A 56,147-nucleotide genomic window follows, 5' to 3' on the forward strand; every position below is an offset into this window, starting at 1 on the left:
CATTTGATTTTGCGCGCTACAACAAGGGCTTGGCTGCGACAGCGCACCCGCTGGATGAAGGGTTTTCTGCAGACGAGCTTCACGCACGGGCGCCGGCCGCGCGAGACCTTCCGCGAGCTCGGACCGCTCGGTGCCCTCTGCGCCCTCGCCCTCGTTCCGGGCACGGTGATCTCCGCCCTCCTCTACCCGTTCCTGATGCTCCCGGCTGCCTTCGCGCTGTGGCCCAGGCTCACGGCGCCGGACCCGGATTTCTGGGCGAACCTGCCCACGGGGACCTCGCTCACGATCTTCCTGGGCGGGTCCGTGGCGATGCTGGCGCCGGCGGCGCTCGGCTGCCTCCGCCGCGGCTGGCTGGACCTCCTGCCCTTCGTGGTCCTGCTGCCCTTCTAATTTCTGCTCGTCAGTCTCGCTGCCTGGCTCGGGGTGGTCGAGCTGATCCTGGCGCCCGACCGCTGGAACAAGACCGAGCACGGCCTCTCCCGCACCTCGCGCAGCGGGGCCCTGCGCGCGGCGGACGCCGCGAGCGTCAGAGCAGCTTCGCGAGCTCCGCCGCGCTCTGCTCAGGCGGGCGCATCAGGTTGAGCGCGGTGACGAAGCGGCTGCGGGCATCCATGATGTAGACGAGCGCCGTGTGCTCCATCGTGTAGCCCTCGCCCTTCGAGGGCACCTTGCGGGCATAGGCGCGAAACGCCTTCACGACCGAGGCGATCTCCTCCGGCGTGCCCGTCAGGCCGACGATGCGCGGATCGAAGCTGCCGAGATAGGTCTTCAGCGCGGCCGGCGTGTCGCGCTCCGGGTCCACGGCGATGAACAGGGCCCGCACGTCCCGGCCCCTGGGACCCATCGACTGGAGCACGTCGGTGATCTGCTGAAGCGTCGTCGGGCAGATGTCGGGGCAATGGGTGAAGCCGAAGAAGACGAGGTGGGGCCTGCCAGCGAAGTCACGCTCGGTGACGCGCTGTCCGTCCTGGTTCACCAGGCTGAAGGGGCCGCCGACGCCGCTCGGCGCCGCACCGTTGCGGCCCGGCCCCAGGGTGACGACGGCCGCCGCGATCAGCGCGACCAGGCCGACGCTGAACACGACGAGCGGCAGGATGAGGCGGCGCGTCCGGTCGGAGAGCGGCATGGCGATTCCTAGAGGGCAAAATCCTAGCGGGGCTGCGCGCGGACGGCGCCGACGAAGGCGGCGATCCGCTCCGGGTCCTTGAGGCCGGGACGGGTCTCGACGCCCGACGACACGTCGACGGCGCTCGCCCCCGTCACGGCCAGTGCGCGCGACACGTTGCTCGGAGTGAGGCCGCCCGAAAGCATGTAGGTCGAGGGCAGACCGGCCCCCGTCAGGAGGGTCCAGTCGAAGGCGGTGCCGTTGCCGCCGGGCAGCGCGGCCCCCGCGGGCGGCTTGGCGTCGAGGAGCAGACGGTCGGCGACGCCGGTATAGGTAGCAACCGTCTCAAGGTCGGCGCGGCTGGCGATCCCGAGCGCCTTCATGACGTGGCGACCGCTCGCCGCGCGAATGGCGGCCACGCGCGCCGGCGGCTCGCTGCCGTGCAATTGAACCCAGTCGGGATCGAGGGCTTCGCAGGCCGACGCGACGGTCTCGTCATCGGGATCGACGAGCAGCACCACGCGCTCGGCGCGTCCCCTCGCCTGCTGCGACAGCAGGCGGCCGTCCTCGAACGACACGTGGCGGGGGCTGCGCGCGAAGTGCACGAAGCCGACGAGCTCGGCACCGGAACTCAGCGCAGCATCGAGGGTCGCTGCCGTGCTCAGCCCGCAGATCTTCACGTGCACGGATGGCATGGATCGAAGGTGGGGCCTCAGCGCGGCGCCGGCAATGCGGCGCGATCGCTCCCGGCATAGGCGCCGTTCGGTCCCGCATGCATCGGTGCCGGCGCGTAGGTCTTCAGGCGGCTCGTCTCGCCCTCCAGGCGGCGGATCTCGCGGCGGCGCTCGCGGCTCTTGCGTCGGGTCTCCGCCTGGCCGAGCCAGGCGCCGATCCCGCCCACCACAATTCCGAGCGCGACCGCCGCGAACAGGATCGCGTAGAGCGGCAGGGTCACGCTGAAGGCCGGCGTGTCGGGGGCGAACGGGTCGAAGGACAGGCGCACCGCCTCGCGGTTCGCCACCGCGATCGCGACGACCAGGATCGCCACGGGGAGCAGCACCAGGCCCTTGAGGAAACGGATCATCGAAGCCCTCTCGTGAACTCGCTCATGACGCCGAAGGCTGCCCGTCGCCGATGCCGGCGTCGTTGAGGCGCTGGCGCATCTCCTTGCCGGTCTTGAACACGGGGATCGCCTTCTCGGACACGGCAACGGCCGCGCCCGTGCGCGGGTTGCGTCCCCGCCGTGCCTCGCGGCGCTTCACCGAGAAGGCCCCGAAGCCGCGCAGCTCGACCCGGTCGCCCCGCGCCAGCGCATCGGCGATGGTGTCGAGGATCGCGTTCACGATCGTCTCGACGTCGCGCTGGTAGAGGTGCGGGTTCTGCTCGGCGATCTTCAGCACGAGCTCCGACTTGATCATGGGGCTGACTTCCCGAGGCGCTTGCGAAGAGAGATCATGCGAGGGGACCTTGCGAGGAACCTTGGCGGAACGCGAAGCCGCGGCTCAGCGCGGATCGGCCGGCCCCGGGCGCCACAGCGCCAGGAGGCCGCCACGGGCCACGCCCGCGGTCTCGTCACTGAGCGCGCGCAGGCTCGCGCTCAGGTCGTCCAGGCCGAGGAGCTGCGCACCGGTGCCGAGGGCCGACCAGAGCCGGAAGTCGTTCTCCGCTTTCGGCTTCCAGTCGCGCACCGGCAGGCCCTTGGTCACGCCCCGCTGGTTCTCGAGCCAGGCGATCGCCTGCCGCTCCGCCCCGAGCTCGTCGACGAGCTTGAGGGGCAGGCTCTGGCGGCCACTGAAGACGCGTCCGTCGGAGACCGTGGCGAGCTCCTTCTCGTCCAGCTTGCGCCGGTCGGCGACGAGGCCCTTGAACCAGGCGAAGGTGTCGCCGACGACCGCCGCCAGGGCCGCGCGGGCCTCCGGCGAGGTCGGGGTGAAGCCCGACGGCTCGGCCTTGAGCGGCGCCGACTTCACGGATTCGACCTTGACCCCGACCTTGTCGAGGAGGCCCGAGACGTCGGGATACTGGAACAGCACGCCGATGGAGCCGATCAGCGCCGTCTCGCGGGCGACGATATGATCGGCGGCGATCGCCGCGATATAGGCGCCCGAGGCCGCCGTGCCGTCGACGAAGGCGACCATCGGCTTCTTCTCGGCGAGCCCGCGCAGGGCGCGGTGAAGCTCCTCCGAGCCGGTCGTGGTGCCGCCGGGCGAGGAGATCGACACGACGACGCCCTGGACGGCGCCGGCGTCGCGGACCCGCTCGATCAGCTTCGTCGTGGCCTCGCTGCCCGCGATGAAGCCCCCGACCGAGATCCGCGCGATCTGCGGCCGCACGGCACCGAAGCCCACCGTGTCGGCGCCGACACGGGCGCGGTAGCCGACCGCACCGATCGCGACGACGAGACCGCCGATCCCGAGCACGCGCCAGAGCGAGAGCTTTCGGCGCAGGCGCCGGCGATCGATCAGGAGTTCGGCGTCGGCTGCCATCGGATCGGTTCACTCCCGCATTCCGACCCGAGAGAGGGCCGGCGCTGTTCTTGTCCCGTCGTTGTCCCACACAAGCCGAGGCTTTGCACCAGGGCGTCGCTCCAGGAGCAAGTCCTTGGTCCGTATGGGCTTGCGGGCCGGGACGGGATCGCGACGCGTATCTAGCGCCGGCCACCGGGGACCGGCAAGGGGCGACCTGCGAGGGAGGGCGCCAGCGCGGTGCCGATCGTGTGAACCTGCCGCCGGAAACGAAGACGCCCGCGCAGGACGAGATCCTGCGCGGGCGCGATGATGTCGTTGCTGTCGCCTACCGGGGCGACGGCGGTGAGGCTATTCCTCGTCCTTGTCGTCGCTGGTGCGGGCCTTCTTGAAGGCCGCGCCCAGGATCTCGCCGAGCGAGGCGCCCGAATCGGCGGAGCCGAACTGGGCCATCGCCTCCTTCTCCTCGGCCATTTCGAGGGCCTTGATGGAGAGCTGGACCCGGCGGACCTTGCGGTCGAACTGGATCACGCGGGCGTCGAACTTCTCGCCGGCGGCGAAGCGCTCGGGGCGCTGATCGCTGCGGTCGCGGGCGAGCTCGGCCCGGCGGATGAAGGTGGTGAGATCCGTGTCGACGATCTTCACGTCGACGCCCGAATCCTTCACCTCGACCACCTCGCAGGTCACGATCTGACCCTTCTTGAGCTCGCCGGCCTCCGCGAAGGGATCGCCGCCGAGCTGCTTCACGCCGAGCGAGATGCGCTCCTTCTCGACGTCGACGTCGAGGACCTGGGCGCGCAGCATGTCGCCCTTCTTGAACTCCTCGATGACCTGCTCGCCGGGGCGGTTCCAGTCGAGATCCGACAGGTGGACCATGCCGTCGACGTCGCCCTCGAGCCCGATGAACAGGCCGAACTCGGTCTTGTTCTTGACCTCGCCCTCGACCTCGGAGCCGACGGGATGCTTCTCGGCGAAGGCCTCCCACGGGTTCTGCAGGGTCTGCTTGAGGCCGAGCGAGATGCGGCGCTTGACCGGATCGACCTCGAGGATCTGCACTTCCACTTCCTGGGAGGTGGAGACGATCTTGCCGGGATGGACGTTCTTCTTGGTCCAGCTCATCTCGGAGACGTGGATCAGCCCCTCGATCCCCGGCTCCAGCTCCACGAAGGCGCCGTAATCGGTGATGTTGGTGACGCGGCCCTTGATCTTGGCGTCGACCGGGTAGCGCTGGGCGATGCCCTCCCACGGATCGGCCAAGAGCTGCTTGATGCCGAGCGAGATGCGGTGGGTCTCGTGGTTGATCTTGATGATCTTGACCTTGACCGTCTGCCCGATGGTGACGACCTCGGACGGATGGTTGACGCGGCGCCAGGCCATGTCGGTGACGTGGAGCAGGCCGTCGATGCCGCCGAGGTCGACGAAGGCGCCGTACTCGGTGATGTTCTTGACGACGCCGTCGATGACCTGACCCTCTTCGAGGTTGGCCACGAGCTCGGAGCGCTGCTCGGCGCGGCTCTCTTCGAGGACGGTGCGGCGCGAGACGACGATGTTGCCGCGGCGGCGATCCATCTTGAGGATCTGGAAGGGCTGCGGCGTGCCGAGCAGCGGGGTCACGTCGCGCACGGGGCGGATGTCGACCTGGGAGCGCGGCAGGAAGGCCACGGCGCCGTCGAGGTCGACGGTGTAGCCGCCCTTGACCTGGTTGAAGATCGCGCCGGTGACGCGCTCGTTGGCCTCGAAGGCCTTCTCGAGCTTGACCCAGCTCTCCTCGCGGCGCGCTTTGTCGCGCGAGATGACGGCCTCGCCGAGCGCGTTCTCGATGCGGTCGACATAGACCTCGACCTCGTCGCCGACGGCGAGATCGCCTTCGCGGCCGGGGCCGTTGAATTCCTTGAGGGCGACACGGCCTTCGGTCTTGGCGCCGATGTCGATGACGGCGACGTCCTTCTCGATCGCGACGACGCGACCCTTGACGACGGAGCCTTCGGTGATCTCGTGCTCGAGGAAGCTCTCCTCGAGGAGAGCCGCGAAATCGTCGCGGCTCGGGTTACGCTGCAGGGCGCTACCAGCGGTCATTCTGTCTCCTGACAGGCCTCCTCGGAGGCCGGCATCGGCGGCTCGTGTGACGGGGCACCCTCGGCGATCGCCGCCCGGGGTCCTTGAACCCAACGGGCCTAACTCCCTGAGGGAGGGCCGACGCAGTCTCAACGATGGTCGAGGGCCATTCCTTCCCGGGCGATCACCGCGGACTTTGAGTCCGAGCCTGATCGTATCCGGTCGAGGAACGGCGGGTGCATAGCCGATCGCAGGGCCGCGGGCAACCGCAGCGCGCCGGCCGGATCGTGTCGTCAGGTTTCCCCGGCGCCCCAACGGGATGCACAGCGAGGAAAAACGGCCGCGAAGCGATTCGCGGCCGGTCCGGCAACTCGACGATGTCCCGCGACCGATCGGGTCGCGGGCTCGTCGTCCTCAGCCGACGTTGCCGGCGCCGAAGGTGGTGTCGGCTTGAGCCGAGCGGCCCTCGTAGAGGCCGAATTGCAGGTAGTGGGTCATGGGGTCGATGCCCGCCGCCCGAACATCCGCGTTCGCCGCCAGGTAGGCGCTCGTGTCGAAGCCGGTGGAGGGATCGCGCCCCTCGCGGAAGCCGAACTGCGTGTAGTGCGTCAGCGGGTTCACGCCCGCGGTGCGCACATCGGCATAGGCGGCCAGGTACCCGTCGGTGTCGAAGATCGCGTTGGCGTCGCGTCCCTCGCGCGCGCCGAAGTTGGTGAAGTGGTCGCGGGCGAAGGCGAAGCCGTCGCCGCCCGCCGTGATGGCGGCGCGCGCCACGTCGGGGTTGGACAGCAGGTAGAACTCGGCGTCGAAGCCGCGGGCTGACCCGATCTCGCCGGCACGACCCACGGCGGCGTTGATGGCGCGGCCTTCGGACTGGCCGAACTCGAGGTAGTGGGCGAGCGGGTTGACGTTGGCCGCGCGCACGTCGGCGTTGCGGGCGAGGTAGCCCTGCGTGTCGAAGGCCGCCCCCGGATCGCGGCCCTCGCGGAAGCCGAACCCCTCGTAGTGGGTGAGCGGGTTGAGGCCGGCGGCGCGCACGTCCGAGTTGGCGGCGAGGTAGCCGGTGGTGGAGAAGAAGGCGTTCGGATCGCGGCCCTCGCGGAAGCCGAACTGCGCGTAGTGCGTGTCGGGATCGACGCCGGCCGCGACCACGTCGGGGTTGCGGATCGCGTAGAACAGGTCGTCGACGAGCGGCGCGCCGTCGGCGTTGTCGAGGGTGCGGTCCGTGAACTGGATCTGCTCGATGCCGCGGACCGTGTCGCTGCCCTCCGGCCCGACGATCGTGAAGCCGCCATTGGCGGCGACGCCCACGGAGGCCGCCGAGAGGGCGAAGTTGAAGATCACCCGGTCGGTGCCCGTGCCGCCGTCGAAGACGTCGTCGCCGGCGCCCCCGATGAAGCTGTCGTTGCCGGCCCCACCGGAGAGGCGGTCGTTGCCGCCGCCGCCGACGAGAAAGTCGTTGGCGGTGCCGCCGCTCACGCTGTCGTCGCCGGCGCCGGCATTGAAGTAGTAGGGCCGCGCAGGCTGGATCGCCGTCAGGATGTCGTTGCCGGCGGTGCCGAGGGTGACGACCTCGAAGGCGTCGCCGCGCTGCACGCCGGAGACGAGGTCGCGCACGTCGAAGGTGGTCCCGGCCGCGGCAACGAAGCTGGTGCCCTCGTCGTCGAAGCGGCTGACGGCACCGGCGAGCGCATCACCGGCGCCTTCCGCCTGGAGGCGGACGGCGAGGCCGCCGTCCTGCGGCGCGGGGCCGGCGGCGTCGCTGGCATTGCCGTTGCCGACCTGGGCCGAGACGAAGCTCAGGCGGATCTGCCCGGCCGCCGCGGCGGAGACGTTGACGACGTCCGCGCCCTCGCCGAGATTCACGCTGTCGGTCTCGTCCGTCGAGACGTTGAAGATCGCCGTATCGTTGCCGGCCCCGCCCGTGATCGTGTCGTTGCCCGCCCCGCCGATGAAGCCGTCGTCCCCGGCCCCGCCCGAGAGCGTATCGTTGCCGGCGCCCCCGACGAGGAAGTCGTTGGCCGCGCCGCCGGTCACCGTGTCGTTGCCCTGCCCGGCGTTGAAGTAGGTCGCGCGCTGCGGCTGGGCCGTGGTCGCCGCGGGCACCGTGAAGGTGTCGTTGCCCGCGGTGCCGAGCGTGACCACCTGGAACTGGTCGCCGCGCGCGACGCCGCTCACGAGGTCGCGCACGTCGAAGGTGAGCCCGTTCGTCGCGGCGACGAAGCTGATGCCCTCGTCGTCGTAGCGGCTGACCGGGCCGGTGAGCACGTCGCCCGCGGCCTCGGCCTGGAGGCGGACGGCGAGGCCGCCGTCCTGGTTGGCCATGGTGTTGGTGTCGACCGTGGACCCGTTGCCCACCTGCGCCGAGGTGAAGGTGAGGCGGGTCTGGCCGGCTCCGGCCGCCGAGACGTTGACGATGTCGGTGCCCTCGCCGAGGTCGGTGCGATCCGCGCCGTCCGTCGCGACGTTGAAGAAGGCCGTGTCGTTGCCGGCGCCGCCCAGCACGGCGTCGTCGCCGACGCCACCGGAGAGCACGTCGTTGCCCGCCTCACCGATGAGGGTGTCGTTGCCGCCGCGGCCGTCGAGGAAGTCGTTGCCGGCAAGTCCGTTCAGCGCCTCGCCGGCGTCGCTGCCGAACAGGGCGTTGTTTCCGGCATCGACCGCCGTCGCGTTGAGGCGGACCTGCGCCTGCAGGAAGTCGCCGAGCTCGGCCTCGTCGGTGAAGTTCCGGCCCGACCCGATCCGCTGCCCCTGCGCGTTGGTGAAGGCGTCGACCTGGTCCGCGAGCGAGGGGATCAGCGAGGCGCCGGCGCCCGCCGCGAAGAGCGGGATGATCTGGTTCGAGTGGTTGCCGCTGAAGAAGCGGAATTCCGGCACGCCGTCGCCGTTCCGGTCGGGCTGGACCGGCTGGTAGGGGATCGTCGCGCCCTCCGGCCCGAACAGCAGGTGGTCGTGATCGGCCGTCACGATGAGGAGCGTGTCCTCGAAGGTCGCGCGGCTCGTCGGCGAGTTGATCCAGTCGACGACCGTCCGGACCGAGTTGTTGAACTCGATGTATTCCTCGATCATCCGGCCGAGGTTGTTGGCGTGCATCGCGCGGTCGACGGCGCCGCCCTCGATCGAGAGGTAGAGGCCGTCGGGATCGACGTTGAGCCGGTTGAGCGCGGCGAGCGACAGCTCGGAGAGCGTCGGCGAGGTTTCGAGACGCGGCACGCTGAACGGGATTTCCGTCGTGTTCGGGGCGCTGGCCCCGTCGCGGTTGAAGTTGCTCGAGGTGAAGGCCTGGGTGATCATCGCCAGGCGCTCGGTCGTCGGCGTGCCGGAGCCCGCGGTCTGGATCGCGGCGCGGTCCTGCAGCAGGTTCCAGCTCTGGCCGTCGAGGGAGCGGAAGGTGTCCGCCCGCAGCGAGTTCCAGAGGTCGGCCCCGATCCATTGATAGTCCGGGGTCGTACGCAGGCGGCCGTTGTCGTTGTAGTCCGGGTTGCCGGTGCCGGCGATGACGTCGAGGGTGCCCGACGCGAACATCTCCTGGGCGATCTGGTTCGCGTTCGCGCGGGCGATGTTGTGCGCGCCGCCCGTGGCGGCCGGGGTCGCGTCGCTGAACTGCACGGTGGAGACGACGCCCGTCGCGCGGCCGAGCTGATGGAACTGCTCGGCGATCGAGAACAGCGGCTCGCCCGCTCCGTCGACGTCGATGGCGTTGTTGTAGGTCTTCTCGCCCGTGGCGATGGACGAGGCCGTGTTGCCCGAATCCGGGTAGGTGCGCCGGTGGAACTCGTAGCCCTCGAAGCCGCGCGGATAGGTGACCTGGAAGCCGCCATTGTTCACGGTGTCCGAGCCGGCGACCGGCCGGAAATCGTAGTTCTTCGCCGGGTCGTAGACCACGTCCGGGTTCTGGGCGGTCCCGGTCTCGCCCGGGATCGGCGTCGTGCGGGTATCGAGCGGGTGGACCGACTGCGCGGTGGCGACGAAGCCGGCGCCGTCGGCCACGAGCGTCCGCCCGGCGGCGCCGGCCCGTGGATCGCCCTCGGCCAGCCCCTGCAGATAGAGCCGCGTCGCCTCCAGCGTGTTGTAGCCGGCGCCGTCGGCGATCATCACGATCACGTTTCTGATGGGGCTGGCAGTCGAGGCCATGACGGGTGATTTCCTCTGAGGGCAGGCGCAGGCCGCCGTCAGGCGGCCGTCTGTCGCGGGCGGGGAGCGTTTCGAAGGTTTTTGGGCAGGGGAGCGGACGGCTGGTCGGACATCCCGACTCGATGCATCGAGTCGCTCGTCTTCCTGCTCAAGCTATTACCCGGCGCTTTGCGACACTGTTGTGAACGCTTTTTTAACCTAATACTGTGTTACAATATTTCATTGCAAGTTCTTCGCCGTTTGGAAAGAACTTCGTCATCCGGCTCGCGCGTATTACGAGGGTCTGATTGCGATGCGCATCGATCCTCGGAAGCGGATTTCGACAGCTGACCGCGCGCCGTCACGCGGAGCGCCCGGCTTCGGTTCGTCGAGAACGATCAGGTGCGGCTCACAGAGGCGGGGCGTCGATGTCCGCGTTCCGGAGCCAGACCGCGGAGGCGACGGCCAGCGGCTGCAGCGGCAGGGTCACGCGGCCGTGGTGCCTGGCCCACAATTCGATGCCGGTGAACCGGACCTCGCGGATCGAGAGCCAGGCGCCGAAGGGGAAGGTCGCGTCGGTCCCCTGCCCCGGCCCGAAGCATTCCTCGAAGGCGAGCGGGTCGACCATGATCTGATCGTATTTCTGCAGGTGCTCGGCCATCGGGACCTTGGAGCGGAACAGGACCCGATCCCGGTGGTACGAGGAGAAGCAGGGCTCGTACTCGGTGAGCGTGACCCAGAGCTTGCCGCCGATGCGCAGGTAGGGCGGGTTCGGGCCGGCATCGCTGAAGTTCATCGGGCTCCAGCCCGCCTCGACCATCAGCGAATCGGCGAGCGTCACGGGCTCGCCCACCACCCGCCGGGCGGGCATCTCCCAACCGTCGAGGTCCGGTAAGGCTCCGGATCCCGATGGGCCCTGGAAATCGCGGACCTGAATGTCGGCGTCCGTGCTGGGAGAGGTCATGAGCCGCCCGTAATCGTCGTCCTCGCCAATCGAGACGGGAAGATTATTGACGATTTTTCCGGTCTTGGCGACTGCGGAACGGGTGCTTTCGATGCTGCGATGCAGCGCAGATCTTCGAACGGCCAAGCTTACGCCTCGGACGAGCCCTCAGATCTGAGCCGATACTGTCGATCCCTCGCCCGGCATCAGCCTGGAGACCCGCTTCCGTTCCCGGGATCGGTGCCTCACTCCTCCTCGTCCTCCGCCTGGCGCATGCCCTTGAGCTTGGCGAAGACCGAGTCGACGTTGAGCTTCTCGTCGCGGCTCGCGCGGTGGTGCTCCTCGTTCTCGTCCGGCTCCGGCGCGGTCGAGATCTCGGTGGGCAGGAGCGTCGCGCCGGTCTCGGCCGGCACCAGCGCCGGACGGTCCTTGGCGGCGCGCTGCACCTCGAAGTCGAGGTCGATCTGCGTGCAGAGGCCGAGCGTCACCGGGTCGAGGGGCTGCAGCGAGCCGGAATTCCAGTGCGTGCGGTCGCGGATCTGCTGGATCGTCGACTTGGTGGTGCCCACCAGCCGGATGATCTGCGCGTCCTTGAGCTCGGGGTGGTTGCGCAGAAGCCAGAGGATGGCGTTCGGCCGGTCCTGGCGGCGCGAGAGCGGGGTGTAGCGCGGGCCCTTGGTGGTGCGCTTCACCTCGGGCAGCTTCACCTTCGAGACCGCGACCTTGAGCTTGTAGTCCGGGCTCTTCTGCGCCTTCTCGATCTCGTCGCGGGTGAGCTGGCCCGTGGTGATGGGATCGAGCCCCTTGATCCCGGCCGCGACCTCGCCGTCGGCGATGCCCTTCACCTCGAGCGGGTGGAGCTTGCAGAAATCGGCGATCTGCTCGAAGGCGAGCGAGGTGTTCTCGACCAGCCACACGGCGGTGGCCTTGGGCATCAGCGGACCCTGGGACATGACTTTGCGCGGCTCCAACCTTCGCGCGGACGGGCGGGGCCGGGCATCGGTCCGCGGGCTCCGGATGGATCGATCCGGATGTCCCGTCTCACGCTGTCAAATGGGGATGCAGGCTTATAGGCGCGGGTGGAGGCGGGCGCAATCGGTGTCCTGCGCCATGATCCTGGAGTCAGGGCACGATCTCAGGCGAACAGGCTCGACACGCTCGATTCCGTCGCCGTCCGGCCGATCGCCTCGCCGAGCAGCGGCGCGATCGTGGCCACCCGGATGTTGCGGGCGAGCTTGACGGCCTGGGTCGGCTGGATCGAGTCCGTGATGACGAGCTCCTTCATCCGCGAGGCGGCGATGCGGGAGACCGCGCCCCCCGAGAGGACCCCGTGCGTGATGTAGGCCGAGACGTCCTTCGCGCCGGCATTCAGCAGCGCCTCGGCGGCGTTCACCAGGGTGCCGCCGGAATCGACGATGTCGTCGACGAGGATGCAGGAGCGGCCCTCGACCTCGCCGATGATGTTCATGACCTCGGATTCGCCGGGGCGCTCGCGGCGCTTGTCGACGATGGCCAGCGTCGCGTCGATGCGCTTGGCGATGGCGCGCGCCCGCACCACGCCGCCGACATCGGGCGAGACCACCATCCACTCCTTCGGGTCGAGGCGCTCCTTGATGTCGCGCACGATGACGGGGGCGGCGAAGAGGTTGTCCGTCGGGATGTCGAAGAAGCCCTGGATCTGGCCGGCATGGAGGTCGAGCGTCATGACGCGGTCGGCGCCGGCCTCGGTGATGAGGTTGGCGACGAGCTTGGCGGAGATCGGGGTGCGACCCGAGGTGCGCCGGTCCTGCCGGGCATAGCCGAAATAGGGGATCACCGCCGTGATGCGCCGCGCCGAGGAGCGCCGCGCGGCGTCGATCATGATCAGCAGCTCCATCAGGTGGTCGTTGGCCGGAAACGACGTCGACTGGACGATGAAGACGTCCTCGCCGCGCACGTTCTCCTGCAGCTCGACGAAGATCTCCATGTCCGCGAAGCGCCGCACCATGCAGCGGGCGAGCGGCAATTCGAGATAGGCCGCAATGGCTTCGGCCAGCGGGCGGCTCGCGTTGCCGGCGACGATCTTGATCGAGGATTTCATGCCGGGGCCTTCATGCCAGGGTCCTGAACGCCTGACGGCTCGCGCTCATACCAGTGGCGCCGGGGTGTCACAATGCCTTCACGGAGGGGGTGCCCCGGCCCGCTCACGGCTCCAGCAGCCGGTGCAGGTGGACGATGAAGTAGCGCGTCTGGGCGCTGTCCACCGTGGCCTGGGCCTTGGCCTTCCAGGCCACCTGCGCGGAGGCGTAGTCGGGGAAGATCCCGACGATGTCGAGGCCCTTCACGTCGCGGAAGTGGACGCCGTCCAGGTTCTCGAGCTCGCCGCCGAAGACGAGGTGGAGCCGCTGCCCGCTGTCGATCGTGGTCGTCATGTGGTCCGCCCCCGGAGTCCCGCACCAGGCCTGCCCGAGGCAGGAGCCGTGCCGCGCCGGTGCGGTCGCAAACGCCGCGGCGCGCGTCAAGCCGGGTGGTGCGCGGAGGTCAAAGGGGGTCGTCTATTCCCGAGGTCGACCCGCCACGGAAGGCCCTCAGCCGTCGAACAGCGAGCCCTGGCCCGCGCCCTGGAGGCCGGCCGGCATCTTGCCCCGCTTGGCCCGGGCGCCGGCGAGTCCCTCGCGGACCGCGCCCGGCGCGTCGCCGCCATCGGCATGCACCGCGACCGTCCCGTCGGCGAATTGCAGGGCCAGCGCCTGGCCCCCGGCGACGGCGCGCGCGTTGCGCACCGGATCGCCGGCGGCGTCGCGCACCAGCGCGTAGCCCCGGGCGAGGACGGCGCGATAGCTGAGCGAGCCGAGCAGCGCGCCCAGGCCCGCCAGTCTCGTCCGCCGGCGCTCGGAGAGGCGCGTGGCGGCCCGCCCCAGGCGGCCGTGCAGGGAGGCGAGCCGGTCGGCGGCGCGGACGTTCTCCGCCCGCGCCCGGCTCAAGGTGGTGTCGCGCCCCACGACGAGGCGCCGCCCGAGCTGGGCGAGGACGTCGCCCCGGCGGAGCGCGTAGTTCGTCACGGCGGTGCGCGGGCGGTGGTCGATCTGGGCGAGGCGGGCCCGTGCCCGGGCGACGACGAGGGCCGGCGGGTGGCGGCCGAAGCGTTCCAGCAGCCGCCCGAACCGCGCCCGGAAGGCGCGGGCGTTGGCGGCAAGCGCCGGCATCAGGCGCGCCTCGGCGAGGTCGAGCCGCTGGCGCTTGCCCGCGAGGAAGGCGTCGGCGCCCGGCATCGCCCGCACCAGGGCGCGCAGGTCGGAGCGCTCGCGCTCGACCCGCCGGGCCGCGGCCTCGCGCCCGCGCCGGCCGAGCTCGTCCACCTCGGCGACGAGGTCGGCGCGCACGGGCACCGCCATCTCGGCGGCACCGGTGGGGGTCGGCGCGCGGCGGTCGGCGACGAAATCGATGAGCGTGGTGTCGGTCTCGTGGCCCACCGCCGAGATCAGCGGGATGGTGCTCACGGCCGCCGCGCGCAGCACGATCTCCTCGTTGAAGGCCCAGAGATCCTCGATGGAGCCGCCGCCGCGGGCCACGATGATCACGTCGGGCCGCGGGATCTTTCCGCCGACCTTGAGCGCGTTGAAGCCCTGGATGGCCGCGGCGATCTCCTCGGCCGCTCCCTCCCCCTGCACCCGGACCGGCCAGACCAGCACGGGCCGCGGAAACCGGTCGGCCAGCCGGTGCAGGATGTCCCGGATCACGGCCCCGGTCGGCGAGGTCACGACGCCGACGACCCGCGGCAGGTAGGGAATCGGGCGCTTGCGCTCGGCGGCGAACAGGCCCTCCGCCGCGAGCAGGCGCTTGCGCTCCTCGAGCAGCGCCATCCAGGCGCCGATGCCGGCGGGCTCCAGGGTCTCGACGACGATCTGGTAGGAGGACTTGCCGGCAAACGTCGTGATCCGGCCGGTGGCGACGACTTCGAGGCCCTCCGCCGGCTTCTGGCGCAGCCGGTTGAAGGTGCCCTTCCAGACGACGGCGTCGATCCGGGCCGTGCCGTCCTTGAGGGAGAAATAGGCGTGGCCGGAGCCGTGCTGGCCGCGATAGCCGGAGATCTCGCCGCGCAGCCGGACATGCCCGAAGGCGTCCTCCAGCGTCCGCTTCAGGGCGGAGGCGAGATCGCCCACCGACCATTCGGGCGCGTTCGTCACGGTCGTCGCGGGCGGGGGAACGAGGGGCATGGCGGCGGACGCTAGTGCCGCGCCCGGCCGAGGTAAAGCGGGCGGCCTAAACGCCGGTGGGCTTCAGGACAGCATCGTCAGGATGAGGGCGAAGGAGACGAGCGGCACGACGCCGAGCGCTGCGGCCCAGTGCCAGAAGCCGGGGCTTCCGAGACGTCGGTTGTCGTTGCTGGCGTGGGGATGGTGCCGGCCGCTCTGGAGGTAGCGCGACAGCCGAAGCCCCTGCCCGGTGGCCGGGAACGTCGAAGACAGGTTCGAGCGGCGACATCCGGGCATAGCAGGGAACAACAACCTCGGAGGCCGGACCGTTCCGCGAATTCTGCAAAAACCGTCCGCTGTCGGACACTTCGCGCGGTCGCCTCACCAGAGCGAGAATTCCGTCGCGAAATCCGTCGTCTTCAAGCGGCTGCAGGCCCCCGGGTCGACCCGGCAATCGACACCCGGCGCCAGGGTGATCTCGCCCGCCTCGCCGCGCTCGAAGCGCAGCCGCACCGGCTCCTCGTCGGCCTTGGCGTAGGCGAAGCTGACCTTGACCCGTACAGAGTCGAAGGCGGCCCGGTCGGCGTAGAAGATGAGGTCGCGCGAGACCGCCTCCCCCGGATTGAGGTCGGAGGGCTGGGCCGGCCCATCGGTGGCCCCGGCGAACAGCACGCCCTGGCGCAGGATCACCGCGCCGGGATCGGACAGGCTGTAGCCGCGCGCCTCCTCGATCGTGCTCGCGGGCGCGGCCGGCTTGCCGACGGGCGCCGCCTCCGCGGCCTCCGGCGCGAAGCGCGCCTTGATCCCCACGACGTTGTAGGTGAGGCCGAGCACCCGCACGCCGGTTTGGCCGACATTGGTGCGGGTCACGGTGGATCGGATCGCGACGCGCTCGCCCCGCTCGCCCGCCTTGACGAGGTTCGTCGTCACCGAGACCGCCGGCGGGGCCAGGCCCGGCTTGATCCGCGCCTCGTAGATGAAGGTGTAGACCGCCCAGGCGCCGGCCGCGACGATGGCGAGCGTCTGCGTCCAGCTGCTGAGCGCGGCGGCGTCGAACCGGCTGCCGGGCTCCCGCGCCTCCCCTGCCCCCTCGGACGGGGCCCGATCCCTGGCTTGCATCGGCCCTCCTCGCCCGCGCCGGTTCCGGCGCCTGCCCCTGCGACAGCGCGCGAAGCGCAGGGCCGTTCCCCAGGAAGGGAGGCCGCGCGCGTCCCGCCGGTCTTTTCAAGCCGGCGGTTTTGGGGAACACCGTGGCTTCATGAAGATCCTCCTGATCGGCTCCGGCGGGCGCGAGCATGCCCTGGCCATGGCGCTCGCCAAGAGCCCGCTCTGCGACCGCCTGTTCATCGCGCCCGGCAATCCCGGGACGGCCGAGCACGGCGAGAACCGCCCGGACCTCAAGGTCGGCGATCACGCGACTGTCTGCGACTTCTGCCGGGCGGAGGAGATCGGCCTCGTCGTCGTCGGGCCGGAGGCGCCGCTGGTGGCCGGGCTCGTCGACGATCTCGCCGCCGCCGGTATCCGCGCCTTCGGCCCGACGAAGGCCGCCGCCCGGCTCGAAGGCTCGAAGGGCTTCACCAAGGAGCTCTGCGCCGAATACGGCATCCCGACCGCGGGCTTCGCGCGGTTCTCGGGCCTTGGCCCCGCGCTGGCCCACCTCGCGGCGCAGGGCGCGCCGATCGTGGTCAAGGCCGACGGGCTCGCCGCCGGCAAGGGGGTCGTCGTGGCCGAGACCCTCGACCAGGCCGAGACCGCGGTGCGGTCCATGCTCGCCGAGCCCGGCGCCGAGATCGTGATCGAGGAATGCCTGTTCGGCGAGGAGGCGAGCTTCTTCGCGCTCTGCGACGGCACCCGCGCCGTGCCGATCGGGACGGCGCAGGACCACAAGCGCGTCTTCGACGGGGACCGCGGCCCCAATACCGGCGGCATGGGCGCCTATTCCCCGGCGACGATCCTGACCCCGGAGATCGAGCGCACGGTGATGGAGACGATCATCGCGCCGACGCTGGCCGGCATGCGGGCCCGGGGCACCCCGTTCACGGGCATCCTCTATGCCGGGCTGATGCTGACCGAGGCCGGGCCGAAGCTCATCGAGTACAACACGCGCTTCGGCGATCCCGAGGCGCAGGTGCTGATGCCCCGCCTCGCCTGCGACCTCGTCCCCGCCCTGATCGCCGCCTGCGACGGCGACGTCTCCGGCGCCGAGATCCGGTTCGACGAGCACCGGGCCGCGCTCACCGTGGTCATGGCGGCGGCGGGCTACCCGGGCACGGTGGTGCGCGGCTCGACCATCCGCGGCCTCGACGCGGCCTCCGACGATTCCGTCATCGTCTACCAGGCCGGCACCCGCGCGGAGGGCGGCCGGCTCGTGGCCGATGGCGGGCGGGTGCTGGCCGTCACCGGGCTCGGGGAGAGCATGATGACCGCCCAGGCCCGCGCCTACGCCGCCATCGCCCGGATCGACTGGCCGGAGGGCTTCTGCCGGCGCGACATCGGCCGGCGCGCGGTCGCCCGCGAGGTCGCCGGCGGCGGGATCTGAGGGCGTCGCCTCAGGCGGCCCGCAGCAACCCGGCCGGCACCCCCGCCAGCATCGCCGCGATCTCGGCGACCGGCCGGGGCGGGCTGAACAGGAAGCCCTGCATCTCGCGGCAGCCCTCGGCGCGCACGATGGCGAGCTGCTCCTCGGTCTCGATGCCCTCGACCAGCGTCGCGATGCCGAGGCTCGTGCCCAAGATGATGATGGCCCGCATGATCGCCCGTGCATCCGGGCTGGTCGCGGCGTCGCGCACGAAGGAGCGGTCGATCTTGATCTTGTCGAAGGGAAACCGGCGCAGGTAGCTGATGCTCGAATAGCCCGTGCCGAAATCGTCCATCGAGATGCGCAGGCCGGTCCGGCGCAACTGGTGCAGGGTCTCGAGGCTCGTCGCGGTGTCGTCGAGCAGCACGCTCTCGGTGATCTCGAGCTCCAGTCGTCCCGCGGCCAGGCCGCTCGCCGCGAGCGCGCCCAGCACGGTCCCCGCGAAATCCCGGTTGCGCAGCTGCAGGGGCGAGACGTTGACGGCGACGCTGATCCCGTCCGGCCAGTCCGCGGCGTCCCGGCAGGCCTGTTGGAGAACCCAGGCGCCGAGGGGCACGATGAGCCCGGTCTCCTCCGCCACCGGGATGAAGGCGGCCGGGCTGACCAGCCCGCGCTCCGGATGGCGCCAGCGCACCAGCGCCTCGAACCCCTTGATGCGGTCGCGCTCGAGGTCGACCAGCGGCTGGTAGTGGAGCTCGAGCTGCCCGAGGGCGACCGCTTCGGCGAGATCCCGCTCGAGGCTGCGGCGTTGCCGGGCGCTCTCGTCCATCTCGGGCTCGAAGCATCGGCAGGTCCCCGCGCCCTCCGCCTTGGCGTGGCCGAGCGCCAGGTCGGCGTTGCGCAGGAGCGCGTCGACGTCCGAGTTCCCGGCCAGGGCGAAGCCGACGCTGGCGCCGATCGCGACCTCCTGGCCGGAGAGGTCGTAGGGCGCGCCGATCAGGGCGGCGAGGCGCCCGGCCACGACCATGCCTGCCTCCGTATCCGCCACCCGCTGCAGGACGGCGAACTCGTCCGCCCCGAGCCGCGCGACGGCGCCCGCGCCGCGGACATTCGCCCGCAGCCGATCGGCCACCGCCTGCAGGAGCGCGTCGCCGGCGCCGTGGCCGTAGCTCTCGTTGACGAGCTTGAACCGGTGGATGTCGATGCAAAAGGCGGCGAGCCGGTCGCCCGCCTCTCCCTTCCGCCGCCCCTGCCGGATCATCTCGGTCCCGGCCTCGCGCAGGGCGGCGCGGTTGGGCAGGTCCGTGAGCGCGTCGTGGCGGGCGAGGTGCGCGATGCGCGCCTCGTTCTCGTGCCGCTCGGTCACGTCCTCGAAGGTCGCGACCCAGCCCCCGCCGGACATCGGGCGATGGGTGACGGCGACGATGCGGCCGTCGGCGAGCTCGCGCATCACGGGCGCGGTGCGGCTCGCGTCGAGGGAGGCGCGGGTGCTGTCGCACAGGCTCTTGACGGTGGCGCCCCGGCGGTAGCGCTTGCGCGCGACCAGGGTCGCGACGATCTCCCGCTGCGTCATCCCGATGCGCAAGGCATCCGGAGGCAGCCGGAAGATCTCGCAATAGCGATGGTTGAACACGACGAGCCGGCTCTCGGCATCGAACATGCACAGGCCCTGGCTCATGTTCTCCAGGGCGGCGTCGAAGCGGCGGTTCTGTTCGAGGAGCTGCGCGTTCGTACCCCGCAGCTCCGCGAGCGCCTCGGCGAGGGCGGTGCGGGTCCGGTTCTGGGCGGTGACGTCCACGCCGACGCCGCGATAGCCGAGCCATCGGCCGTCGGGGGCGAATCGCGGCTCGCCGCTGACTCGGAACCAGCGTCTGCCGCCGTCGGGATGATCGTAGGGATAGGTGAAGTCGCGGAGCATCCCGCGGGCCGCCACGGCCTCGCGATAGGGGCGCCAGAAATCCGCCTCGCCCGCATTCGCGGCGATCGATTCGCGCGATTGCCCGATCAGGGCCGAGGCACGGCAGCCGAAGAACGCCTCGGCGCTCGGCGAAACAGTAGGTGAAGTGCAGATCGGTCCCGGTTTCCCAGAACCAATCCGCAGTCACCTGCGAGAGTTGTTCAAGCGCCCGCGTCGGCATCGGTCCACCGGCTTCGTTGCGGCGAACCTGAACTGCTCCAAGTTAATTTTCGCTGTATAGCCCAATATTTGAGCAAATGCCGACGCTTTCGGCGAGCCAACAATCCTGGGCTATAGCCGCTCCGCCGCGTGCCAGGATTGTCCGTGGTAAACAAAGATTTCCGGTCGACTTGCAAGGGCGGCAAGACCCGTCAGCGCCGGGTCGTGCACCGCGATGACGCTGGTGGGAATCGCGCGCATCTCCGCGGCGAAGGGCGCCTTGCGCTCGAAGGCCTCGCGGAAGCCGCCGCGCCCGAGCACGGGTAGGATGCGGGGCGCGATGCCGCCGCCGATATAGACCCCGCCCGTGGCGAGGAAGGTCAGGGCCAGGTCGCCGCAGACCCGGCCGAGCAGCTTGGCGAAGAGGCCGAGGGCCTCGGCCGCGTGCGGGTCCTCGCCCGACAGGCCCCGCTCGGTGACGAGGGCAGGGTCGAGACGGGGCTCGCCGCGACCCGACCGCGCACGGGCCACGGCCGCGTGCAGGCGCGAGAGACCCGGGCCGGACAGAACCGTCTCGACGGTGATCCGGCCCTCCACGGGCTCGATGAAGGGCCAAACCTCGAAGTCTGCCGCGTCGGCGGGGCCGAATTCCGTGTGTCCCGCCTCCGTCGAGACGATCGCGAGGCGGTCGGCGTAGGGCACCAGGGCGGCGGCACCGAAGCCGGTGCCGGGCCCGAGGACGAGGCGGGCGCCGTTGCCCGCCGCGCGAGCCGGCCCAATCGGCGTCAGGGCCTCGGGCGCGAGCCAGGCCGCACCCGCCGCGACGGGCACGTAATCGTTGACGACGACGGCCCGCGACAGCCCGAAATCGCGCCCGATCCGCGCGCCCTCGATGATCCAGGCGGCGTTGGTGAGCTGCACCGCCGGCCCGTCGACGCGGGCGGCGACGGCCAGGATCGCCGAGCGCGGGGCCGGCCCTTCCGCCCGCGCCAGCACCGCCCGGATCGCGGTGCTCGGGTCCGGGTACCCGGCGGTCTCGACATGGGCGAGCAGCAGGGGCGCCGCCTCGGGAGCGGCGACGAGGCCGAACCGGGCGTTGGTCCCGCCGATATCGCCGACGAGGACGGGGTACTCGAATCGCGATGACGCCGCCTTGAGCACATCCACCATGGGCAAATCCACTTTCGGCAAGCCGCTCCGCGCGCCGGAATCCGGCGATGCTCCAAATCTTAAATGAGGCTCCGGGACCGGTCGACCTCAGGCCGGCGGCAGCGCGTCGGGCGCGATCGGCGCCCCGTCGGCCCAGCCGTAGAGCAGGGCCCGGACCGCCTCCGGATTGCCGAGCCGCCGCGTCGCGATGGTCTCGGCCGCGCCGATCCGGACGCTGATGCCGCCATCCGCGTTGACCGTGGCGAAGGCCTTCTCGTCGGTGAGGTCGTCGCCGAAGAAGACGGCGCGGCGTCCCGCATAGGGAGGCTCGGCCGAGAGGCCCCGGATGGCGGCGCCCTTGGTCGCGGAGGCCGGCACGATCTCGCCGACCGCCTTGCCGAGCTGCAGCCTGTAGGCGCCGCCGAGCTCGGCCGCGACGGCCTTCACGGCGGCCTCGGCGCGCTCCGCGTCGGACGGCGTGGCGAGGCGCCAATGCACGGCGACCGAGGCGCCTTTGTCCTCGATCAGGACCGCGCCGAGACCCTCGACCGCGGCGTGCAATTGCGGGATGCGCGCGCGCAGGTCCGGGTGGTCCTCGGCCTGGCCGCCGCTGACATGGCTCCCGAGCCTGCGCTCGACGCCGTGCAATCCGGCCACATCGAAGCGGGCGGGCGCGAGGAAGTCGTCGATGACCGCGATCGGCCGGCCGGTGACGATGGCGAGCGCGCCGCCGAGCCGCACCCTCAGCCGTTCGAGGGCGGGCACGAGGTCCGGGTCGACGCGGACCTGGTCGGGCGTCGGCGCGATCTCGACGAGGGTCCCGTCGAAATCGAGGAAGAGGGCGAAATCGATGGGGTCGCTCACGCGGTCATCCTCGGGCCGGCCTGTTCGAACGGGCCTCGCGCTACCACGGCGTGCGGCGGGCGCAAACGGGTTCGCCGCCCTAATTGCGACGCGAGCCGTCACGCGACCCCGAGGCACCATGCATCCGAGATCCCTGCCAGCCGGCCCCGGCCAGGAGAGCGTCTGGGATTATCCGCGCCCGCCTCGGCTGGAGCCGGTGCCGCAACGCCTGCGCGTGGTCTTCGCGGGCGAGACCCTCGCCGAGACGCGGGCGGGTTACCGCGTCCTCGAGACCAGCCACCCGCCGACCTACTACTTCCCGCCCTCCGACGTCGCGGCGGCCCTGCTCGGCCCCGCGCGCCGGGCCGGCATCTGCGAGTGGAAGGGCCGTGCCGTCCTCCACGACGTCGCCGCCGGCGCCCGTCGCGCGGAGGGCGCCGCCTGGGCCTATCCCGACCCGACGCCCGGGTTCCGGGCGATCGCGGGCTACCTCGCCTTCTACGCCGGGCCGATGGATGCCTGCCTCGTCGGCGAGACCCGGGCCGAGCCGCAACCCGGCGGCTTCTACGGCGGCTGGATCACGCCGGGCATCGTCGGCCCCTTCAAGGGCGGCCCGGGGACGATGGGGTGGTGACTCTCGCCCTTGGCCCTGCGCGGCTGCGGGATTAGACGCAGGTCGAGAGACGCACAGGCCCGGAGCGTAACCGTTGGATTCCATAACCGACATCGATCCCCGCGCGGTCGGGCTCTGCCCGGACCGCCTGGAGCGGATCGACGGCTGGATGCGGCGGCTCGTGGCCGATGGCCGCCTCGCCGGACTCTCCGTCGCGTTCCTGCGCGGGGGGAAGACGGCGTTCTTCCGAGCCCACGGCCTCGCCGACATCGGGCGGCAAAAACCCTTCGCCGCCGACACCATCGTGCGCATCTACTCGATGACCAAGCCCCTGACCTCGGTCGCGGTCATGATGCTCTACGAGGAGGGCCGCTTCCAGCTCGACGATCCCGTCACGCGCTTCCTGCCCGAGTTCGGCGACATGCGGGTGCTCACCGGCGGCAGCCGCGCCAAGTGGGACAGCGAGCCGGCCCGGCGCCCCATCACGATCCGCGACCTCCTCACCCATACCTCGGGCCTGACCTACGGCTTCATGGAGGCGACCCTCGTCGACGCCTTGTACCGATCGAGCGGCGTCGATTTCGGCGAGAAGCAGGAGGCGAGCCTCGCCGAGGTGGTCCGGCGCCTGAGCGAGATGCCGCTGCTGGCGCAGCCCGGCTCGGAATGGAACTACTCCGTCGGGACCGACGTGCTCGGCCACCTCGTCGCCGCGGTCTCGGGCCGGGACTTCGCGGACGTCCTGCGGGAGCGGGTGATCGCGCCGCTTGGCATGGTCGACACGGATTTCTTCGTGCCGGCCCACAAGGCGTCGCGGCTCGCTGCGACCTACAGCCTGTACCGGGACCGGTCGCTCAAGCTCTACGACGATGCGGAGGGCGGCCCCTTCACCCGTCCGCCGGCCCTGGCCTCGGGCGGCGGCGGCCTCGTCTCGACGGCCGCCGACTACCTGCGCTTCTGCCGCTTCATCCTGAACCGTGGCGAACTCGACGGCGTTCGGCTGCTTGGCCGAAAGACCGTGGACCTGATGTGCATGAACCACTTGCCCGGCGATCTTGCCGCGATGGGTCAGCCGCGCTTCTCGGAATCGAGCTATACCGGGATCGGGTTCGGGCTCGGCTTCTCGGTGATGCTCGACCCCGCCCGTGCCCAGATCCTCGGCACGCCGGGCGAGGTCGCCTGGGGCGGGCTCGCCAGCACCTCGTTCTGGATCGACCCGGCCGAGGACCTCGCCGTGGTGATGCTCGCCCAGCTCATCCCGTCCTCGGCCCTGCCGATCCGACGGGAATTGCGGGTCCTGACCTACGCGGCGCTGGTCGACTGACCGGACCGCGAGCCTCTCACTCCGCCGGCGCGGCGCCCGTCGCCGGCTTCGCGACGGGTTTGGGTGCGGGCGCGGCCGACCTCGTGGCGGCCGATGGAGCGCTCGTCGCCGTGCCGGTCGTACCCGGCGTTCCAGTCGCCGCGCTGGGGGGCACCTTTGGGGCCCATTCCGCGTCGGCACGAGGCCCGTTCGGGCCGTTGGTCGGGCCGGTGAGCTGCCCGGGCAGCACGTCGGTGACGCGGCTCCAGGTCTGCGAGCCGCAGAGGAAGCCGAGCATGCAGCCGCGGACCGAGAGCTCGGTGGGCTGCTCGGTCCAGATCGTGACGTCGTAGAACTTGCCTTCCTCGGAATTGTAGATCTTGCCCTCGTAGCGGGCGTCGGCATTGGGCTTGAGGCCCATGACGAGCTGGTGCCCGAGGGAGGGCCGGGTCTGCTTCTTCGGATCGGGGTTCTTGAAGTCGACCCGGGGCTGGCCCTTGTCGTTGAGCGGAACCTTCAGCCAGACCACGTAGCCGCAGAGATTGGTGACCTGCGGGCCGCACTTCTCGACGCGGATGCGCGCGCGGCCGTCCTCGGTCAGCCAGGTCCCGCTCGGATCGTTCGGCGCCGCCGCGAGGGCGAGGCCAGGCGCCGCTGTCAGCGCGAGCGCGGCGAGCCGCCCCGCCGACCGGGTGATCGGTCCATACTTCATACGGATCTTCCTCATACGCCCCGATCGCAACCCCGCCCGGTCCCGACCGGACGCGGCGGCGATCGCCCACGGCTCTGAGGTCACGCCATCCGATGGGAAGGTGACCGGATCATGACCGGCCCGAGGCGACCCGACGCCGAACGAAAAAGGCCGGCGCATCCGCGCCGGCCCCGATTCGCCCGATTGCAGAGCCGCTTACTCGGCGGCGCTCATCTCGGCGGTGAAGTGGCCGCACCAATCGCTGGCGCCGACCACCGGCCAGAGGCCCGGCGACTTCGGCTCGGGCTGGCTCACCGGCGGATTGTAGCGGCACAGGCCCTCGTTGCCGGCGGCGTGGCCGCCGTTGAGCTTGTGGTCGTCGAAGAAGCGGCAGCTCTGGCAGGCGGCGTTATGCGTGTTGGCCATCATCGTCTCCGGTCGGTTGTGGAAGCCATTCGCTTCGTGTCGGCTCGCTGTTCTTAATTAGAACAACTCCAATGAAGGGTCAACGCGGATCGGCGGGTCTGGTTTCATGGCCGTTGACAGCGGGCCGTTCGTCCGGCGGCGGAGTGCGGGCGGATTCCTGTGCAAGGGCCGCCGCCGGGCGGAGCGTGCCAAGCCTTTCCGGTGCTGCTAGGCTCCGCCTCGCAACCGATGGTGGAGCCGGCGGCGCCGACGGGAGGACGCTCATCGTGATGACGCCCCAGGACGACGCGTCCGGCCATGATCATGATCATGCGCTCGGCGCGCGCACGATCGCCCTGATCACGCGGCGGCTGATGCCGCTCCTCGGGCTGATGTACCTCGTCGCCTATATCGACCGGCAGAACGTCTCCTACGCCAAGCTCCAGATGGTGGGCGATCTGGGCTTGAGCGAAGCGGCCTACGGCCTCGGCGCCTCGCTGTTCTTCCTCGCCTACTTCCTGTTCGAGGTGCCCGCGAACGTGATCCTGGCGCGGGTGGGCGCGCGGGTCTGGTTCGCGCGGATCATGATGTCGTGGGGGATCGTCACGATCCTCCTCGCCTTCACCCAGAACGCGGCGATGTTCTACGTGCTCCGCTTCCTGCTGGGGGTGGCGGAGGCCGGGTTCTTCCCCGGCGTGCTGTTCATGCTGACGCTGTGGTTTCCGCAAGATCACCGGGCGCGGATGATCGGCTGGTTCATGATCGCCAGCGCGCTCGCCAACGCGGTCGGAGCGGCGATCGGCGGCGCGCTCCTCGACCTCGACGGCCTGCTCGCCCTGCGCGGCTGGCAATGGGTCTTCCTCGCCACCGGCCTTCCGGCGGTCCTGCTCGCCGCCGTCGTCTTCGTGATCCTCCCGAGCCGGCCCGAAGACGCGCCCTGGCTCGATCCGGAGGGCCGGCGCTGGCTCTCGGAGACCCTCGCCCGCGAGGCGGGCCAGGGGCACACCGAGCACGGCAATCCCTTCGCGGCCCTGCTCGACCGCCGCGTGCTCCTGCTCGCCACGCTCTATGTCGGCTTTCCCCTCGCCGCCTACGGCTTGAGCTACTGGCTGCCCACCGTCGTGAAGGGGTTCGGGGTCTCGAACACCGTCAACGGCTTCGTCAACATCATCCCCTGGATCGTGGTCGCCCTCGCGCTGTGGTGGGTGCCGCGCAACGCCGCCCGGACCGGCGAGCAGACCTGGCACATCGTCGGGCCGGCGCTGATCGCGGCTCTCGCCCTCGTCGCCAGCGTCGTCGTCCCCGGCGATGCGCTCAAGTTCGCCTGCCTCTGCGTGGCGGCCGCGGGCATCTTCTCGGCCCAGCCGGTGTTCTGGTCCCTGCCGCCGACCTTCCTCAAGGGCGCCAGCGCCGCGGCGGGCATCGCAGCCATCAACTCGGTGGGCAATCTCGGCGGCTTCGTCGCGCAGAACGTGGTGCCTTGGATCAAGGACCGGACCAGCAGCGACCTTCTGCCGATGCTCTTCCTCGCCGCCTGCCTCACGGTCGGCGCCCTCCTAGTCCCCGTCGCCCAGGCCCTGTTGCGGCCGGCCTCCGGCCAGACCTCGCGGAAGGGCTCGGGGGTTGCGGCCTGAGGGCTCACCGGTCTTCGGGAACCGGGCTTGTCGTCGCGGCGATCTTGGCGCCGTACGCTTTTTGTTCTAGACGAGCCGCAGTCGACTTGGCGTATTCCCTGCCCGCGCGTTCTCGAAGGCCTGCCCCTCTCCGGTGAGTGGCGGGCGCGCCCTGCCATCGTGCCTCTCCTGAGATCCATCAGCCCATGGCCAGAGCCAAAGCCGCCGCGAGGCAACCCGCCGAGAAGTCCACCGCCGACCTCGAGCGGCTCTTCGACGGGGCTCGCGATGCCCGTGTCATCGCGGTGCGCGGCGCCCGCGAGCACAATCTCAAGAACGTCGACCTGACGATCCCGCGCGACAAGCTCGTGGTGTTCACGGGTCTCTCGGGCTCGGGCAAGTCCTCGCTCGCCTTCGACACGATCTACGCCGAGGGGCAGCGCCGCTACGTCGAATCGCTTTCGGCCTATGCCCGCCAGTTCCTCGAGATGATGTCGAAGCCCGACGTCGACCAGATCGACGGGCTCTCGCCGGCGATCTCCATCGAGCAGAAGACGACCTCGAAGAACCCGCGCTCGACCGTCGGCACGGTGACGGAGATCTACGACTACATGCGCCTGCTCTGGGCCAGGGTCGGCATTCCCTACTCGCCGGCCACGGGGCTCCCCATCGAGAGCCAGACGGTCAGTCAGATGGTCGACCGGGTGCTGGCGCTGCCGGAGAAGACCCGGCTCTACCTGCTCGCGCCCGTCGTGCGCGGCCGCAAGGGCGAGTACCGCAAGGAGATCGCCGAGTTCCAGAAGAAGGGCTTTCAGCGCCTGCGGGTCGACGGCGAGTACCACGCCATCGACGACGTGCCGAAGCTCGACAAGAAGCTCAAGCACGACATCGACGTGGTGGTGGACCGCATCGTCGTGCGCGCCGACATCGCGGCTCGGCTCGCCGATTCCTTCGAGACGGCGCTGGAACTCGCCGACGGCATCGCGCTCATCGCCTTCGCCGACGCTGGGGACGGCGAGGCGCCGGAGACGATCACCTTCTCCTCCCGCTTCGCCTGCCCCGTCTCGGGCTTCACCATCGCCGAGATCGAGCCCCGGCTCTTCTCCTTCAACAATCCCTTCGGCGCCTGCCCGACCTGCGGCGGCATCGGCCACGAGATGCGGATTGATCCCGAGCTCGTGATCTCGGATCCGCGCCTCAGCCTGGCACGGGGCGCCGTCGGCCCCTGGGCGAAGTCGACCTCTCCCTATTACGGCCAGACCCTCGAGGCGCTGGCCCAGCATTACGGGTTCAAGACCAGCGTGGCCTGGTCGAGCCTGCCCGAGAGCGCGCGAGCCACGATCCTCTACGGCTCGGGCCGCGAGGCGATCCGCTTCGCCTACAACGACGGCCTGCGCGCCTACGCCGTGAACAAGCCCTTCGAGGGCGTGATCCCGAATCTCGAGCGCCGCTACAAGGAGACCGAGAGCGACGCGGCGCGGGAGGACATCGCCCGCTTCATGAGCGAGACGCCCTGCGCCGCCTGCGGCGGCAAGCGGCTGAAGCCGGAGGCGCTGGCCGTCAAGGTCGCGATGCAGGACATCGGCGAGGTCACCGCGCTGTCCGTGCGCGAGGCCCATCGCTGGTTCTCCGAGCTGACGGACAAACTGAACGACAAGCAGAACGCCATCGCGGTGCGCATCCTCAAGGAGATCCGCGACCGCCTCACCTTCCTCATCGATGTCGGCCTCGAATACCTGACCCTGGCGCGCGGCTCCGGCTCGCTCTCGGGGGGCGAGAGCCAGCGCATCCGGCTTGCCTCGCAGATCGGCTCGGGGCTGACGGGCGTTCTCTACGTCCTCGACGAGCCCTCGATCGGCCTGCACCAGCGCGACAACGAGCGTCTGCTCGGCACGTTGAAGCGGCTTCGCGACCTCGGCAACTCGGTCATCGTGGTCGAGCACGACGAGGACGCGATCCTGCAGGCCGATTACGTCGTCGATGTCGGCCCGGGCGCCGGCATCCACGGGGGCGAGATCATCGCGCAGGGCACGCCCGAGGAGGTGCTGCGCAACCCCGCCTCGCTGACCGCGAAGTACCTGACCGGCGAGATGAGCGTGCGCACGCCGAGCGCGCGGCGCAAGGCGACGAAGGGCCGGCTCAAGCTCGTCGGCGCCCGGGGCCACAATCTGAAGGATGTCGGCGTCGAGATTCCGCTCGGCACCTTCACCTGCGTCACCGGCGTGTCGGGCGGCGGCAAGTCCACGCTGATCATCGACACGCTCTACAAGGCGGTCGCCAAGAGCCTGAACGGCGCCCTCGAGCATCCCTCGCCCTACGAGCGCCTCGAGGGCCTGGAGCATCTCGACAAGGTCATCGACATCGATCAGTCGCCGATCGGGCGGACCCCCCGCTCGAACCCGGCGACCTATACGGGCGCCTTCACGCCGATCCGCGACTGGTTCGCGGGGCTGCCCGAGGCGAAGGCCCGCGGCTACCAGGCCGGGCGCTTCTCCTTCAACGTCAAGGGCGGGCGCTGCGAGGCCTGCCACGGCGACGGCATGATCAAGATCGAGATGCACTTCCTGCCCGACGTCTACGTCACCTGCGACGTCTGCAAGGGCCGGCGCTACGACCGCGAGACCCTGGAGGTGAAGTACCGCGGCCGCTCCATCGCCGACGTGCTCGACATGACGGTCGAGGAGGCCGCCGACCTGTTCAAGGCTGTGCCCACGATCCGCGAGAAGATGGAGACGCTGTCGCGCGTCGGCCTGCACTACGTCCGGGTCGGCCAGCAGGCGACGACGCTGTCCGGCGGCGAGGCGCAGCGGGTGAAGCTCTCGAAGGAGCTCTCGAAGCGCGCGACGGGGCGCACCCTCTACATCCTCGACGAGCCGACCACGGGCCTCCACTTCCACGACGTCGCCAAGCTGATGGAGGTCCTCCACGAGCTCGTCGACCAGGGCAACACCGTCGTGGTGATCGAGCACAACCTCGAGGTCATCAAGACGGCCGACTGGGTCATCGACATGGGCCCCGAGGGCGGCGACGGCGGCGGCACGGTGGTGGCCGAGGGGACGCCCGAGCAGATCGCCAAGTCGCGGGCCAGCCATACCGGGCGATTCCTGCGCGACGTGCTGGCCCGCCGCCCGGCCACCCTCCCCGATGCCAAGGCCCGCGCCGCCGCCGAGTGAGGCGGCCGCGTTCTGGCCTGCGAGGCATGATTCGAGCGTTGCGGCGCGTCCGACGCTCGATTCCGGCCTCGTTTGGCGCCTCGGTGGGCAGACCTGCCGCTGCCGCCGGCGGAGGCCCCGTCACGAGCCCTGACCGGCCGGCTTGCCGGAAAGTCCGGACCCGCTTGCCGCATCGTCCCGCTTCAGATCTCCCGACAAGAGCTTGAGTGTTCGGTGTTATCTTGCCGGGACACGAGCGATCCCGCGCCGGTTCTCGCCCTTGCGGCGATGCAAAACGAGACGCGGTGTGCTGTGTTGCAAGGCGGCAAAAATGCGGCTTTTGCGCAACGGTCGGATCCGAACTGCCGCGCTCCTAAGCATTCCACTGTCATTCCGACGCGGCTTGTAGAATAGTTCTCAGCGTTGAGACTTGAGCCGTGGCCGTGAGGGGGTGCTTCGGGTCATCCAGAGACAAACCGCAGTAAAGCGGTGTCGGGGCGGGTGATCTGCAAGGCTACACGGTGGACGCCTGAAATCCTTGGGAAGGACAAGACAAATGATGAAGAACTGGCTCGCTGCCGGAGCGCTCGCGCTCTCGGTCGGCATGACTGCGACGGCGTCCTACGCCCAGACCACGACCGTTCCCGGTGAGCAGGTCGGTCTGGCCACGGGTGCCCCGCTCCCCGAGGGCATCTACGCCCTCAACACCTTCGTCTACCGCATCAACGAGAACACCGGTCCGGGCTCCGTCGACGTCGGCGTCAACATCCCGGTGCTCGTGTGGTCGACCCCGCTGGTTCCGCTCGGCGGCCGCATCGAGCTGCTCGTCGCGCCTCCGACCGTCTTCACCTTCGGCAAGAACGGCGGCCCTGCCGGTGCCCGTGACATCTCCATCAACGTCGGCACCTTCGTCGGCGGCATCTGGGCGTTCGATCTCGGCGGCAACGTCGGCGTCAGCTTGCTCGGCGGTGTCTACCTGAACGAGCTCAACGGCGACCGCGGCGTGCTCGTGAGCAACGCCGGCACCTTCCTCGGCGCTCCGGTCCTGCCGCAGCTCGCCTCGAACACCTACCGCGCCGGCATCGCCATCAGCTACACCGGCGACGGCTACAACCTGACCGCCAACCTGACCGGCAACTTCTACGACTCGCCGGCCTCGTTCGGTGGCCCGAACATCGCGGGCTTCGGTAACACCCGTGGACCGTTCACCATCTCCGACTCGCTCAACCTTGACCTGACCGCGACCAAGAAGTTCGGCAAGTTCGAGATCGGCGCCATCGGCTACGGCACGGTCAACCTCGACACCAGCGTCGGAAGCCTGGCCGCTGGCAACCGCGGCAGCTTCTCGCTCGGTGGCCTGATCGGCTACGACTTCGGACCGGTCACGGCCCAGGTTTACGCCGCCACCACCGTCGTCACCTCCGTGCGTCGCAGCGAGACCGTCGAGGTCTGGGGCCGTCTGATCGTGCCGCTGTACTCGCCGACCCCGGTTGCCGCGGCCGCCACGCCGATCATGCGCAAGTACTGAGATCGAACCACCGGCGCGTCCACGGGCGCGCCGGCTTCGGCCTCGAAGTTACGAGCCGCTCGATCCACCTGGATCGGGCGGCTTTGTCGTTCCAGGACCTGTCAGCCGGAATCACGCGAAAGGTGAAGTCGCCGCGAACCCGCTGAAACTTTCGCGGCGAGGCCTCCGTAAGCCTCCACGACTCCCAGAATCGGGGGATCGAAGAAGAGGATACGTGAATGATCAACGCTCTCGTCCGCCGCAATGTCGCCGCCGTGGCGCTCGCCTTCGCCGTCGGTGCCGCGCTCCCCGCCGCGGCGCTCGCCAAGAACCCGATGGTCGGCGGCGCGCCGATGCTGGCCTCCAAGAACATCGTCGAGAACGCGGTCAACTCGAAGGACCACACGACGCTCGTCGCCGCCGTGAAGGCCGCCGGCCTCGTCGACACCCTGGCCGGCCCCGGCCCGTTTACGGTGTTCGCGCCGACCAACGCCGCCTTCGCCAAGCTGCCGCCGGGCACCGTCGAGACCCTGGTGAAGCCCGAGAACAAGGGCACGCTGACCACCATCCTGACCTACCACGTGGTCCCGGGCGTCTACACCGCGAAGGACCTGATGGCCGAGGTGAAGAAGGGTGGGGGCGAGGCGCTCCTGAAGACCGCCAGCGGCGGCCAGCTGCTTGTCACCGCGAAGGGCAAGAAGGTCTTCGTGACCGACGCCAAGGGTGGCACTGCCACGGTGACCATCGCCAACGTGATGCAGTCGAACGGCGTCATCCACGTCGTGAACGGCGTGCTGCTGCCGCAGTAATCGCGGTCGGGTAACGCGCGGGTTCTTCCCTCTCTCGTCTGTGGGAGAGGGTGGCCCGCGTCAGCGGGTCGGGAGAGGGGACCGCGACGTATCCGGAAAGGGCGGTGCTCCCCTCTCCCGCCTCGCATCCGCGAGGCACCCTCCCCCGCAGAGGGGGAAGGGTCGCGATCACCCTGCCCGGTGCAGCCGCTTGGCCCCGCCGAAACGGTTGAGGAACCGGGGCTCCTTCTCCGGAGCGATCCGGATGGCGAGGTGGATGGTACCCCCCTCCTCCTCGCGCCGGTCGAGCACCTCGGCGTTCTCGTAGAGCCAGTGCAGCGCGGCCCCGTCCTCGGGCGGCAGCACCACCGCGAAGGTCGAGCGCTGGCGCGCGATCCGCGCCTCGATCCGGCCGATCAACGCCGGAAGCCCCTCGCCCGTCAGCGCCGAGACGAGGACCGGTGCCGCGCTGTCGCGGTCGCTGCGACCCGTCCCGCTCAGGTTCAGGAGTCGGGTCCGCTCCGCCTCGTCGAGCAGATCGGCCTTGTTCCAGACCTCGATGATCCGGTCGGCGCTCGCCTCGATGCCGAGCTCGCGCAGCACGCCGCCGACATCCTCGGCCTGGGCGGCGCTGTCCTCGTGCGAGACGTCGCGGACGTGGAGCAGGATGTCGGCCTCGATCACGTCCTCCAGCGTCGCCCGGAACGCCGCGATGAGCGAGGTCGGCAGTTCGGAGATGAAGCCCACCGTGTCGGACAGGATCACGGTCTCGCCGTGCGGGAGCTTCGTCGCGCGCGCCGTCGGGTCGAGGGTGGCGAAGAGCATGTCCTGCGCGAGCACCTGCGCCCGGGTCAGCGTGTTGAACAGGGTCGACTTCCCCGCATTCGTGTAGCCGACCAGCGCCACGATCGGGTAGGGCACGCGCGCCCGGCTCGTCCGGTGCAGGCCGCGCGTGCGCGTGACGCCGTCGAGCTCGCGCTCGATCTTGGTCATGCGCTCCTGGATCATGCGCCGGTCCGCCTCGATCTGGGTCTCGCCGGGGCCGCCGAGAAAGCCGAAGCCGCCGCGCTGGCGCTCCAGGTGGGTCCAGGAGCGCACGAGCCGGCTGCGCTGATAGGCGAGATGCGCGTGCTCGACCTGCAGCGTGCCCTCCCGCGTGGAGGCGCGCCGCCCGAAGATCTCGAGGATCAGCCCGGTTCGGTCGATCACCTTGGCGCCCCAGGCCTTTTCCAGGTTGCGCTGCTGGACGGGCGAGAGCGCGCAATCCATCACGACGAGGCCGAGGCCCTGCGCCTTGATCAGGCCGGCCAGTTCCTCGACCCGGCCCTTGCCGAGATAGGTCGAGGGCCGGATGCGCTGGATCGACACCGCGATCGTCTCGACGACGTCGAGCTCGATCGCGGCGGCGAGTCCCGCCGCCTCGTCGAGCCGCGCCTCCGTGGAGCGGGACGCCTCGCCCCGTGCGGCTTGGCGGGCCAGGTAGGGGCCGACGACGAGGGTGTGGGTGGCGGCCGCGATCTCGCCCTCGGGAGCGGCCATCGCCTGGAGCCGGGCCTCGCCGGGAGTGAGTACGTCGCTCATGAAATCCTCTCGCTGCGTCCGTCTATATCGGGACGAGCGCCGGCTTTTGCAGGGTCGGGATCGGACGGTGCGCGATTCGCCGCCTGCGCAAAGCGCAGCACGGCTCCTGGACAGGCACCGCGAACATCGAATCCGTTGCCCTATCGGCCCCTCAAGGACGAGCCTCTCGGCTGGCCGTCGGCGAAAGGTGTCGAGGGCCCTGAGCCTCGACCTGCCCGCACAGCGGACAGGCCCGCATCGTGACGCTCACACCTTCTCGGGCGCGGTCTCGTCCGGCTCGAACAATTGCACCGGATGCCCCGGCATGATCGTCGAGATGGCGTGCTTGTAGACGAGCTGCGAATGGCCGTCGCGGCGGAGGAGGACGCAGAAATTGTCGAACCAGGTCACCACGCCCTGGAGCTTCACGCCGTTGACGAGGAAGATGGTGAGCGGGATCTTGTTCTTGCGGACGTGGTTGAGAAACGTGTCCTGCAGGTTCTGAGCGCGTTCGCCCGCCATTTCTTGTTATCCTTGTTGAACACTGCCGCCCGTCGCGATTGACGGGTTCTCATCAGTCCGGCTTGGGGCGTCCTGTCCGCACGACTTGGACGGGCGCCGTCAACCCCCGCCATTACACGTAGATTGCTGCTCCGATGCAAGAGCAGGCGCACGCGTGCAGCCTCCTCAGGGTCCGATACCCAGGGACTTCAGCTTGCGGTGCAGGGCCGAGCGCTCCATGCCGATGAATTCGGCCGTGCGCGAGATATTGCCCGAGAAGCGCGCGATCTGCGCCACGAGGTACTCGCGCTCGAAGATCTCTCTCGCCTCGCGCAGCGCCAGGCTCATCAGCTTCTCGCCGCCTGCCCCGTTCGGCGTCGTGGGCACCAGCGCCCCGATCTCGGAGGGCAGCATCTCGGAGGTCACCTCCTGCTCCGGATCGGTGTGAGTCAGGATCATCAGGCGCTCGACGTTGTTGCGCAGCTGCCGGATGTTGCCCGGCCAGTCGTGCGATTGCAGCACGGCCATCGCGTCCTCGGCGATGCGCCGGCGCGGCAGGCCGGTGGCGCCCGAGATCTGGTCCATGAAGAAGGAGATCAGCTCCGGCACGTCCTCGCGGCGCTCGGACAGGGCCGGCACCCGGATCGGCACCACGGAGAGGCGATGGAAGAGGTCCTCGCGGAAGCGGCCCGCCGCGATTTCCTCCGCCAGGTCGCGGGAGGAGGAGGAGATGATGCGCACGTCGACATGCACCCGCGTGGTGCCGCCGACGCGCTGGAAGTTCTGGTCGACGAGGACCCGCAGGATGCGGTTCTGGGTCTCGCGGGGCATGTCCGCGACCTCGTCGATGTAGAGGGAGCCACCATGAGCCTCCTCGAGCGCGCCGACGCGCCGCGCCCGGCCCTCCCCGGCCTCGACGCCGAACAGCTCGGCCTCCATCGTCTCCGGCGTGATCGTCGCCGCGTTGATCACGACGAAGGGGCCGCTCGCCCGCGCCGAGGCCGCGTGGAGGGTGCGGGCCGAGAGCTCCTTGCCCGAGCCCGGCGCGCCCAGGATCATCACGCGTGCGTTGGTCGGTGCCACCCGGTCCACCGTCTGGCGGAGCTGGTTGACGGCCACCGAGCCGCCGACGAGCCGGCTCGCCTGGCCCGAGCGGGTCTTGAGGTCGCGGACCTCGCGCTTGAGGCGCGACGCTTCCAGCGCGCGCTCGGCCACCAGGATCAGCCGGTCGGCCTTGAACGGCTTCTCGATGAAGTCGTAGGCGCCCGCCTTGATGGCCGCGACCGCCGTCTCGATGTTGCCGTGGCCCGAGATCATCACGACGGGCAGGTCGGGATGGCCCGCCTTGATCTGGTCGAGCACCTGCAGCCCGTCGAGGCGCGAGCCCTGCAGCCAGATGTCGAGGAAGACGAGGTGGGGCCGGCGCGATTCGATGGCGTTGAGCGCCTCGTCCGAGCCTCCGGCCGTGCGGGTGCGGTGCCCCTCGTCGTCGAGGATGCCGGCGACGAGGTCGCGGATGTCGGCCTCGTCGTCGACGATCAGGATATCGGCGCTCATGACAGAATCTCCGCGATCCGGGGGGCCGTCGGTGCGGCGCCCTTCTCATCATCCGGCGAGGAGGTCCGGCCCCCCCGCGCTTCCTCACCCTGGACCTCGAGCGGCACCCGCATCCGCACGCGTCCGCCCCGGCCCGCGGGGTTGTCGTTCAGCTCGATCCCGCCGCCGTGCTCTTCCAGAACCTTGCTGACGATCGCGAGCCCTAAGCCCGTGCCGCCCTCGCGGGTCGTCATATAGGGCTCCAGCAGGCGCTGACGTCCCTCTGCCGGGAAGCCCTTGCCGTTGTCGGTGACTTCCAGCACGGCGAAGCCGTCCTCCACGAGAAGGCGCACATCGACCCGGCCCTTGCCGAGTTCCGCCTCCGGCACCGCAGCCACCGCCTCGACGGCGTTCTTCAGGATGTTGGTCAGAGCCTGGGACAGGAGCCGGATGTCGAAGGCGGCGAGCAGGCGCTCCTCCTCGCCGTTTTTGCCCGGCGCGGCGAAGCTGAAATCCATGTCGGGATGCGCGACCCGCATCATGAACAGGTTCTGCTTGGCGATCTCGGTGAGGTCGTTCCGAGCGATCGCGGGCTTGGGCATCCGCGCGAAGGAGGAGAACTCGTCGACCATGCGCTTGATCTCGTCGACCTGGCGCACGATCGTCGCGGTGCACTGGTCGAAGACCTCGCGGTCGGTGACGATGACCTTGCCGTACTTGCGCCGGATGCGCTCGGCCGAGAGCTGGATCGGGGTCAGCGGGTTCTTGATCTCGTGGGCGATGCGGCGCGCGACGTCTGCCCAGGCCGAGGTGCGCTGGGCCGAGACGAGGTCGGTGATGTCGTCGAGCGTCACCACGAATCCGCGCTGCCCGCCCTGCGCCTGCTCGCTCGTGACCCGCACGGTGACGGTCCGCTCGCGGCCCTCGCGGGTGATCTGGATCTGCTGCTGGAGCGCGCGCTGGCGCCCCTCCCCGCCCTCGGGGAAGAGGGGCTGCAGCTCCGGCACGGCCTGGGTCAGCGGCCGGCCCACGATCTCCTCCGCCGAGACCCCGAGGGTGCGCTCGACCGCCGGGTTGGCGATGGTGACGAGCCCGTCCGCGTCGACGCCGATGACGCCTGGCGAGACGCCCGAGAGCACGGCCTCCGTGAAGCGTCGGCGGCGGTCGATGAGCTCGCTCGCCGCGGTCAGGCCGTCGTGCTGGCGGCGCAGCTCCTGCGTCATCTTGTTGAAGCTCTCGCCGAGATGGGCGAGGTCGCCGTCGGTCTTCTTGGCCGGCACCTGCGCGTAGAAATTGCCCGACGCGACCTGATCGGCGGCGTTGATGAGCCGCCGGATCGGCGCCACGAAGCGGTTGGCGAAGTTCAGCCCGAACCAGACCGCCGAGAGGAGCGCGATGAGCGCGATCAATACGAAGATCGAGGCGAAGGTGATCTGGATGGAGCGCTTGAGCGAATCGTAGGTGAGGTACTCGGCCGCCGCCGCCCGCGAGACGCCGGGGAACTCGACGGCGAGCTGGCTCACCTCGCGCTGCACGAGCAGGACGGCGCCGTCATAGGCGGTCATGCGCAGGAGGGCCGCGAAGATCCGCCCCTCGGTGGGGATGAGGCAGATCGGGTCGCCGGATTTCGCGGCATCCTCGAAGGCGGCGGCCGAGGGCAGGCGCCGCTCCTTCAGGATGTCGATGGTGGCGCGCGCCACGACCTCGTTCGGCCCGCGCATGATCTCGGCCACGGGCAGGCCCAGCGCCGTCGCCCGCGTCGTCAGGAAGCCCTGGAACCACTCGCGGTTCACGTCGAAGTTCGGCCGCGCCCGGGTCAGGTCGTCGGCGAGGATGCGGATCTCGCGGGCCAGGCTCTGGCACTGGTTCTCCTGATAGGCGTCGGCGACCTCGACGGATTTCAGCACGACGTCGCGCACCCGGTCGGTGAAGCCGAGCGACAGGCCGCGGTCGATGGTGACGGCGGCGACCACGGCGAGCAGCACCGTCGGCAGGATCGCGATGAGGCTGAACAGGCCGACGATGCGGGTGTGGAGCCGCGCCACCGCCGCGTTGGCGCGCCGGGCATGCAGGAAGACGCGCGCCTCCCAGGCGATGATCACGACGAGGCCGAGCACGAGAAAGACGTTGATGCCCAGCAGCGTCAGCCCGACCGTGGGCGTCGGCGTGACCCGGATGACGCCTGCGAGGATGAGGAACGTCGCGATGGCGGAGACCAGGGCGGTCGCCACGACGATCGCACCGATCCAGCCGGGCCCGCGCGGCGGCGGCTTGACCGCGGCCTGATCAGCCCCGACCGGAGCCGTTCCGGCGATGCCGGAGCCCTCCGTGACGGTATCCGAATTGCGGGAACGCCGAAGCCACGCCATGGCGTGATGCGTCGCCACAACAGTGTGGCGAAATTAATACGAATTACGTTTTCGCGTATAGCGCGGCCGGTGCCTCCGCGCGGCTCGAGCGGCAATCCCGGGCCGAGCGCGCGAGGTCCAGGGATCGACGATGCTCAATCGGCTCGCTAGCCTTTGGGAGCCAGATCGTCCGCCCTTGTCCACCATCGAGACCCGCATGCCTGAAACGCCCGTTTTCTCGTCCGCAGCAATCGCCGCGCCGCATCACCTAGCGGCCAAGACCGGGCAGACCGTGCTGGCCCAAGGCGGCAACGCGATCGAGGCAATGGCGGCGATGGCGGCGACCATCGCCGTGGTCTACCCCCACATGAACGGCATCGGCGGCGACGCCTTCTGGCTGGTGCGCGAGCCGGGCGGCCGGGTGCGAGGCATCGAGGCCTGCGGACCCGCGGGCAGCCTCGCCACGATCGGACGCTATCGCGAGAGGGGCTACGACGCGATCCCCGCGCGCGGGCCCGACGCCGCGCTGACGGTGGCGGGTGCCGTCGGCGGCTGGCGGCTCGCCCTGGACCTCGCCCGGGCGCTCGGCGGGCGGATGCCGCTCGACGCCCTGCTGGGCGACGCGATCCGCCATGCCCGCGAGGGCTGCCCGGTCTCGGCCTCGGAAGCGCGCTACGTGCCGAAGGAACTGGACTCGCTCCACGCCGCGCCGAACTTCGCCGCGACCTTCCTCGATGACGGAAAGCCCTACGCGGCCGGCGCGATCCGGCGCCTGCCGGCGCTGGCCGCCACCCTGGAGCAGCTCACCCATGCCGGGCTCGACGACTATTACCGCGGCGACATCGCCCGGGAGATCGCGGCCGACCTCGACCGGCTCGGCGCGCCGGTGACCCGGGCCGATCTCGCGGCCTACGCATCTCGGGAACGGGCACCCCTGACGCTGAGGCGGCGTGACGCCACCCTCTACAACTTCCCGCCCCCGACCCAGGGGCTCGCGGCCCTCATCATCCTCGGCCTGTTCGACCGCTTGCAGATTGATCGGGCCGAGAGCGCCGCGCATTATCACGGCCTGATCGAGGCGACGAAGCGGGCCTTCGCGGTTCGCGACCGGGTCGTCACCGATTTCGACCGCCTCACGGCCGATCCCGCCTCGTTCCTGGCGGCCGACAGGCTCGACCGCGCGGCCGCGCGCATCGACATGCGCCGGGCGGCGACGGTCCCGCTCGCGGGCACGAGCGATGGCGACACGGTCTGGATGGGCGCCATCGACCGCGACGGGCTCGCCGTGTCCTACATCCAGTCGATCTATTGGGAATACGGCTCCGGCACCGTGCTGCCGGGCACCGGCATCCACTGGCAGAACCGGGGCATGTCCTTCTCCCTCGATCCGGCCGCGGTGAACCCGCTGGAGCCGGGCCGGCGTCCCTTCCACACGTTGATTCCGGCGCTCGCCAGCTTCGACGACGGCCGGGTGATGTCCTACGGCAGCATGGGCGGGGACGGGCAGCCGCAATTCCAGGCCCAGATCTTCTCCCGCTACGCCGATTACGGCATGAGCCCCGCCGACGCCGTCGACGCCCCTCGCCTGCTCTACGGACGGACCTGGGGCGCCGAGTCCCTCAGCGTGAAGGTCGAGGACCGCTTCGATCCGGCCTGCATCGCGGCCCTGCGCGCCATGGGCCACGACATCGAGGAGCTCGGCGGCGCCTACATCGACTCCCTGGGACACGCCGGCATGCTGATCCGGCACTCCGGCAATGGGCGGATCGAGGCCGTGCACGATCCCCGCTCCGACGGGGGCTCGTCCGGGATCTGAGGCGGGAGCGGACATGGTGGGGTAGGACATGGCGGACGGCGAGATCACCCAGGCCGAGTACTGGAACGGCGAGGCCGGCGAGCGCTGGGCGCGCAACCAGAGGGTCCTCGACGCGGTGTTCGCACCCCTGACCGAAGCGCTCTTCGCCGGCGCCGATCTCCGACCGGGTGACGCCGTCCTCGATGTCGGCTGCGGGGCCGGCGACACGTCGATCACCGCCGCGCGGCGGGTCGGAGCCGAGGGACGGGTCGTCGCGGCCGACGTCTCGGGCCCGCTTCTTGCCGTCGCGCGCAAGCGCAGCGTCGCTGCGGGGACGGCACCAATCGCCTGGATCGAGGCGGACGCGCAGGTCGAGGATTTCGGCGAGGCCGTTGTCGCCCGCGCCATCTCGCGCTTCGGCGTGATGTTCTTCGACGACTCCGTCGCGGCCTTCGCCAATCTCCGCCGCGCCCTCGCGCCCGGCGGGCGGCTCACCTTCCTGTGCTGGCGGCCCCTCGAGGCCAATGCCTGGATCGCCGTGCCCCGGGCGATCGTGCTGCCCCTGGTCCCGGTGCCCGAACCCTCGCCGCCGGACGGGCCGGGGCCGTTCCGCTTCGCCGATCCCGAGATCGCCCGGAGCGTCCTCGCCGCGGCGGGTTTTCGCGAGGTCGCCGTCGAGCCCGTGGACCGCCCCCTGGCGCTCGGCCGCCCGGAAGACGCCGCCGGCGTGGTGCTGGAGCTCGGCCCGGTCTCCCGCCTCGTACGCGAGCAGGCCGATTCCGTGCGAGACGCCGCTCGCGCGGCCGTCGCCGCGGAGTTCGCGCAGCGCGCCGGAGACGGAGCCGTCAGCCTCGGCGCGGCCTGCTGGCTGGTCTCGGCCCTGCGCTGATCCTGAGAGGCCAGCGCTGGCATGCCACTTGCGAATTCAAGCGGGCCGCAAGGAGTGGATAATGGATACGAACCTCGCCCGTACGCGCTGGATTCAGCTTGGTCTCGGCCTGCTCGCCATGATGGCGATCTCCAGCCCGCAATACGTCTGGACCCTCTTCACCAAGCCGCTGATGGCGACGACCGGCAGCACGCTGGCGGCGCTGCAATGGACCTTCACGATCTTGATCGTGCTGCAGACCTTCTTCTCGCCGGTCCAGGGCTGGCTGATCGAACGGTTCAGCCCCCGATTGATGATCGCGGTGGGGGCCGCGCTCTCGGGCCTCGGCTGGGTGCTCACAGCCCGGGTCGACTCCTTGCTCGGCGTCTACCTCACCTACGGCCTGTTCTGCGGGCTCGGCACCGGCATCGTCTATGTCGGCATCGTCGGGCTGATGGTGAAGTGGTTCCCGGACCGGCGCGGCTTCGCGGTGGGCATCGTGGCGGCCGGCTACGGCATGGGCGCGCTGCTCACGACCTTCCCCATCACCGACATGATGACGGCCTCCGGCTACCGGCAGACGCTCACGGTGTTCGGCATCATCCTCGGGATCGTCGGCGTTCTCGCGGCCCTGGGCCTGCGCGCGCCGCGGCCCGATGAGGCCCTGCCCGCGCCGGCGAGCAACCTCGTCACGACGGCCCACGACACGGCGCCCCGCGAGATGCTGCGGACGCCGCTGTTCTGGCTGATGTTCGTCATGATGACGATGATGTCGACGGGCGGCCTCATGGTGGTGGCGAACTTCGCCTCCTTCGCCCGCGATTTCGGCGTCGCCGACGCCATCATCTTCGGCTTCGCGGCGCTGCCCTTCGCACTGACCTTCGACCGCATCACCAACGGCCTGACCCGACCCTTCTTCGGCTGGGTCTCCGACCGGATCGGCCGTGAGAACACGATGGGCATCGCCTTCGCGCTCGAGGCGATGGCGATCTGCCTGCTCCTCGTGTTCCGCGACAACCCCTACGCCTTCGCCTTCCTCTCCGGCCTGGTGTTCTTCGCCTGGGGCGAGATCTTCTCGCTGTTCCCCTCAATCCTGACCGACACCTTCGGCACCAAGCACGCCACGACGAATTACGGCTTCCTCTACATGGCGCAGGGCGTGGGCTCGCTGCTCGGCGGGCCGGTGGCGGCCTACATCTACCAGGGCCAGGGCTCCTGGATCCCGGTCTTCTGCATCGCCATCGTGCTCGATCTGATCACGGCGACGCTCGCCTACTTCGTGCTCAAGCCGATGCGGCGGAACTGGTTGGGCGCCGGGGAAGCGCCGGGTTTGATCGCCAAGCCTGCGATGGGGTGAGGCGAGAGCCGGTTCGTCTGCGATCGACCATGAACATGACGGCGTGGGCGGCGCGGGGAAACCCGCGCCGTTCGCATTTGCGAGGAGCTAATCGCGCGGTCGCCTTGTGCGAACTACGCTTTACGCGCATATTCCGTGGATGGATCTCGATTGGGATGACGCGAAGGATGCGAAGCTCCGCGCCGCCCGAGGTTTCGGATTCGCCGACGTCATCGGCATTTTCGAAGCCCGCACGATTATTCGCCCCGATCTCAGGAAGGACTACGGCGAGATGCGGATGGTCGCGATTGGAACGATCGAAGGTCGTTTCTTCACCGTCGTCTATACCGACCGCGACGGTGTTCGACGCCTGATCACGGCATGACCCTCGTCGGATAAGGAGCGTGCGCTGTGGCAAGAATGACCCTCGAGGAGGCCGTGGCCCGCCCCTCGACCATCGACCGGGCGAAGCTCGACGCGACGACGGAGGATGACATCCGGCGGTATCAGGTCGAGGACGGGTATGGAGACGAGCGAGATCTTGGAGATCCCGTCGAGATCGTTCCGCCGGGCGTGATCCGCGCGCGTCTCGCCATGACTCAGCAGGAGTTCGCTGCTGCGCTCCGCATCCCGGTTGGGACACTTCGCAACTGGGAACAGGGCCGAACCGCCATCGAGCCGGCAGCGCGCTCCCTCCTTGATGCCGTCTGGCGCGACCCCGTCGCCGTGCTGGCGGCGCTTCGGCCGCCCCGACGCGAGCCCACTTCTCAAGTCGGCTGAACTGGGCTCACCGCGCCGTCCGAAACACCTGCAGATCCAGATCCCGCACCTTCTTGCGAAGCGTGTTCCGGTTGACGCCCAGCAGCTCCGCCGCGCGGATCTGGTTGCCCCGCGTGGCGGCGAGCGCCGCCCCGATCAGCGGGCCTTCGATCTCGCGCAGGATGCGGTGGTAGAGGCCGGGCGGGGGAAGCGTGTCGCGGTAGCCGCCGAAATACTCGGCGAGATGCCGCTCGACGGCGCCCGACAAGGTTTCGGCATCGCCGCTCGCATTCTTGCGGCCGCCCGTGGGTGTCGGCTGGCTCGGGGCTAGGGGCAGGGTGTCGAGCTCGGCCTCGATGACCGGGCCGGTGATCGTCTCCTGCGGGTAGAGCGCGGCGAGGCGCCGGACGAGGTTCTCCAGCTCGCGCACGTTGCCGGGCCAGCGATAGCGCTTGAGCCGCTCCATCGCCTCGCCGTCGAGCTGCTTGCGGCTCAGGCCCTCGCGTTCCACGAGCACGAAGAAGTGGCGAACGAGGTCGGGCACGTCCTCCGAGCGCTCGCGCAGGGCCGGCAGCCTGAGCGGCACGACGTTGAGGCGGAAGAACAGGTCCTCGCGAAAAATCCCCTGCTGGATCGAGATGCGCAGGTCCTTGTTGGTCGCCGCGATGATGCGGACATTGGTCTTGATCGGCACCCGCCCGCCGACGGTCGTGTACTCGCCCTGCTGCAGCACGCGCAGGAGGCGGGTCTGCGCCTCCATCGGCATGTCGCCGATCTCGTCGAGGAAGAGGGTGCCGCCCTCCGCCTGCTCGAAGCGGCCGGCCGAGCGCGCGAGCGCGCCGGTGAAGGCGCCCTTCTCGTGGCCGAACAGCTCGGATTCGATGAGGTCGCGGGGGATCGCGGCCATGTTCACGGGCACGAACGGCCCGGCGCGGCGGCGGCCGTAATCGTGCAGCGCCCGGGCGACGAGCTCCTTGCCGGTGCCGGACTCGCCCGTGATCATCACGGTGAGGTCGGTCGGCATCAGCCGCGCCAGCGCCCGGTAGATCTCCTGCATGGCGGGCGAGCGCCCCACCAGCGGAATGTCCTCGTTGCCCGGCTCCGCTCCGGCCGCCGGCGCCCCGCGAGGCCTGGAGAGCGCGCGGCCGACGATGGCGATGAGCTCCTTCAGGTCGAAGGGCTTGGGCAGGTATTCGTAGGCGCCGCGCTCCGAGGCGCGGATCGCGGTCATGAAGGTGTTCTGCGCGCTCATCACGATGATCGGCAGCTCGGGCCGCACCCGCTTGATGCGGGGCAGGAGGTCGAAGACGTTCTCGTCGGGCATCACCACGTCGGTGATGACGAGGTCGCCCTCTCCCTGCGCCACCCACCGCCAGAGGGTGGCGCAATTGCCCGTCGAGCGGACCTCGTAGCCCGCCCGGGACAGGGCCTGGTTGAGGACCGTACGGATGGCGGCGTCATCGTCCGCGACGATGATGTTGCGGTTGGGCATGACGCGACTCTATTCCACGACCGACTCGCGCCCGTCGCGGGCGCTCGACATAGGCAGGAGAAGACGAAAGGTGGTTCGGCGGGGTACCGGATCGCATTCGACGATGCCGCCGTGGTCACCGACGATCTTGGCGACCAATGCAAGTCCGAGGCCGTTCCCCTGCGCCTTGGTGGTCACGAAGGGCTCGAACAGGTCGGGCAGCAGGTCGGCCGTGATCCCCTGCCCGTTGTCGCTGACCGCGACCTCGATCGGCAGGCTGACGCGCTCGCGCGAGCCCGGCACCTGCAGGCGCAGGCCCGTGCGGAAGGCGGTCGACAGGGTGATCTCGCCGTCGACCGCGTCAGCGCCGATCGCCTCGGCGGCGTTCTTCACGAGGTTGAGCATCGCCTGGATGAGCTGGTCGCGGTTGCCGAGGACGGGAGGCAGCGAGGGATCGTAGGTCTCCACGAAGCGGATGTGCCGGGCGAAGCCCGACTGTGCCGAGCGCTTCACCTGGTCGAGCACGCCGTGCACGTTGACGGCCTGGCGCTCGACCGGGCGTTCGTCGCCGAACAGCTCCATCCGCTCGACGATCCGCACGATCCGGTCGGATTCGTCGCAGATCAGCCGGGTGAGCAGCCGGTCCTCCTCCCCCGCCGATTGCTCGAGGAGCTGGGCGGCGCCGCGGATGCCGGCGAGGGGATTCTTGATCTCGTGGGCGAGCATGGCGCCGAGCGCGATCATCGAGCGCGCGGCGCCGCGATGGGTGAGCTGGCGGTTCATCTTGTCCGCGATGGTGCGCTCCTGGAGCATCAGCACCACCGCGTCCTCGTCGTCGCCGAGCGGCGTGGCGAAGACGTCGACGCTGCGCTCCGTGCCGGAGCGGGGCTGGACGAGCTCGACCCGGTACTCGCTGACGCTGGCGCGGCGCCGGCGCACCTCAGCGACCAGCGCGCTGATCGGCGAGGAGAACGGGATGATGTCGCGCAGGCGCCGGCGCTGCATCAGCCGGGCGGAATGGTCGAAGAAGGCCTCCGCCGCGTGGTTGACGTGCAGGATGCGCTCGTCGGCCCCGATGGTCAGGACAGGCAGGGGCAAGGCGTTGATCACGGCCTCGCTGGTGGGCAGCGGGCGGACGGGCTTGCTCGACTCCTTGATCGGTCCCATCGGCCCTACGCCGCCTCCCCGATCGAGCCCGGCAGCGCCCGCTCTCCGAGGAAGCTCCGCATCAGGAGGTCGCGGGCCAGGGCCGGGTCGGTCGTGGTGACGAGCCGGGTCCGGTCCGCCGCCGAGAGGGCCCCGCCCTCGTCCGCATAGGCCGCCAGGTGCTTGCGGGCGTGGCGCACGCCCATGCCGATGCCGTAGAGGGCGAGCAGTCCCTCGTAATGCTCGACGGCGAGCGCCGCTTTCTCCGCGTCGGTCAGGACCGGCTCCGGTTCCCCGGCCAGGCCGCGGGCGATCGCGCCGACGAGCCAGGGCCGGCCCAAGGCCGCCCGCCCGATCATGATCCCGGCCGCTCCCGACTCCGCCAGGGCGCGGCGCGCCTGTTCCAGGTTGGTCACGTCGCCATTGGCGATCACGGGGATGCCGACGGCCTCGACGACGGCGCGGATGGCGCTCCAATCCGCACGATCCTTGTAGAATTGCTGGCGGGTGCGCCCGTGGACGGTCACCGCGTTCAGGCCGAGTCCCTCGGCGCGGCGCGCCAGCTCGGGCGCGTTGAGGCTGGCATGGTCCCAGCCGAGCCGCATCTTGACGGTGACGGGCACGCGCACCGCCGCGCGCACAGCGGCGAGGATGCGGGCCGCCCCCTCGAGATCGCGCATCAGCGCGGAGCCTGCCTCGCCGCCGGTCACCTTCTTGGCCGGGCAGCCCATGTTGATGTCGATGACCTGGGCGCCGCTGCCTTCCGCGAGGCGGGCGGCCTCGGCCATCGGCTCGGGCGCGCAGCCGGCGAGCTGCACCACGTGCGGGTCGACGCCGCTGCCTTCCGCGCGCAGGCGGGCCTCGCTGGCGCCGCGGGCGAACTCGGCCGCGGCCACCATCTCCGACACCGCGGCGCTGGCGCCGAGCCGGCGCGCGATCCGGCGAAGATGGAGGTCGGTGACGCCGGAGAGCGGTGCCAGCAGAACGGGCAGCGCCGTCGGGATCGTGCTCACGATCCCTTGGCGTCCCTTCGCCGAGCGCAGAACGCTCAAATAAGTATCAGCCCACATTGTGCACAACAATGAGGCAAGCTGGTTCCTGACGCAAGGACCCCGGCCGATTTGATTTCGGGCCGTGCCCCGCTTAATGACCGGCTCGCCGGGTCTGGCGTACCACGCTGGCACTCAGCGCTGGAGGGGTTCTTTCATGTCTGGCACCGCTTGGGACGCGGCGGCGGTGGTCGTCGCGGCCGGCCGCGGCATCCGCATCGGCGGCGACACACCCAAGCAATACCGCCGGGTCGGCGGCCAAGCCGTGCTGACCCGAACCCTCGCGGCGCTGGCCGCGCACGATAGCATCCTTCGCATCCAGCCGGTCATCGCGCCCGACGCCGCGGCGTTCTACCGCGCCTGCCTCGCCGATCTCGATCCGCCGAGCCGCGCCAAGCTCGAGGAGCCGGTGGAGGGCGGTGCGACGCGCCAGCAATCGGTGCGGGCCGGTCTCGAGGCGCTGGCCCGCTCGGGCGGTCCGGCCCTGGTCCTCGTCCACGACGCCGCCCGCCCCTTCGTCGACGGCACCCTGATCGACCGTGCCATCGCGGCCGGGCGTGATCATCAGGCCGCCGTGCCCGGTGTCGCGGTCAGCGACACGATCAAGGTCGTGGCAGCCCTCGCCCCCGGCATCGGCCACGTGCGCGAGACCCCGGCGCGGGAGAGCCTTCGCGCGGTCCAGACCCCGCAGGCCTTCGCCTTCGCCCCCCTCCTCGACGCGCACCGCCGGGCGGCGGGGGCCGGCCTCGACGCCTTCACCGACGACGGCGCGCTCGCCGAATGGGCCGGGCTCGACGTCGTCGTGTTCGAGGGCGACGTCCGCAACCGCAAGATCACGCAGGCCGCCGACCTCATCGCGGCCGACCGCGACTTCTCAACGATCCCACGCATCGAGGCCCCCGCCATGACCACCTACGTCACCCGCCTCGGCACCGGCTTCGATGTCCATGCCTTCACCGAGGGCGACCATATCTGGCTCGGCGGCGTGAAGATCCCGGTCGATCGGGGCGTGCTCGCCCATTCGGACGGCGACGTGGCCCTGCATGCGCTGACCGACGCGCTGCTCGGCGCCATCGCCGAGGGCGATATCGGCACACATTTCCCGCCGAGCGACGAGAAATGGCGCGGCGCCTCCTCGGACCGGTTCCTCGCGCATGCGGTGGCGCTGGTGCGGGAGCGCGGCGGCCGGATTGATCATCTTGATGTCACCGTGCTCGCCGAGACGCCGCGGATCGGCGCCCATCGCGAGGCGATCCGGGCCCGCATCGCCGCGATCTGCGGGGTGCCGCTGACCTCCGTCTCGATCAAGGCGACGACGACCGAGAAGCTCGGCTTCGTCGGCCGCGCCGAGGGTCTAGCCGCGCAGGCCGCGGCGACCGTGCGCCTGCCGGAGGTCTGCGCGGAGCTCGACGACGCGGCCGAGACCGCCGAGCGCCGCTCGTGATCGACGATCCCGCGCTGCTGGCGCGGGCGGAGGCCTTGATCGCGGCCTACGCGACGGCCTCCAAGACCATCGCCACGGCCGAATCCTGCACCGGCGGGCTCGTGGCCGGGCTGCTCACGGCGGTGCCGGGCTCCTCGGCGGTGGTCGAGCGCGGCTTCGTCACCTATTCGAATGCCGCCAAGACGGAGATGCTCGGCGTGCCCGCCGCCCTCGTCGACGCGCACGGCGCGGTGAGCGAGCCCGTGGCCCGCGCGATGGCGGAGGGCGCGCTCGCCCGCTCGGAGGCGGACGTGGCGGTGGCGATCACCGGCATCGCCGGTCCCGGCGGCGGTAGCGCGCAGAAGCCCGTCGGGCTCGTGCATTTCGGGCTCGCGTCCCGCGGGTCGGCCACCCGCCACCGGGAGCGCCGCTACGGCGAGTTCGGCCGGGGCGAGATCCGCCGGCTGGCGGTGGGGGATGCCTTGGACCTGTTGAACCAGGCGCTCACCGAACCCTGAGCGAGGGGGCGTGCCGAGGACGGCTCAGACCGCGCCGTAGACCCGGTTCGCCTGCGCCTCGAAGGCGTCCGTGAACTTGCGGAAGGCGCGGTCGAACATCGTGCCCATCAGCAGCCCGAGCGTGCGGCTCTTGAACTCGTAGGTGATGAAGAACTCGACGTCGCAGGCGCCCCCGGCGCCCTCCTTGAAGGCCCAGCGGTTCTCAAGGTGCCGGAACGGGCCGTCGACGTATTCGGCGAGGATGCGCCGGTTGGCCGGGTCCAGGGTGACGCGCGTGGTGAAGCGCTCGCGGATCGCCTTGTAGCCCACCCCCATCTCGGCGACGCAGATCTCGGTGCCGTCCGGTCCCGGCTGGCGGCGCAGGACGCGCAAGCTTTCGCAGAGCGGCAGGAACTCGGGGTAGTGCTCGATGTCGGCGACGAGGTCGTACATCTGCTGCGGCGAGTGCCGCACGGTGCGGGTGATCCGGAAGGCGGGCAAGGGAACCTCAGGCGGGGGCGAGACGGGCGAGGCGGGCCGCCTTGAGACGCGAAAAGTCCTCGCCGGCATGGTGGGAGGAGCGCGTCAGCGGCGTCGCCGAGACGAGGAGGAAGCCCTTGGCATAGGCGGTCGTCTCGTAGCCCTTGAACTCGTCGGGGGGCACGAAGCGCATCACCGGATGGTGCTTCTTGGTCGGCTGCAGGTACTGGCCGATGGTGAGGAAGTCGACCTCGGCCGAGCGCAGGTCGTCCATGAGCTGCACGACCTCGTTCCGCTCCTCGCCCAAACCCACCATGATGCCGGACTTGGTGAAGAGCGTCGGGTCGAGCTCCTTGGCCCGCTGCAGCAGCCGCACGGAATGGAAGTAGCGGGCGCCGGGGCGCACGGTGAGGTACTTCGCCGGCACCGTCTCGAGGTTGTGGTTGAACACGTCGGGCCGGGCCTCGACCACGGTCTCGAGAGCGCCGGCTTTTCGCAGGAAGTCGGGCGTCAGCACCTCGATGGTGGTGCCGGGGCTCTGCGCCCGGATCGCCCGGATGGTGCGGGCGAAATGCTCCGCGCCGCCGTCGTCGAGGTCGTCGCGGTCGACGGAGGTGACCACGACGTGGTGCAGGCCAAGCTTGGCCACCGCGTCGGCCACCTTCTCCGGCTCGTCCGCGTCGAGCCCCTCGGGCAGGCCCGTGCGCACGTTGCAGAAGGCGCAGGCCCGCGTGCAGGTGTCGCCGAGGATCATGAAGGTGGCGTGCCGCTTCTCCCAGCACTCGCCGATATTGGGGCAGCCCGCCTCCTCGCAGACGGTGACGAGGCCGTGCTCGCGCACGATGGCGCGGGTCTCGGCATAGGCCGGCGAGCCCGGCGCCTTGACGCGGATCCAGTCCGGCTTGCGCTGGACGGCCGAGTCCGGCCGGTGCGCCTTCTCGGGGTGGCGCGGGCGACGATCGTTGTGCAGGAGGTCGAGGACGACGGGCATGCCACACCGCAGGAGGCGCCCTTTCGCGGGCGTCCGATCCCTGACTTAAGGATTCCGGCCGCCCAGGGCAAACCGGCGTGGCGGGGTGCCGCGCCCGCGGCGCCACGACGGCGTGACGCGGGAGCCAAACCCGGCCCCAACGCTTAACCCAGCCTGACACCCTCTCCGGCCGGCCGGATCGGTCGAGGCGTCTCGACCGCCGCCGCCGGGGATTTCTGGCTCGGGAGAACGCCATGCGCACCGGAACGAAGATCGGCCTCTCGGCGCTCGCCGTGGTCCTGCTCGGAGGCGCCGCCTTCGTCCGCTTCGTCGTCTATCCGGAGCAGGCGACCCTGGAGGCCGCCACGGGCCACGGCGCCAACCCGACGCTGCCCAAGCCCAACCCGACCCTGATGCCGACGGTCAACATCGCCCGCGTCGAGCGCTGGGCGAACGGCGCCAAGCCGCAGGCCGCGCAGGGGCTGCAGGTCGCGGCCTTCGCGGAGGGGTTCGACCATCCCCGCTGGCTCCACCTCCTGCCCAACGGCGACGTGCTGGTGGCCGAGGCCAACAAGCCGAAGACCGACGACCCCTCCACCGGCATCGCCGATTGGGTGGCCGACAAGATGAAGAGCATGGCCGGCGCCGGCGTGCCGAGCCCAGACCGCATCATGCTCCTGCGCGACAAGGACGGCGACGGCGTCGCCGAGGAGCGCCACGTCTTCCTGAAAGACCTGCACTCGCCTTTCGGCATGGCGCTGGTGGGCGGCGACCTCTACGTCGCCAATGCCGACGCGCTGGTGAAGGTGCCCTACCAGCCCGGCCAGACCGAGATCACCGCGACCCCGGAGAAGGTCGTCGACCTGCCCGCCGGCATCAACCACCACTGGACCAAGAACGTCATCGCGAGCCCGGACGGCCAAAGACTCTTCGTCACCGTCGGCTCGAACAGCAACGTGGCCGAGAACGGCCTGGAGCTCGAGAAGGGCCGCGCCGCGATCTGGGAGTACACGATCGCGACCAAGGCCATGCGCGAGTTCGCGACGGGCCTGCGCAATCCCAACGGCCTGGCCTTCGAGCCGAAGACCGGCGCCCTCTGGACGGCGGTGAACGAGCGCGACGAGATCGGCAGCGACCTCGTGCCCGACTACATCACGAGCGTGCGGGACGGCGGCTTCTACGGCTGGCCCTATTCCTACTGGGGCAAGACCGTCGACGAGCGCGTGCAGCCGCCCCGGCCCGACCTCGTCGCCAAGGCGATCACGCCGGACTACGCGGTGGGCACCCACACGGCGTCGCTGGGCATCGCCTTCTCGATGGGCGCGAACCTGCCCGATGCCTGGAAGAGCGGCCTGTTCGTGGCCCAGCACGGCTCCTGGAACCGCCGCCCGAAGAGCGGCTACAAGGTGATCTACGTGCCCTTCCAGGACGGCAAGCCCGCGGGCCAGCCGGTGGACGTGCTCACCGGCTTCCTTAGCGCGGAGGAGAAGGCGCAGGGGCGGCCGGTGGGGGTGATTTTGGACAAGACCGGGGCGTTGTTGGTGTCAGATGATGTGGGGAAGGTGGTTTGGCGGGTGAGTGGGGCGGCGCCGACGCAATAAAACCGCAGAAATACCTCTAGATGTGAGGTTGATACAAGATTTATCGGGGAGACTGCAGATCCGCAATCATCGGAACAAGTTCATTTATCTCGTTTAGCCAACGTTCCGCCAGTGGTGTAGAGCCATAAACTGCTAAGATTGGGAGAAAGCCGTTTTTATCGCTGATTTTTCTAAAACAAAATGCAGTAGCTCCACTATTCCTGTCTAGAGAGGCGAAAAAGCCTCGATGTCCCAGAGAGTTCGGGTGTACACGCTCGCTCATAGTATCGTAGCAGCTCATCACGCCAGGCATGATCTTATCAACCGCCCTGATGAGATCCATTACATGAACAGCTTTTCGCTTTGCGTCTCCGTCCAGCCAAGCGTCGCTCTTTGCGCTAAATGAACCATTCAACAGAAACTTGTACAATCCATCTAAATCTCGATGCTCGACAAGTTTTTCATATTCTGATTGTTGTATAATATCAATCCTATCGTTTCCAAAGTAGACCGACTCATGATCAGTGCGGCGAGAGGATTGCCATTGCACCATGCGTCAATAATGCCTGTAGTACAAGCTACCAGCCTGTAGCGAAAGCTTTGCTCCAGGCATGCAGCCATCCATGCGAGCTTGCTTCTCGCCAAGTCTCCTTCGACAACTATTGCTGATTTGCAACCGTACGATAGACGCTCAAAGCTAGCGTTTATTTCTTGAATATCTTCCCATTCCTCGGGAGCAATTTGGTCAATAGCAATCTTAGGAAATAATTTAACCATTGCTCATCTCAGAAAATCTTAAGTGATCTTGATCGGAGATGCCACGTTTTGTCAGATGCATGTTGCCGCGCTACTTCGCGAACTGTATCAGGCAGGATCATGTCACTGTATGCGTCCTCGGACTTGTGCCGGCGGATGTCTTCGTCGGTGGTCGCGTCGAGCTTGGCTCGATCGACTGTCGAGCTGCGATGGCGTAGGTCGTCGAGATTGATCTTTGCCATAAGTGGCGATTTCTCCAGTCAAGTTACCTCAAAGAACACCCACTTTGTCATTCCGGGGCGCCGCAGGCGAACCCGGAATCCATAACCGCTGATGGTTCTTCATCATGCCGCGTCGGCGGCTATGGATCCCGGGTTCTGCTGCGCAGCCCCGGGATGACGGATCGGCAAGATATCGCGGTCGCCGGAGTATGACGGCCAGCGGCATGTCGCCCGAGGGAATGGTTCTGTTTGCATCAATCCGGAGATACCCAGCCACTCTCACCTCCCATCCGCCTCCGCGACGAGGAGAGGCACAGCAGCCCGTCGTTAGCCCCCTCCGCACTGTGTCGGAACGCCGCACCCCAATCCGGCGTTGTCCCTGGGTTGCGCACGCCACCAACAGGGAGAGAAACAATGAATTTCAAGACGCTCGCCGTCGCCGGCACGATCATCCTGGCCTCCGTCGCCGTCGCGGCGGCCGGCGGCTCCGGGACCAGCCGGTCGGGCACCCAGAACAGCACGGGCCCGAACGATGCCGGGGCGGGGTCCTCGCCGGGCGCCTCGGGCAGCGGCCCCTCGACGGGCGACAAGAGCCGCTCGGGGACCACGAACAGCACGGGCGCCAACGATGCGGGCTCGGGCTCCTCGCCGGGTGCCTCGGGCCAGGGCATGCCGGCGCCGAGCCGCTGAGGTATGGGCTCTCCCCTCCCCCTTGTGGGGAGGGGTCAGGGGTGGGGTGGCTCCGCTGGCCTCGACACACGGTCACCCAGCCACCCTACCTCCAACTCCTCCCCACAAGGGGGAGGAGAGGCGTCTCACCTAGGTGTGGATCACCCGCCCATACGCATCGAGCACGCTCTCGTGCATCATCTCCGAGAGCGTTCTACAACGGTAATCCGGGTGTTGGCACGATAGGATTGAATGGTAATTCTATCATTCGCATCAGTGTCTTAGCACCGCACGCCTAACCCTAGCTTCGATGCCTGAAATACCGTCGTTCGGTCGTCCGGTCACACACTGGTCACAACGAGGCGCGCAGTGGCATCAATTCGACAGCGTTACGGTAAGTGGCAAGCACAAGTTCGGATCAAAGGATCACCACCTAGGACCCGTAGCTTCACAACCAAAATCGATGCTCACAGATGGGCTAAGGCCGAGGAACTGAAGGCTGAAACCGTAGGCATACCGGCGAACATACGTCAGCTAGAGCGGATTACGGTTGGTGAGGTCCTGAGCCGGTATGAACGTGAAGTCGTAGTAACAAAGAGGGGCGCGGTTCGTGAGGGTTTCGCAATTCGCGCCCTTCAACGCCATTCGATAGCTCAGACCCCCTTAGCAGCGATCGATGAGGCTTCGGTCGTCAGCTATCTTGAAGCTCGATTGAGGGTGGTGAAGCCGGCGTCAGTGAGTCGCGAGCTAGCCATCTTTCAACATGCCTTTGAGATCGCGCGTCGTGTGTGGAGTCTCCCCTTACCTGTCTACGCCTCTCCTTTGCCCAGTCTTGAACTGTTAATTTTGTGACACTACCATAATATTCTACAGAAACACGTCATATGTTAGTAATCGTGGGAAGTGTATTGCATAAAAGTGTGTTAAGGTTGAACTCGTAGCTGCGAGACGGCCAGAGCATCCATGTCCGATCCCTTATTAATGAAGTTGGTAGGTCGGTTTCCCCTATCAAATGACGACAAAGAAGACGTGAGGCGTGCGATTGTCCGCGTGCGGAAGTTCATTGGCAAAGAGGACATCATCTCGGAAGGCGATAACCCCGACCATGTCCACGTCATTCAATCTGGTTTTGCGTACCGTTGTAAGTCACTCCCCGATCAGACCCGCTCGATCATCGCCTACCTTGTTCCTGGCGACATCTGCGACTTGAACGTCTCTGTTTTGGGAAGGATGGACCACTCTGTCGTCTCGATCGGTCGGAGCGAGGTCGCCATGATCCCGCGAGAGACTCTTGATCATCTGACGGCCAGCAATCCCGCAATCAATCGCGCGCTGCAATGGTCGGCCTTGGTGGATGAAGCGATCCTACGCCGATGGCTGATCAATATGGGTCGCCGTTCCGCTGACAAGCACATGACGCACTTGTTCTGCGAGTTGCTGGTCCGTCTTGATCGGGTCGGTCTAGTCGAAGCCAACACCTTCACATTGCCATGCCGACAAACCGACCTTGGCGATATGATGGGCGTCTCATTCGTGCATATCAATCGCAGGCTTCAGGCTCTTAGAAGCCAAGGACTGATTGTTCTTACAGGCAAGACGCTGAGCATTCCAGATGTCGATCGCCTGAAAGCCTTTGCGGACTTTAGCTCTGACTACTTGCATTTAACGCCAATGCCACAGGACATTACTCCAAATACGTTAGTCACCGCTTGAAGAGTCTAATATTATAGCTCAATATCTGATAAAGATATGTTCGCCCCTGACATCCGTTAGCCGGTGCTTATATTACTCAATATGACAACCATTTAGTATTCGTCGTAAGTGTATGACGAGCCGTAGCTGAAATCAGGGTAAGAGTAGGTGTCGTTTGACCTCCGGTGCCTCGTCGGCTGTTCGTAACGGGTTTCTATCCCGGCACTCATTCTTGATCCAACCGATACGATACCTTCCGGATCATACCGGTTCTGCCGTCGAGCCTGCTTGAAGCTCGAACCGCTCCGTGTTGCGACGGCGAGTCCATCACCGCTAACCACAACCTTCGTCCTACCCATCCCCTCAGCCTTTACGATGCTGAACAGGGTAGAAGCGTTGCGTAGTGAGAGCCGAATGCACCCATGACTCGCCGGTCTACCGAGTTTCCTGCCTTGCGTTGTGCCGTGAATGGCATGTCCGCGCTCCGTGAAGAAGATCGCATTCGGCATCGGAGCATCGTCCCACTCCTTCGAAAAGTGAGACTTCTCCATCCGAAAGGGTCGAAACGATCCTTCGGGAGTGTCGTGGCCCGTCATCCCCGTTGAGACAGGCCACGTGAAACGATTTTGACCATCCACGCTGACAGTCATCCGCTGACTACCCTTATCGACCTTGATGAGGACGTCCGCCGAGGCCGGAACGATGAAGGCGACCGTGGATAGCGCCGCTAGGATGACAGGAAGGGAAACAAGCCGCACTGATGCATCCTCGCGAGAGAAGGAACAAACCTTCTCCCCACTACCTTGCTGGCCGTCTTGAGGTTCCACTTGCTAAGTGCTGACAGCGCCATCCGCCTCCCACAAACGACCGCTTCCGCGTCTGGCAAGGCCGATAAAGCGCTATTGAACGTGTTTGAAGTCCGGCGCTGTCTTCAACTCCTCATTACTCATCCGCAAGATACCGAAAACCGGTGTTCCCACGTCCTTCTCTGAAGATTTTTTAGGAGGTGGAGATGCCTTCTCACTATCTTCTGCAGTTTTACTTGACTTAGCTACTTCTAATCTGTTATTCTTCTCGCCATCACTTGGTGGTTTAATCTCGCCGAATGGCACACCAATATTCCGATTTCCCATTCCAAGGAAGCCACCCGTGGATATAACAACCGTCTTTATTTCACCGGAACTACTGATGATAAGGTCTGATATCTGTCCAATATTCTCGTTCGCTTCGTTGTAGATTCGAAGTCCCATCAACTTCGAGGCTTGCCATTGTCCGGGTTCGTTTTGGGAGATGAACTTCCCGCTTCCTGTAGTCGAACCCCCCTGAGCCGAAACCTCACAACTGAGCATCAGAAGTGCGAATACCGTAAGACAAAATCGTTGTGGCATCGGAAAACCCTCGCGTCGTGGTAAGATATGATAGGATCGGCTACACGTCGCTGTGAGTACAAACGGCTTAGAAGAGGTCGGTGTTCCTCATAATCGGCCGCTATTTGTTTTTACGCCGGTAGACACATGATGCTTTCTCCTAAGGTCGAGCTACGCTTTACAAAGGCGCATACCTCTACGCAGCCGTGTTGGCGAAGATAAATGGGAACGGTAAAGGCGAGAGAGTGTTACAGCGGACCGCGTTTCGGAGTGACCTCACATGAACATCTGGCAACTTATGGAGCGTGACCACGCCAACATCGCGCATCTCATCCACGAAGCGCCAATGGCTCTGAACAGCCGTGAGGTCATACGGAGTCGAGAGCGGCTTCTGAACGACCTGACTGCCGAGTTCGAGGCTCATACGGCCGCCGTCAGCGCGAGCCTCTACGATACCGTCAGCCGTGAGCCTTCAACTCGCAACCTTATCCAGGACCTAGAAACCGAGCGTAATCAGGTGATGCGCGCCTTATCCGATCTGGCACGCTACAACCGGCGCAACTCGGAGGGAT

General features: G+C 68.7%; 50 protein-coding genes (1 of these 50 running past the window's edge). 19 read left to right on the forward strand and 31 right to left on the reverse strand.

The genetic code is table 11. From position 1 onward, the window contains the following. The first annotated feature begins 54 nt into the window (after nucleotides 1–54). A complete protein-coding gene (locus MFF55_RS12875) occupies nucleotides 55–390 on the forward strand; it encodes a hypothetical protein (RefSeq protein ID WP_238244499.1) in 336 nt (111 codons plus the stop codon). Between the two features lie 136 nt (nucleotides 391–526). Here the strand turns inward: MFF55_RS12875 and MFF55_RS12880 are convergent, their stop codons facing one another. The 14 genes from MFF55_RS12880 to MFF55_RS12950 all read right to left on the reverse strand — a co-directional run bounded on the left by MFF55_RS12880 (nucleotide 527) and on the right by MFF55_RS12950 (nucleotide 15,975). Next, nucleotides 527–1,126, reverse strand: a complete 600-nt coding sequence (locus MFF55_RS12880; protein WP_238244500.1) for an SCO family protein — start codon at nucleotides 1,124–1,126, stop codon at nucleotides 527–529. A gap of 23 nt (nucleotides 1,127–1,149) precedes the next feature. Continuing rightward, on the reverse strand, nucleotides 1,150–1,800 hold the full coding sequence (locus MFF55_RS12885; protein WP_238244501.1) for a phosphoribosylanthranilate isomerase: 651 nt from the start codon (nucleotides 1,798–1,800) through the stop codon (nucleotides 1,150–1,152). Between the two features lie 17 nt (nucleotides 1,801–1,817). Continuing rightward, a complete protein-coding gene (locus MFF55_RS12890; protein WP_238244502.1) occupies nucleotides 1,818–2,189 on the reverse strand; it encodes a lipopolysaccharide assembly protein LapA domain-containing protein in 372 nt (123 codons plus the stop codon). A 22-nt stretch (nucleotides 2,190–2,211) separates the two neighbouring features. After that, nucleotides 2,212–2,523, reverse strand: a complete 312-nt coding sequence (gene ihfB, locus MFF55_RS12895; RefSeq protein WP_238244503.1) for an integration host factor subunit beta — start codon at nucleotides 2,521–2,523, stop codon at nucleotides 2,212–2,214. 84 nt (nucleotides 2,524–2,607) lie between these two features. Continuing rightward, nucleotides 2,608–3,591 (reverse strand): signal peptide peptidase SppA, encoded by a 984-nt coding sequence (sppA, locus tag MFF55_RS12900; RefSeq protein ID WP_238244504.1) that lies wholly within the window; start codon nucleotides 3,589–3,591, stop codon nucleotides 2,608–2,610. A gap of 330 nt (nucleotides 3,592–3,921) precedes the next feature. Then, nucleotides 3,922–5,646 (reverse strand): 30S ribosomal protein S1, encoded by a 1,725-nt coding sequence (rpsA, locus tag MFF55_RS12905; RefSeq protein WP_238244505.1) that lies wholly within the window; start codon nucleotides 5,644–5,646, stop codon nucleotides 3,922–3,924. Between the two features lie 393 nt (nucleotides 5,647–6,039). Next, entirely contained in the window at nucleotides 6,040–9,759 is a 3,720-nt protein-coding gene (locus tag MFF55_RS26825) for an alkaline phosphatase (protein ID WP_283206737.1), read from the reverse strand. 388 nt (nucleotides 9,760–10,147) lie between these two features. Beyond that, nucleotides 10,148–10,702, reverse strand: a complete 555-nt coding sequence (locus tag MFF55_RS12920; protein ID WP_238244506.1) for a hypothetical protein — start codon at nucleotides 10,700–10,702, stop codon at nucleotides 10,148–10,150. 224 nt (nucleotides 10,703–10,926) lie between these two features. Beyond that, entirely contained in the window at nucleotides 10,927–11,634 is a 708-nt protein-coding gene (locus tag MFF55_RS12925) for a DUF1013 domain-containing protein (RefSeq protein ID WP_238244507.1), read from the reverse strand. Between the two features lie 182 nt (nucleotides 11,635–11,816). Continuing rightward, complete coding sequence (locus MFF55_RS12930) at nucleotides 11,817–12,761, reverse strand: ribose-phosphate pyrophosphokinase (protein ID WP_238244508.1); 945 nt, start codon at nucleotides 12,759–12,761, stop codon at nucleotides 11,817–11,819. 103 nt (nucleotides 12,762–12,864) lie between these two features. Next, nucleotides 12,865–13,092: a DUF4170 domain-containing protein gene (locus MFF55_RS12935; protein WP_238244509.1), complete on the reverse strand. Its 228-nt coding sequence runs from the start codon at nucleotides 13,090–13,092 to the stop codon at nucleotides 12,865–12,867. A 156-nt stretch (nucleotides 13,093–13,248) separates the two neighbouring features. Next, entirely contained in the window at nucleotides 13,249–14,877 is a 1,629-nt protein-coding gene (xseA, locus tag MFF55_RS12940) for an exodeoxyribonuclease VII large subunit (RefSeq protein WP_238244510.1), read from the reverse strand. A 63-nt stretch (nucleotides 14,878–14,940) separates the two neighbouring features. Further along, a complete protein-coding gene (locus MFF55_RS12945; protein WP_238244511.1) occupies nucleotides 14,941–15,153 on the reverse strand; it encodes a hypothetical protein in 213 nt (70 codons plus the stop codon). Between the two features lie 84 nt (nucleotides 15,154–15,237). Next, the gene (locus tag MFF55_RS12950) at nucleotides 15,238–15,975 is read right to left on the reverse strand and encodes a hypothetical protein (RefSeq protein WP_238244512.1); all 738 of its coding nucleotides are present in this window, start codon (nucleotides 15,973–15,975) and stop codon (nucleotides 15,238–15,240) included. 139 nt (nucleotides 15,976–16,114) lie between these two features. Between MFF55_RS12950 and purD the strand changes: the two genes are divergently transcribed. Further along, complete coding sequence (gene purD / locus MFF55_RS12955; RefSeq protein WP_238244513.1) at nucleotides 16,115–17,395, forward strand: phosphoribosylamine--glycine ligase; 1,281 nt, start codon at nucleotides 16,115–16,117, stop codon at nucleotides 17,393–17,395. 10 nt (nucleotides 17,396–17,405) lie between these two features. Here purD and MFF55_RS12960 read toward each other — a convergent pair whose 3' ends face one another. From MFF55_RS12960 to otsB, 3 genes are all read right to left on the reverse strand, one after another. Further along, nucleotides 17,406–19,475, reverse strand: coding sequence for a putative bifunctional diguanylate cyclase/phosphodiesterase (locus MFF55_RS12960; protein WP_306421424.1), 2,070 nt, complete (start codon nucleotides 19,473–19,475; stop codon nucleotides 17,406–17,408). Between the two features lie 147 nt (nucleotides 19,476–19,622). Then, nucleotides 19,623–20,660 carry a glucokinase gene (locus tag MFF55_RS12965; RefSeq protein ID WP_238244514.1) on the reverse strand — a complete coding sequence of 346 codons (1,038 nt, stop codon included), beginning with the start codon at nucleotides 20,658–20,660 and terminating at the stop codon, nucleotides 19,623–19,625. 87 nt (nucleotides 20,661–20,747) lie between these two features. After that, a complete protein-coding gene (gene otsB / locus MFF55_RS12970; RefSeq protein WP_373874801.1) occupies nucleotides 20,748–21,491 on the reverse strand; it encodes a trehalose-phosphatase in 744 nt (247 codons plus the stop codon). A gap of 130 nt (nucleotides 21,492–21,621) precedes the next feature. Between otsB and MFF55_RS12975 the strand changes: the two genes are divergently transcribed. Next, nucleotides 21,622–22,116, forward strand: a complete 495-nt coding sequence (locus MFF55_RS12975) for a DUF427 domain-containing protein (protein ID WP_238244516.1) — start codon at nucleotides 21,622–21,624, stop codon at nucleotides 22,114–22,116. 73 nt (nucleotides 22,117–22,189) lie between these two features. Continuing rightward, nucleotides 22,190–23,416, forward strand: coding sequence for a serine hydrolase domain-containing protein (locus MFF55_RS12980; RefSeq protein WP_238244517.1), 1,227 nt, complete (start codon nucleotides 22,190–22,192; stop codon nucleotides 23,414–23,416). A 16-nt stretch (nucleotides 23,417–23,432) separates the two neighbouring features. Here MFF55_RS12980 and MFF55_RS12985 read toward each other — a convergent pair whose 3' ends face one another. Both MFF55_RS12985 and MFF55_RS12990 read right to left on the reverse strand, forming a co-directional pair. Further along, nucleotides 23,433–24,107 (reverse strand): DUF2147 domain-containing protein, encoded by a 675-nt coding sequence (locus MFF55_RS12985; protein WP_238244518.1) that lies wholly within the window; start codon nucleotides 24,105–24,107, stop codon nucleotides 23,433–23,435. A 195-nt stretch (nucleotides 24,108–24,302) separates the two neighbouring features. Then, a complete protein-coding gene (locus MFF55_RS12990) occupies nucleotides 24,303–24,512 on the reverse strand; it encodes a hypothetical protein (RefSeq protein WP_238244519.1) in 210 nt (69 codons plus the stop codon). A 269-nt stretch (nucleotides 24,513–24,781) separates the two neighbouring features. On the opposite strand from MFF55_RS12990, the gene MFF55_RS12995 reads away from it, so the two are divergent. From MFF55_RS12995 to MFF55_RS13010, 4 genes are all read left to right on the forward strand, one after another. Continuing rightward, nucleotides 24,782–26,125, forward strand: coding sequence for an MFS transporter (locus MFF55_RS12995; protein WP_373874802.1), 1,344 nt, complete (start codon nucleotides 24,782–24,784; stop codon nucleotides 26,123–26,125). A gap of 185 nt (nucleotides 26,126–26,310) precedes the next feature. Then, nucleotides 26,311–29,277 (forward strand): excinuclease ABC subunit UvrA, encoded by a 2,967-nt coding sequence (gene uvrA, locus MFF55_RS13000; RefSeq protein WP_238244520.1) that lies wholly within the window; start codon nucleotides 26,311–26,313, stop codon nucleotides 29,275–29,277. 535 nt (nucleotides 29,278–29,812) lie between these two features. Beyond that, nucleotides 29,813–30,784, forward strand: coding sequence for a transporter (locus tag MFF55_RS13005; protein WP_238244521.1), 972 nt, complete (start codon nucleotides 29,813–29,815; stop codon nucleotides 30,782–30,784). Nucleotides 30,785–31,002: 218 nt separating this feature from the next. Beyond that, nucleotides 31,003–31,572, forward strand: coding sequence for a fasciclin domain-containing protein (locus MFF55_RS13010; RefSeq protein WP_238244522.1), 570 nt, complete (start codon nucleotides 31,003–31,005; stop codon nucleotides 31,570–31,572). Between the two features lie 168 nt (nucleotides 31,573–31,740). Here the strand turns inward: MFF55_RS13010 and hflX are convergent, their stop codons facing one another. The 4 genes from hflX to MFF55_RS13030 form a co-directional block, all read right to left on the reverse strand. Further along, nucleotides 31,741–33,132, reverse strand: coding sequence for a GTPase HflX (gene hflX / locus MFF55_RS13015; RefSeq protein ID WP_238244523.1), 1,392 nt, complete (start codon nucleotides 33,130–33,132; stop codon nucleotides 31,741–31,743). Between the two features lie 246 nt (nucleotides 33,133–33,378). Then, complete coding sequence (hfq, locus tag MFF55_RS13020; protein WP_056118981.1) at nucleotides 33,379–33,633, reverse strand: RNA chaperone Hfq; 255 nt, start codon at nucleotides 33,631–33,633, stop codon at nucleotides 33,379–33,381. Between the two features lie 165 nt (nucleotides 33,634–33,798). Next, a complete protein-coding gene (ntrX, locus tag MFF55_RS13025; RefSeq protein WP_238244524.1) occupies nucleotides 33,799–35,169 on the reverse strand; it encodes a nitrogen assimilation response regulator NtrX in 1,371 nt (456 codons plus the stop codon). Beyond that, complete coding sequence (locus tag MFF55_RS13030) at nucleotides 35,166–37,517, reverse strand: sensor histidine kinase NtrY-like (protein WP_238244525.1); 2,352 nt, start codon at nucleotides 37,515–37,517, stop codon at nucleotides 35,166–35,168. The genes ntrX and MFF55_RS13030 overlap by 4 nt, the downstream gene beginning before the upstream one ends. A gap of 196 nt (nucleotides 37,518–37,713) precedes the next feature. Here MFF55_RS13030 and MFF55_RS13035 point away from each other — a divergent pair, with 196 nt between their 5' ends. From MFF55_RS13035 to MFF55_RS13055, 5 genes are all read left to right on the forward strand, one after another. Next, a complete protein-coding gene (locus MFF55_RS13035; protein ID WP_238244526.1) occupies nucleotides 37,714–39,312 on the forward strand; it encodes a gamma-glutamyltransferase family protein in 1,599 nt (532 codons plus the stop codon). A 28-nt stretch (nucleotides 39,313–39,340) separates the two neighbouring features. Next, nucleotides 39,341–40,180, forward strand: a complete 840-nt coding sequence (locus MFF55_RS13040; protein WP_238244527.1) for a class I SAM-dependent methyltransferase — start codon at nucleotides 39,341–39,343, stop codon at nucleotides 40,178–40,180. Nucleotides 40,181–40,241: 61 nt separating this feature from the next. Further along, entirely contained in the window at nucleotides 40,242–41,516 is a 1,275-nt protein-coding gene (gene oxlT, locus MFF55_RS13045; RefSeq protein ID WP_238244528.1) for an oxalate/formate MFS antiporter, read from the forward strand. A gap of 139 nt (nucleotides 41,517–41,655) precedes the next feature. Continuing rightward, entirely contained in the window at nucleotides 41,656–41,880 is a 225-nt protein-coding gene (locus tag MFF55_RS13050; protein WP_238244529.1) for a BrnT family toxin, read from the forward strand. 35 nt (nucleotides 41,881–41,915) lie between these two features. Continuing rightward, on the forward strand, nucleotides 41,916–42,275 hold the full coding sequence (locus MFF55_RS13055; RefSeq protein ID WP_238244604.1) for a helix-turn-helix domain-containing protein: 360 nt from the start codon (nucleotides 41,916–41,918) through the stop codon (nucleotides 42,273–42,275). A gap of 7 nt (nucleotides 42,276–42,282) precedes the next feature. Here MFF55_RS13055 and ntrC read toward each other — a convergent pair whose 3' ends face one another. The 3 genes from ntrC to dusB are packed head-to-tail and all read right to left on the reverse strand — an operon-like array spanning nucleotide 42,283 to nucleotide 45,941. Beyond that, complete coding sequence (ntrC, locus tag MFF55_RS13060; protein WP_238244530.1) at nucleotides 42,283–43,746, reverse strand: nitrogen regulation protein NR(I); 1,464 nt, start codon at nucleotides 43,744–43,746, stop codon at nucleotides 42,283–42,285. Between the two features lie 9 nt (nucleotides 43,747–43,755). Further along, entirely contained in the window at nucleotides 43,756–44,892 is a 1,137-nt protein-coding gene (locus MFF55_RS13065; protein ID WP_238244531.1) for a two-component system sensor histidine kinase NtrB, read from the reverse strand. A 5-nt stretch (nucleotides 44,893–44,897) separates the two neighbouring features. After that, nucleotides 44,898–45,941 carry a tRNA dihydrouridine synthase DusB gene (gene dusB / locus MFF55_RS13070; RefSeq protein ID WP_238244532.1) on the reverse strand — a complete coding sequence of 348 codons (1,044 nt, stop codon included), beginning with the start codon at nucleotides 45,939–45,941 and terminating at the stop codon, nucleotides 44,898–44,900. 136 nt (nucleotides 45,942–46,077) lie between these two features. Between dusB and MFF55_RS13075 the strand changes: the two genes are divergently transcribed. Together MFF55_RS13075 and MFF55_RS13080 are read left to right on the forward strand one after the other, a co-directional pair. Beyond that, nucleotides 46,078–47,364 (forward strand): bifunctional 2-C-methyl-D-erythritol 4-phosphate cytidylyltransferase/2-C-methyl-D-erythritol 2,4-cyclodiphosphate synthase, encoded by a 1,287-nt coding sequence (locus MFF55_RS13075; RefSeq protein WP_238244533.1) that lies wholly within the window; start codon nucleotides 46,078–46,080, stop codon nucleotides 47,362–47,364. After that, nucleotides 47,361–47,861 (forward strand): CinA family protein, encoded by a 501-nt coding sequence (locus tag MFF55_RS13080; protein ID WP_238244534.1) that lies wholly within the window; start codon nucleotides 47,361–47,363, stop codon nucleotides 47,859–47,861. Before MFF55_RS13075 ends, MFF55_RS13080 begins: the two co-directional genes overlap by 4 nt. Nucleotides 47,862–47,885: 24 nt before the next feature. On the opposite strand, the gene MFF55_RS13085 is transcribed toward MFF55_RS13080, so the two are convergent. Continuing rightward, a complete protein-coding gene (locus tag MFF55_RS13085; RefSeq protein WP_238244535.1) occupies nucleotides 47,886–48,341 on the reverse strand; it encodes a type II toxin-antitoxin system RatA family toxin in 456 nt (151 codons plus the stop codon). A 7-nt stretch (nucleotides 48,342–48,348) separates the two neighbouring features. After that, nucleotides 48,349–49,311, reverse strand: a complete 963-nt coding sequence (gene lipA, locus MFF55_RS13090) for a lipoyl synthase (RefSeq protein WP_238244536.1) — start codon at nucleotides 49,309–49,311, stop codon at nucleotides 48,349–48,351. A 233-nt stretch (nucleotides 49,312–49,544) separates the two neighbouring features. Between lipA and MFF55_RS13095 the strand changes: the two genes are divergently transcribed. Next, the gene (locus tag MFF55_RS13095) at nucleotides 49,545–50,891 is read left to right on the forward strand and encodes a PQQ-dependent sugar dehydrogenase (protein ID WP_238244537.1); all 1,347 of its coding nucleotides are present in this window, start codon (nucleotides 49,545–49,547) and stop codon (nucleotides 50,889–50,891) included. Between the two features lie 40 nt (nucleotides 50,892–50,931). Here MFF55_RS13095 and MFF55_RS13100 read toward each other — a convergent pair whose 3' ends face one another. Continuing rightward, nucleotides 50,932–51,423 (reverse strand): hypothetical protein, encoded by a 492-nt coding sequence (locus MFF55_RS13100; RefSeq protein ID WP_238244538.1) that lies wholly within the window; start codon nucleotides 51,421–51,423, stop codon nucleotides 50,932–50,934. 838 nt (nucleotides 51,424–52,261) lie between these two features. Here MFF55_RS13100 and MFF55_RS13105 point away from each other — a divergent pair. Both MFF55_RS13105 and MFF55_RS13110 read left to right on the forward strand, forming a co-directional pair. Beyond that, entirely contained in the window at nucleotides 52,262–52,537 is a 276-nt protein-coding gene (locus MFF55_RS13105) for a hypothetical protein (RefSeq protein ID WP_238244539.1), read from the forward strand. A gap of 942 nt (nucleotides 52,538–53,479) precedes the next feature. Next, on the forward strand, nucleotides 53,480–54,229 hold the full coding sequence (locus tag MFF55_RS13110; RefSeq protein ID WP_238244540.1) for a Crp/Fnr family transcriptional regulator: 750 nt from the start codon (nucleotides 53,480–53,482) through the stop codon (nucleotides 54,227–54,229). A 92-nt stretch (nucleotides 54,230–54,321) separates the two neighbouring features. On the opposite strand, the gene MFF55_RS13115 is transcribed toward MFF55_RS13110, so the two are convergent. After that, complete coding sequence (locus MFF55_RS13115) at nucleotides 54,322–54,966, reverse strand: L,D-transpeptidase (protein WP_373874800.1); 645 nt, start codon at nucleotides 54,964–54,966, stop codon at nucleotides 54,322–54,324. Nucleotides 54,967–55,107: 141 nt separating this feature from the next. Next, nucleotides 55,108–55,596, reverse strand: a complete 489-nt coding sequence (locus tag MFF55_RS13120; RefSeq protein ID WP_238244541.1) for a PRC-barrel domain-containing protein — start codon at nucleotides 55,594–55,596, stop codon at nucleotides 55,108–55,110. 259 nt (nucleotides 55,597–55,855) lie between these two features. Here MFF55_RS13120 and MFF55_RS13125 point away from each other — a divergent pair, with 259 nt between their 5' ends. Further along, nucleotides 55,856–56,147: the 5' portion of a hemerythrin domain-containing protein gene (locus MFF55_RS13125; RefSeq protein WP_238244542.1), read on the forward strand. Its footprint extends 278 nt past the window's final position; 292 of the gene's 570 nt are visible here — the first part of the coding sequence; its start codon is at nucleotides 55,856–55,858; the stop codon falls past the right edge of the window.

The organism is Methylobacterium iners (genome assembly GCF_022179305.1).
Taxonomy (GTDB): Bacteria; Pseudomonadota; Alphaproteobacteria; order Rhizobiales; family Beijerinckiaceae; genus Methylobacterium; species Methylobacterium iners.

Excerpts from the sequence above, each read along its gene's own strand:
- MFF55_RS13030 (WP_238244525.1), bottom strand. The coding sequence starts at position 37,517 with ATGGCGTGGCTTCGGCGTTCCCGCAATTCGGATACCGTCACGGAGGGC.
- MFF55_RS13120 (WP_238244541.1), bottom strand. The coding sequence starts at position 55,596 with ATGCCACAACGATTTTGTCTTACGGTATTCGCACTTCTGATGCTCAGT.
- MFF55_RS12875 (WP_238244499.1), top strand. The coding sequence starts at position 55 with ATGAAGGGTTTTCTGCAGACGAGCTTCACGCACGGGCGCCGGCCGCGC.
- lipA (WP_238244536.1), bottom strand. The coding sequence starts at position 49,311 with ATGCCCGTCGTCCTCGACCTCCTGCACAACGATCGTCGCCCGCGCCAC.
- sppA (WP_238244504.1), bottom strand. The coding sequence starts at position 3,591 with ATGGCAGCCGACGCCGAACTCCTGATCGATCGCCGGCGCCTGCGCCGA.
- oxlT (WP_238244528.1), top strand. The coding sequence starts at position 40,242 with ATGGATACGAACCTCGCCCGTACGCGCTGGATTCAGCTTGGTCTCGGC.
- MFF55_RS12990 (WP_238244519.1), bottom strand. The coding sequence starts at position 24,512 with ATGGCCAACACGCATAACGCCGCCTGCCAGAGCTGCCGCTTCTTCGAC.
- MFF55_RS13075 (WP_238244533.1), top strand. The coding sequence starts at position 46,078 with ATGTCTGGCACCGCTTGGGACGCGGCGGCGGTGGTCGTCGCGGCCGGC.
- MFF55_RS12885 (WP_238244501.1), bottom strand. The coding sequence starts at position 1,800 with ATGCCATCCGTGCACGTGAAGATCTGCGGGCTGAGCACGGCAGCGACC.
- hfq (WP_056118981.1), bottom strand. The coding sequence starts at position 33,633 with ATGGCGGGCGAACGCGCTCAGAACCTGCAGGACACGTTTCTCAACCAC.
- MFF55_RS13050 (WP_238244529.1), top strand. The coding sequence starts at position 41,656 with ATGGATCTCGATTGGGATGACGCGAAGGATGCGAAGCTCCGCGCCGCC.
- MFF55_RS12985 (WP_238244518.1), bottom strand. The coding sequence starts at position 24,107 with ATGAAGTATGGACCGATCACCCGGTCGGCGGGGCGGCTCGCCGCGCTC.
- MFF55_RS12975 (WP_238244516.1), top strand. The coding sequence starts at position 21,622 with ATGCATCCGAGATCCCTGCCAGCCGGCCCCGGCCAGGAGAGCGTCTGG.
- dusB (WP_238244532.1), bottom strand. The coding sequence starts at position 45,941 with ATGTGGGCTGATACTTATTTGAGCGTTCTGCGCTCGGCGAAGGGACGC.
- MFF55_RS12950 (WP_238244512.1), bottom strand. The coding sequence starts at position 15,975 with ATGCAAGCCAGGGATCGGGCCCCGTCCGAGGGGGCAGGGGAGGCGCGG.
- MFF55_RS26825 (WP_283206737.1), bottom strand. The coding sequence starts at position 9,759 with ATGGCCTCGACTGCCAGCCCCATCAGAAACGTGATCGTGATGATCGCC.
- MFF55_RS12920 (WP_238244506.1), bottom strand. The coding sequence starts at position 10,702 with ATGACCTCTCCCAGCACGGACGCCGACATTCAGGTCCGCGATTTCCAG.
- MFF55_RS13110 (WP_238244540.1), top strand. The coding sequence starts at position 53,480 with ATGTCCGATCCCTTATTAATGAAGTTGGTAGGTCGGTTTCCCCTATCA.
- MFF55_RS12880 (WP_238244500.1), bottom strand. The coding sequence starts at position 1,126 with ATGCCGCTCTCCGACCGGACGCGCCGCCTCATCCTGCCGCTCGTCGTG.
- purD (WP_238244513.1), top strand. The coding sequence starts at position 16,115 with ATGAAGATCCTCCTGATCGGCTCCGGCGGGCGCGAGCATGCCCTGGCC.
- MFF55_RS12965 (WP_238244514.1), bottom strand. The coding sequence starts at position 20,660 with ATGGTGGATGTGCTCAAGGCGGCGTCATCGCGATTCGAGTACCCCGTC.
- hflX (WP_238244523.1), bottom strand. The coding sequence starts at position 33,132 with ATGAGCGACGTACTCACTCCCGGCGAGGCCCGGCTCCAGGCGATGGCC.
- uvrA (WP_238244520.1), top strand. The coding sequence starts at position 26,311 with ATGGCCAGAGCCAAAGCCGCCGCGAGGCAACCCGCCGAGAAGTCCACC.
- MFF55_RS13035 (WP_238244526.1), top strand. The coding sequence starts at position 37,714 with ATGCCTGAAACGCCCGTTTTCTCGTCCGCAGCAATCGCCGCGCCGCAT.
- MFF55_RS12945 (WP_238244511.1), bottom strand. The coding sequence starts at position 15,153 with ATGCCCGGATGTCGCCGCTCGAACCTGTCTTCGACGTTCCCGGCCACC.
- xseA (WP_238244510.1), bottom strand. The coding sequence starts at position 14,877 with ATGCCCCTCGTTCCCCCGCCCGCGACGACCGTGACGAACGCGCCCGAA.
- MFF55_RS12890 (WP_238244502.1), bottom strand. The coding sequence starts at position 2,189 with ATGATCCGTTTCCTCAAGGGCCTGGTGCTGCTCCCCGTGGCGATCCTG.
- MFF55_RS13010 (WP_238244522.1), top strand. The coding sequence starts at position 31,003 with ATGATCAACGCTCTCGTCCGCCGCAATGTCGCCGCCGTGGCGCTCGCC.
- rpsA (WP_238244505.1), bottom strand. The coding sequence starts at position 5,646 with ATGACCGCTGGTAGCGCCCTGCAGCGTAACCCGAGCCGCGACGATTTC.
- MFF55_RS12935 (WP_238244509.1), bottom strand. The coding sequence starts at position 13,092 with ATGACGACCACGATCGACAGCGGGCAGCGGCTCCACCTCGTCTTCGGC.
- MFF55_RS13105 (WP_238244539.1), top strand. The coding sequence starts at position 52,262 with ATGAATTTCAAGACGCTCGCCGTCGCCGGCACGATCATCCTGGCCTCC.
- MFF55_RS13005 (WP_238244521.1), top strand. The coding sequence starts at position 29,813 with ATGATGAAGAACTGGCTCGCTGCCGGAGCGCTCGCGCTCTCGGTCGGC.
- MFF55_RS13065 (WP_238244531.1), bottom strand. The coding sequence starts at position 44,892 with ATGGGACCGATCAAGGAGTCGAGCAAGCCCGTCCGCCCGCTGCCCACC.
- MFF55_RS12930 (WP_238244508.1), bottom strand. The coding sequence starts at position 12,761 with ATGAAATCCTCGATCAAGATCGTCGCCGGCAACGCGAGCCGCCCGCTG.
- MFF55_RS13055 (WP_238244604.1), top strand. The coding sequence starts at position 41,916 with ATGACCCTCGAGGAGGCCGTGGCCCGCCCCTCGACCATCGACCGGGCG.
- MFF55_RS13100 (WP_238244538.1), bottom strand. The coding sequence starts at position 51,423 with ATGGTGCAATGGCAATCCTCTCGCCGCACTGATCATGAGTCGGTCTAC.
- MFF55_RS13095 (WP_238244537.1), top strand. The coding sequence starts at position 49,545 with ATGCGCACCGGAACGAAGATCGGCCTCTCGGCGCTCGCCGTGGTCCTG.
- MFF55_RS13040 (WP_238244527.1), top strand. The coding sequence starts at position 39,341 with ATGGCGGACGGCGAGATCACCCAGGCCGAGTACTGGAACGGCGAGGCC.
- ntrX (WP_238244524.1), bottom strand. The coding sequence starts at position 35,169 with ATGAGCGCCGATATCCTGATCGTCGACGACGAGGCCGACATCCGCGAC.
- ntrC (WP_238244530.1), bottom strand. The coding sequence starts at position 43,746 with ATGCCCAACCGCAACATCATCGTCGCGGACGATGACGCCGCCATCCGT.
- MFF55_RS12995 (WP_373874802.1), top strand. The coding sequence starts at position 24,782 with ATGACGCCCCAGGACGACGCGTCCGGCCATGATCATGATCATGCGCTC.
- MFF55_RS12925 (WP_238244507.1), bottom strand. The coding sequence starts at position 11,634 with ATGTCCCAGGGTCCGCTGATGCCCAAGGCCACCGCCGTGTGGCTGGTC.
- ihfB (WP_238244503.1), bottom strand. The coding sequence starts at position 2,523 with ATGATCAAGTCGGAGCTCGTGCTGAAGATCGCCGAGCAGAACCCGCAC.